Below are 57,671 nucleotides of genomic sequence, written 5' to 3' on the forward strand. Positions count from 1 at the left end.
ACAGCTCATGGAAACACTAAAGTGGAAATAAATATAAAGAAAAAAGCGTCCGTATTGGGACGCTTTTTTTATGTGAAGATTGTTTGATTATGATTTAATATTCGAAACTTTATAGGTCTTTCCGTCTCCGGTCTCCTGAACAACTTTTGTAAGGTTTTCAGGGTTTTGAATCGTTTTGTCAAAAGTTACAGTGGCTGTTTTTTTGTCGAAATCAACGGCAGCTTTTTCAACTCCTTCCAGATTAGATAATTCTTCTTCTATAGTTTTTGCGCATCCCACTGCACAGGTCATTCCTTCGATAGTGAAACTTGCCGTCTGTACATTTTCAGGCGCGATTACTACAGGTTCTTTCGTTTTTTTTACTTCAGCTGTATGTGGAATTATTTTTTCGCTTTCTGTTTTTTTGCATCCCACTAACACTAAACCTGCAATTGCCGCAACAGCTATGATTTTTGTAAATTTCATTATATATGATTTTTAGATTGCTAATAACTTTCCCCGCAAAATTAATAAAAAACAGAAGGTCAGTTCATAAAAATAGTACAAATTTGCAGTAAAATACAATTTATGGAGGCAAAACAGTTAAAGTGGATTTACTTATTTGTGCTTTCCCTAATTTGGGGAAGTTCTTTTATTTTAATCAAAAGAGGATTGGTAGGGTTAACCGCGATTCAGGTGGGTTCCTTCCGGATTATTTTTGCCGCACTGTTTTTGCTTATTGTTGGATTTAATAGTCTAAAGAAGATTTCCCGCCATCAGTGGAAATTTATTGCTTTAACCTCTCTATTCGGGACCTTTATGCCGGCCTATCTTTTTGCTATTGCAGAAACAGAAGTAGATAGTTCTATCGTAGCGATTTTAAATTCGCTTACGCCCTTAAATACATTGGTTTTAGGGACAATTGCTTTTGGAATCCAATTTCAGAAAAGACAGATTCTGGGAGTTTTTATTGGGTTGATTGGTTGTTTGTTGCTGGTTTTGAGTGGAGCTTCCACGCATCCCGGGCAAAATTACTACTATGTAATTTTGGTCGTAATCGCAACAATCTGTTATGCTTTGAATGTCAATTTAATTAAAAGATATTTATCCGATTTAAATTCGTTAAGCATTACAACCGGAAATTTCGCTGTTTTACTTATACCGGCTTTGCTTATTTTAAGTACAACCGATATTACGCACAGTATAACTTTGGAAATTACGCAACATTCTATTTTGTTTGTGATGATCCTGGGGGTTTTGGGAACCGGAATCGCGAATGTTATTTTCTTTAAATTAATACAAATGTCATCGCCGGTTTTTGCCACATCGGTAACGTATCTGATTCCGATAGTAGCCTTCTTCTGGGGATTGTTAGACAATGAAATGCTGACACCAGTACAGTTTTTCGGAGCTTTTATTATCTTAATCGGAGTCTATTTGTCAGCAAAAAAATAAAAAATTTTAATGTCACGCTGAGCGAAGTCGAAGTACACACCAATTGATACGGCACTTCGACTTCGCTCAGCGTGCCAAAAATAATATATAAAAAAAGCCCTGTCAAAGTTTTAAACTTTGACAGGGCTTTTTAAAAATCTCAGCACCTTAGAAACTTAGTATCTTAGAATCTTAACTAAAGAAAATCCGCTGGTGAAACGCCTTCGTTGATTTTGATGTCCGACATTTTAATGTCTAACTCAAAGCCTGCGTTCTGAATGATGTTGAAAGGAACTTTTACTCCTTTTACTTCTTTATAGTCATTAAAATAAGTCGTTTGCGTAGTCGATTGTCCGCTTTGCTCTTTCACTTTAAGTTTGGCAACCTTCAGGCCTGATTGTACATCATAATAGTAAACGGTTTTGCCGTCTTTTATGGAATAAGCATCATGGCCGTTTATTGGTTCTATGGCATCAACTTTCAGGTCTGTTCTTTTGCTCAGGCGTAATTCTTCAAAAGGGGTAGCGCTCGCTTTCATTTCGGCTAAATCATCACCTTCTAAGTTTTTACGTTGTCCCTGCTGTTCTACATAAGCGCCTTTTTCGTTTACCACCTGTTTCATTAAAGGCATACTTCCCATATTAAGTGAAACCATCATTTTTCCATTGGAGTCTAATTTTGAAGTAAAACTCAACGGAGAAGGGGCCTGTGGGATTGTTGTCGTACCGGTCATGGCTAGTGTTTTGACTGCCAAAACTGCTTTTTCACCGCCAATTGCTTTGATATAATTGTCGAAAACGGTTTTAGCTGTAATTCCTGCAGGAGCTTCTTTTTTGGTAACTGGTTTCTCTACCGGATTTCCGTATTTGTCAAAATAGAAAATTGGAATCTGAAGTTTTTCTAAACCGGCAATTACTTCCGAACCTTTTCCGGCAATGACAATACGCATATTATCCAGTAGGAAATATTTGTTGGCTACACGGTAAATATCATCAGCAGTTACGCTATTTATGGTCTGGATGTATTTTTCATAAAAGTCAGCAGGAAGTTTTTCTGTTTCAATGTTTAAGGCATAACGGGCAACTGTTTGTGGTTTTTCAACCTGCATTACAAATCTTCCGATATAACCTGCTTTTACGTTTTTCAGAACATCTTCAGCGACCTTTTCAGTTCTGATTCTTTTTATTTCTTTTACAAATTCAACTACAGCGCTATCTGTAACGGCATTTCGTACGGCAGAGGAAGCTTTGAATTTGGTGGTGTACTTTCCGGTTCCTATACTGGAGCTTGCTCCGTACGTCCAGGCATGTTGCTCGCGTAAATTCATATTCAGGTAACTGTTAAAATCACCTCCAAGAATTTGATTTGCTATTACGGCAGCGAAAAAATCAGGATCGCTCATTTTTAAGTTCACGGTATTCACCAATGAAATCTCTGACTGAACGGCATTCGGAACATCGACAAAATCAATTTGAAGTTGTGAAACGTCTGTCGGATTTGGATAAGTAGTTTTTGGAGCGGCTTGTTTTTTCCATCCGCCAAAAAGTTTTTCAACGGCCGCTTTTGTTTCTTTGAATTTAACATCCCCAATTATAACTAAGTAGGCGTTTTCAGGAACAAAATAAGCAGCATAATTTGCCTGGACATCAGCAAGAGTCACATTTTTTAAGGTTTCTTCAGAGATATATTCTCCGGCAGGATGATTTTTTCCAAAAACTAAAACGTCTACAACACGATTTGCAATCGCAGGAACGCTTTTTTCCTCTGCTTTAAGGCCTTCTGATAATTTTGCTTTTTCCTTGTCGAATTCTGTTTGTGTAAAATTAGGTTGTAAAGCACCTTCAGCCAACAGCTCTAAAACACGCCCGGAATATTTTGACAGGGAGCTGGCAGAAGCACCGCTGGAAGTAAAGTTGATGTTTGCACCATAAAAATCAATCTCTTCATTGAAGGCTTGTTTTGTGGTTTTTTTAGTGCCGTTTCCGATCAGACTGCTCGTTAGTTCATCAACACCTTTTTTGTTTCCTTCGGCAAAAGGGGCGTTGTCTAAGCTAAGGTTGAAGCTGACTCTTGGTAATTTATGGTTCTCCACTACCAAAACTTTCATGCCGTTAGCCAAAACAAAAGTTTGCGGTTTTTTGATATTGACTACTGGTGAGTTTCCGGGTTTTGGCTGTGGACGATCTTGTGCTTGCATAATTCCAGTTAGGAATAAAAGGATTAAAACGGTATGTATTTTTTTCATGATTCGATTTTCTTAGTTTTGAACTTTTTTTGAAGGAACATAATCTAAAATTAAACGCTGATTCGGGTTTAAATACTTTTTGGCAACTTCTCTGATTTCTTCTCTGGTTATAGAGTGGTAGAGGTCGATTTCGGTATTAATAAGATTCACGTCTCCATAAAGTAAATAGAAAGAAGCTAAGTTTTCGGCAATTCCTTCAACGCTTGCATTCGCGTTGACAAAATTATTATCGAATTTGTTTTGTAATTTTTCATAGTCTTTCTCGGAAATCAAATCGGTTTGGATTTTTACGATCTCCTCGTCCATTTCTTTTAAGATGTCAGCCGTCGTGTACGTTCCCATTGGTAAACCGTACAAAATATACATTCCGTAATCTTCCTGGCTAAAACCGACAGCACCAATCTGCAGTGCCATTTTTTTATCATCGACAATTTTCTTGTACAATTTGGAACTTTTTCCATCACTTAAATACGAAGAGATTAAGTCTAAGACTCTGGCATCTCTTGTTTTCATTGACGGTGTTCTGTACGCTGCCACCACCATAGGGATCTGGATATTCGGATCCTCATAAGTTGCTTTTATAGTTTCGGTAATAGGTGCTTCTGTAAAAGTTTGTTTTTTTACTTCTTCTCCCTTTGGAATCGGGCCGAAATATTTCTGAATCCATTCTTTGGTTTTGCTTTTGTCAATATCTCCGGCAACCACCAGAACTGCATTGTTCGGCGTATAGAATTTTTTATTGAATGCCTGAAACTCTTCAAGGGTTGCAGCATCTAAATCTTTCATAGAACCAATCGTAGTCCAGCGGTACGGATGGTTTTTGAACATGTTTTTCTTTACTTCCGGAAGGATGTTTCCGTACGGCTGATTGTCGTAACGCATTCTTTTTTCTTCTTTTACGACTTCATTTTGAGTCTCAACACCAATTTTGTTTATGATAGGATGCATCAATCGCTCGGATTCCAGCCACAAACCTAATTCCAGGCTATTGGAAGGGAAAACTTCGTAATAATAGGTTCTGTCATCAGAAGTGTTGGCGTTGTTGACTCCGCCATTTGCGGTAACGATTTTCATCCATTCGCCACGTTTGATATTTTCAGTTCCTTCGAATAATAAATGTTCAAAGAAATGCGCAAAACCCGTTCGGTCAGGGCGTTCGTCTTTAGAACCTACATGATACATAACAGAAGTGATAACCACCGGAGCAGAAGGGTCGTTGTGCAGGATAACGTGCATGCCGTTATCTAAATTGTATTCTTCAAAAGCTACTTTTTGAGCATGAGCTACTCCGCCGAGCATTAGTGCAGCGCTTAACATCATTATCGAATTTTTCATAAAGATTAATAATTTTAGTTACCTAAATAAGTAGATAGGTAGCTAAGAGTTAATATTAGTTACATCAAAAATAACTTTTTTTTAATTACGAAATAACAATTGTTTTAAATTTAATACAATTTAACTTATAAATATATCTAATACAGAACTAAAATGCCCTGAAAGACAGCCTTTAAATAGATTAAAATATTTTTGAAATAAGAGATTGCACAGTAAATTATTAATTGTATATTTGCAACCTTAAAAATCAATAAATCAATTTGGTATGTATGCAATCGTAGAGATAGCAGGGCAACAATTTAAAGTAAGCAAAGACTTAAAGGTTTATGTTAACCGTTTGGCTAACGAAGAAGGTTCAAGTATTTCATTTGACAAAGTTCTTTTATTAGACGATAACGGTAGCGTAACTTTAGGCGCCCCAGCTATAGAAGGTGCTTCAGTAGAAGCTAAAGTGTTACAACACTTAAAAGGAGATAAAGTAATCGTTTTCAAAAAGAAAAGAAGAAAAGGTTACAAAAAGAGAAATGGTCACAGACAATATCTTACTCAAATTGTAATTGAAGGTATTACTGCAGCAGGAGGAACTAAAAAAGCGGCAGCTAAAAAAGCGGTTGTAGCAGAAGATGCTCCGGCAACTGAAGTTGAAGCGGCTCCAAAAGCAAAAAAAGCAGCAGCTCCAAAAGCAAAAAAAGAAGCTACTAAAGAATAATAACAATATTTAAACTCATACGTCATGGCTCACAAGAAAGGTGTCGGTAGTTCGAAGAATGGTAGAGAATCAGAATCAAAACGTCTAGGCGTTAAGATTTTTGGTGGACAAGCTGCTATTGCTGGAAACATCATCGTTAGACAAAGAGGTTCAAAACATAATCCAGGTGAAAACGTTTACATCAGTAAAGATCACACACTACACGCAAGAGTAGCTGGAGTTGTTAAGTTCCAAAAGAAAAGAGATAACAAATCTTATGTATCTATCCTTCCATTCGAAGCATAATCATTCGATTACTTATTACAAAACCCGTTCTGAAAAGATCGGGTTTTTTGTTTATAATTAATTCATGAGTTGTAAATAGTAATTAAATAAGCCTGTATGGCAGATTTAATATGAATTAATATCCAAAGCCGTTGGAGCGAAAAAAGATATTACCGCAAAGAGCGCTAAGATTTTTATCTAAAATGTATTAGAAAGTAAAAAGTTCGCAAAGCTATGTATTGATTTAGCTTTGCGAACTTTGCCTTTTATAAATCAGGAATAAAAAGCCTTAGCGTTCCTTGCGGTAAAAATAACTAGTGTCTATGTTTTTCTATCTTTTTCCATAACATGTAGTGTTGATCCTTTATTGTCCGTATTTTTGACTGCATTAATCTACTCGAATTTTGAAAAAAATACTTGTCCTTTTATTTCTTTTCTGCTCAGGCTTATTTGCAAAGGAAATTAACCCTGCGGAACAAATCGTAGCACTAAACCATAGTCAGAAAAAGATTTTATATGAATTTGCCGTTTTACGGAAAGGCGGTGCTGATGCTAATGTATATTATTAAAAGGGATTTTCTACGTGAGTGAAATGTTGTATTTGGTTTAAGGTATTTTCGATAAAAAACCTGTTTCATAATAAGCAGGTTGCGTTAGTTTTTCGAAATATGCTTTTGGATGTATTTTTCTAAATCTTTTCCCTCGAAAGCTTTATGGTTAATTTCAAAATACACTTCATTTTCATAGCTTTGCTTTAAAGTAATTGTAATGTTAGTGCCATTTGTTTCTTCAACATAAATGTCAAGCCATTTTTTAGGTCTGATATTTTCGATATATTTTGCTTTTGCAGAATTTACAATTTTGCAAAAGCAAATAATTTCATTTTTGACCAATGAAATAGAATATTCTTTGTAGAAGTCATAATTGTTTTTATTCCATATCTAGTTTCCATCTCCATTATGTATTTTATTTATCATATTTACATTTAGGTTTGCCCTTTCAGAAGTGTCAAAAGAATCTTTTTTATAGTAGAACAGATTAAAAACTGCCCATATAAAACCTAGGTTTGCAATTACAATTATTAAAATAAGTCTTTTTCTTTTATCCATTTTTTGTTGGTGAGAATGTATTTGTAATCTCACAAGGAAGTTTTTTAAATTGGAATTTGGAATTTTTGCTATTGGAATTTTACTATTCAATATCCTTAGTTTCCTCAAGATCCTCTGTTTTTCTTCCCAGCTTTACTTTAGGGCTGTTCTGTGTTCCGGTAACGGTTAATGGAATTCCGAAGATACCAAGCGGAGGAAGCCCCAAACGCATTTTTAAGTTTAGTTTTCCGTCTAAACTTGTTGTGCCTTCAATTCTTGGTCGGAAGCCGGCAAACTTAAATTTAAAGCGTTCTACCGTCATGATGTTATTTTTGATGGTCGTTTTAATATCCACTTTTGATACATCCGGATTTTTCATTGCCTCAGAACTCGTTTGTTTGCTTACGGCATTGAACATTTTCAGCCCTCTTACTTTGACATCTTTCACAGAAAGTGTTCCGCCGCCCACAAGAGAAGGATAAACGGGTTCCATATTTCCGGTTAATCTTCCTTTAAGCTGATAATCCAGCGAAACTATTCCCTGTGCTTTTTCTGCGGCACTCGCCATTTTTCGAAACACTTCAATTTCATTATAGGCCCTCTTAATATCAAAATCAGTCGCTTTAATTCCATAGTCGAAGTTGGCTTTTTGAGGAGTTACAGCCTGATAATTCGCATTCATGGTCACCTTGCAGCCGATTAAATTAAAACCGGTATTTTGCATGCTCAGTTTTCCTTTTTTCATTTTTAAATTCCCGGTTGCATTTTGAAGATTTAGTTTGTCAAAATTTACTTTTTGCGCATTCGCCAATAATTGCAGATCCAGATTAGCCGGAATTATAATCACACCTGTTTCTTTTGCCCCGGTTTTTGGTGCTTCGGTTTTTGTTGGCGCTGCTGTTACAGTCGTATTGGTAGCTGTATTGGACATAAATTCGTCCACATTGATATAGCGTGCTGAAACTTTAAAAGAACCTCTTAAAACGCCCGTGTTGGTGGTTACGAAGTTAAAAACGTTTTGCATATACCCGTTCATTGTAAAATCAGATTGTCCGTAAGCTGCCAAAAAGTTGTTGAACGACATCTTATCCTGGTTGATTTTAAAGATCCCTTCTTTGATCACAAACTTTTTAGGCAAGTATTCAGAAGCGATCCCGATATTTCTGAGTTCAAGCGTTCCCTTGTTGTATAGTTTGCTGTAATTGCCTTTTTCAGCATCACTTTGTTTGCCTTTCAAAACCAGATCAGCTTTTACAAAACCATCCAGGTCAAGTCCTTTCTGCGAAAATACTTTGTATATTTTATTAACATCCAGTTCGCCATTTGCTTTGATGTCATAATTTAAATCATCAAAATCACTCAGGTCAGCCTGCACAAAAACAGGTTTTCCTTCAAAAGTAAACTGGGCAGGTTTTAGATTGACTTTTAAATCCCGGAAAGTTCCTTTCTGATTTTCAATTTTAGATTTTACTACAATATTGGTAATCGGATTTGGATAGTATTTTGTTTTTAAATACCCGTTAGTCAAATCAATTACTCCTTTTGTGACGGGGAAAAGTTTATGCTTCTGATCAAATTTACCGTCGGCTTTAACGTCGCTTACTAAAATTCCTTTCAATTCTAAATCAGGAATTCCCAATGCTTTGTTTAATTTTTCAAGATTAATCCGGGCTTTAAATTCGGCATTGATGTCCGGCGTCTTCATGCCTTTCATGTAGAACTTCGACTTTAGGTAATCTTTATTAATGTTTAAAGATAAATTTTTGGCCTCAACAATTAAAAGGTCCGGATTTAGGGAAGGTACTTTTGTTTTGATGTCTAAATTCAGGTTCGAAACAGGGAAGGCACTTTTGTTATAATTCACAAATCCGTTGTCTAGTTTTAAATCTAAATTCAAATCAGGGGCAATATTTTGTGAAGCGATATAATTTCCTTTTACGGTTAAAAGTAAATTGGTATTTCCTTTTAATTCGGTTTTGGAAAGCCAGGTGATATACTTGGGCGGAAAAGCAGTAAAAACATCATACAGCTTACTATTGTCGGATTTCAGTACAAGATTCATGTTATAGCCGTCTTTCAGGAAATCGAATTTTCCTTTAAAATCGACTAAAAGTTGATTGATTTTCAGGTTGTTTTGCTCAAAAACGAACGATAATGAGTTTACATTTACTTTGGTAATCAGATCCGCATCAATCTGTTTGTTCATCAAATAAGGCTCGTTGTCGTAAACGATATTTAATTTTTCAATTTTTGCTTTGGAATACAAATCAAAAACAGCTTTGTCCAGATTTCCTTTTCCTAAGTAATTAAAACCCAAAGCATCAAAATGAATCCTTGTGGACTGATCGTCATAAATAATTTTACTGTTCAGAATCTCGATTCGTTCCAGTTTCAATGCCGTATCCGTACTGTCTTTCGATTCAGAAGCCTGTGCTGTTGATTTGTAGATGTTATAATTCGCTTCTCCATTCGAATTTACTTTTACATTAATAAACGAATCAGATAAATAAATCTGGTCTATTTTTACCGATTTGCTAAAGATTAAACTCGCTACATCTATTCCGAAAGAAACTTCTTTGGCCGTGATAAATTTTTCGTTTTTGTATGGTGCCGATCCGTTTAACTTTAAGTCGTTTAAAGTTAAGGTCAGGGAAGGGAAATGGCGAAAAAAGGATACCGAAACATCCGAATAATTCAATTCGGCACTCAGTCTCTCATTTGCCGTTTTTTTGATCTGTTCTTTGATCTGATCAGCAAAAAGTATTGGGGTTAAAAACAATAATCCTAAAATAACAACAAACGTTATTCCGACGTATTTCATTATTTTAAATACGATCGATCTGGACTTATTTTTTTGCATAACAAAAATTGTTAGGATTAAATTTTATAAAAAAGATAGTAAAAACGAATGAATTATCCGTGAACGGTCTCACTCTTACCGTAATTGGTAATAATGGAACCTTCGAACTCAATCCATTCTTTCCAGCGCTTATCAATATCTATATTGTCTTTATATTTTCGTGCAAATCCTAAAAAAGTAGTGTAGTGGCCTGCTTCAGAGATCATCAGGTCACGATAAAATGTTGCCAGTTCTTCATCTTTTATGTTTTCAGAAAGGACTTTAAAACGCTCACAGCTTCTGGCTTCGATCATGGCTGAAAACAAGAGACGGTCACAAAGGGCATCTTTACGGCTTCCGTCTTTTTTCATGAATTTAAAAAGCTCATTTACATAATGATCTTTTCTTTCACGCCCCAATGTCAGGCCTCTTTTTTTGATTAGGTCGTGTACCATTTGCAAGTGCTCTAATTCTTCTCTGGCAATAACCAGCATTTCGGTTACCAATTCCTCTAATTCAGAGTTGTACGTAACTAAACTGATGGCATTCGAAGCGGCTTTTTGCTCACACCAGGCATGGTCGGTCAGAATTTCTTCGATATTCGACTCAACGATATTTACCCAGCGGGGGTCTGTGGCTAATTTTAATCCTAGCATAATTTTATTGAAAAATTGAATACTGCAAAATTAGTGTTTTTTACAACCGAAAATCAGGAAATAACGTGTTATTGCGCTCAAAAAAGCATTATTTTGCAGGTTCAAAGAATTAAAATGAGTCAAATAAAAAAACTTTTAATTATAGGTTTTGTGTGGCCGGAACCCAATTCGTCTGCGGCGGGCGGCAGAATGATGCAGCTGATTTCTATTTTTAAACAAAATGGATTTGAAATTACATTTGCCAGTGCGGCCCTTGACAGCGATTTTATGGTGGATCTGGCTTCTTTTGGAATTGAAAAAAAATCCATTGCACTCAATAATGCCAGTTTTGATGATTTTGTTATCGAATTAAATCCGGACGTGGTTTTATTTGATCGTTTTATGATTGAAGAACAATTTGGATGGAGGGTTTCTGAAAGCTGCCCGAAAGCCATACGATTACTGGATACCGAAGATTTGCATTGCCTAAGAGCAGCCAGGCAAAAGGCTTTTAAGGAAAACAGAACTTTTGAATTGAATGATCTTTTGTCTGAAGAGGTGGCAAAACGCGAAATCGCCAGTATTCTCAGATGTGACATATCGTTTATCATTTCTGAATTCGAGATGAAAATTTTGAACGAGGTATTTAAAATTGACCCGAAAATATTGTTTTATCTTCCTTTTCTGGTAGATAAAATGAAAGAAAACGAACTTGCTAATTTATCTTTATTCGAAGATCGCGAGCATTTTGTTTTTATTGGAAATTTTCTCCACGAACCAAACTGGAATACGGTTCAGCATCTGAAAGAAACTATTTGGCCTCTCATAAAAAAAGATTTTCCGGAAGCCGTTTTACAGGTTTACGGTGCCTATCCGTCTCAAAAAGTGTTGCAGCTGCATCAGCCCAAAAGTGGCTTTTTTATCATGGGAAGGGCTGCTGACGCTAACGAAGTGGTAAAAAAGGCCAGAGTGGTTCTGGCACCCATTCGTTTTGGAGCGGGTTTAAAAGGAAAATTACTGGAAGCCATGCAATGCGGAACGCCAAGTGTAACAACAGAAGCAGGGGCAGAGGCGATGCATGCAGATTTGCCTTGGAATGGATTTATTGTAAACGATACAGCGCTTTTTGCAAAACAAGCGATCGAATTATACAACGATGAAACACTTTGGAAACAAGCACAGCAAAACGGTATCACGATTATAAATCAATGTTATCAAAAAAAACAATTTGATTTTGCATTAATTACTGAAATCAATGCCCTGATGACTGACTTGGCAAATCACCGCCTTCATAATTTTATGGGAAGCCTGCTGCAGCATCATACTTTAAAAAGTACCAAATACATGGCAAAATGGATTGAAGCAAAGAATAAAAACTAAACCATTCTTCCAAATCCTACCGTTTCACGAAATAATTGTGGCGAAACATCGGCATTGGTTTTAAAAAAGCGGCTGAAATAATGTTCATCATCATAACCTAACTGGTAGGCAATCTCCTTTACGGTTTTATTGGTCATATACAATTCTCTTTTGGCTTCAATGATTATTCTTTCGGCGATAAGATCTGTAAGTGTTTTGTTGAAATAATTTTTAGATAATCTGGCTAAAGCTTTGGGTGAAATGTTAAGCATTTCAGCATAATGCACAGCAGAATGCTTGGTTTTGAAATGGTCTTCAATTGCATCTTTAAGATTCTGAAGGATAAAAGGTTCTTTGGAATCCGGTGTTGTTTTTAATTCTTCCAGTTGTTCTCTTTTCAGGCGGGAAGCGGTAATAAGGAATATTTTCAGATATGAAATCAACAATTCGTATTGCGCTAGTTCTTCATTTTGAATTTCTGTTTTCATCTGATCAATAACCATTTGGAAGGTTATTTTGGCCTGATCAGTTATACGCGTAAAAGGAGGCTGATACACATTATTAAACAGGACGCCATTGCAGGAAACTTCTTTCTGATGCATGTGAATACAATAAAAATCAGGATGAAAATGAATGGCAATTCCCTGAATGTCTTCCTTCGTGCAAATCATAAACGGCTGATAAGGCGAAAAAGCAAGTAATGAATCTTCTTCAAAATGATGTTCGGCAAAATCCGCTTTTACTTTTCCGTTACCTTTGGTAATCCAGATTAAAGAAAAATAATTGTTGCGCTGTAAATGATCAAAATGGCTGTTGTCATCAAACGAAAGGAGCTTGAATGCCAGATTGCCATTTTGAGGATTTATTAAAGTGAAAACATTCTGATGGATCATGAAATCAATGTTTTATAGTGTACGGTCAGATTCTTCTATAGCCAGATCGTTAATACTGGCATATCGTTTTTGCATATAGCCATTTTTATCAAATTCCCAAAGTTCATTTCCATAACTTCGGAACCATTGCCCGGAATGATCCTGCCATTCGTATTCAAATCGAACAGCCATTCTGTTTTCCTTAAAGCCCCACAGCTCTTTTTTGAGTTTGTAATGCAGTTCCTTCTGCCATTTTTTGGTTAAAAAATCTTTTACTTCCTCACGGCCGTTAATAAAATCAGTTCTGTTTCTCCATTCCGTATCGATTGTATACGCCAGGGCTACTTTTTCAGGATCTTTTGTGTTCCATGCATCTTCTGCAATTTGTACTTTTTGCAGTGCAGTTTCCATCGTAAATGGCGGTAAAGGATGTCTTGGTGTTTCCATGATTTTTTTATACTAAGATAGTCATGAAATGAATCATGACTATCTTTAGGGATTATTATTTTTGAAATTAGTTTTGCAATTCTAAACTTTGAACTGCCGGGAAATCAATTTCTGTATTGGCCGTATTGTTGAAATAGTTGGTCAGGATGTTCAAAGCTACGTGTCCGACAGTTTCAGCTAATTCAGCGTCAGAAACTCCCGCATTTTTTACTTTGTTTACATCTTCATCATTTACTAAACCATTTTTGCTGACCAGAGTTTTGGCAAATTGTAGTATCGCTTCCGTTTTTGCATCTGTTGAATTTCCTGTTCTTGCAGCGTGTAAAACAGCTGGATCAGCTTTTACTAATTTTTCTCCGATAAAAGTGTGAGCTGCCAAACAGTAATCACAAGCGTTTTCTTCTGAAATGGCTAAAGCTAAAAGTTCGCCGGTTTTTGCACTTAGTTTACCGTGGCTCAAAGCGCCGCTTAAATTTAAATAACCTTCCAGTACTGCGGGAGAATTCCCCATTGTTCGCATCATGTTGGGAACAACTCCTAATTTAGCCTGTACGGCATTGAATAAATCTTTTGTTTTACCTGTTACTTCTTCTGGTTTTAATGCTGTTAATCGTGTCATCTTATTTTGTTTTTAATGTTATTATGAGTTGTTGTCTTTTGACATTACAAAGATGCGACGATTGCCGTTTTCAGAACATGGAGAATGTACGCTATGTGATGGACAATTTTCCCTGAGGCATTTTTTATAAAAAAAATCCCCGGTCACGAGATGTAACCGGGGATTAGAAATTTTAGTGTTCAGTCTCAGTCTCAGTCTTCAGCTTGCAGTTTCACTGAAGACTGAGACTGAAAACTGAAAACTATTTCAAAACACCTTCAACTGCCTGAACAGTGGTTGCGTGATAACCTGATTTTGCTTTTTCGAAAATCTTTTTTGCCCAGTCTTTGCCCGGAGAGGTTTTTACCAATTCTTTATACAATGTCATTAAAGATCCTGTTCGGCTCGTTCCGATCATAAATTGTTCGATTGCAGGATAAGCAACGGTATAATGACTGCGGATGGAAGGTACAAACCACTGACGTTTGATGACGAAGTTTCCGCCTTTAGTGAAGTTGAATTCGGCATCAATTTCCGCCATTTCTTTCGGAGTTACATCTTCTGGCAGGTAATCTATGAAATGTTGTTTTTCTGTTGTCGATTTTATTTTCTGACTTAAACCTTTAACTCCGGTGGTTCTCCAGCTTTTCTGGATAGCATCTATTGCTGTGAAATCTTCAGAAACGGATGGGGTAATATTAGAAGGAACTCCTGGTTTGTAAATCCATTCGTCAGCTTTTATTTTATCAGCGAGAGCTTTATCGCCTTTAATGAGGTTTTCGTTCAGGTACTTGATAAAATCTTCTGTTGTGATGGATTTGAACGCATGTGCGTCAAAATAATTTTTGATGAAAACATCGAATTTTTCTCGACCCACAGCAGCTTCTATTACTTTTAAGAAATTATATCCTTTTACATAAGGAATCTGGCTGATTCCATCGTCCGGATTTCTGTTGGTAAGGCTTACTTTTAGACGGGTATCCGGATTTGTAGCTCCGTACTCTTCTATGTTGTCATCCAGGTCTTTACGAGTCAGTACATCCTGCATTTTAGCCTCTTTTACGCCGAAAATTTCTTCTCCGATACGGTGTTCTACATAGGTTGTAAAGCCTTCGTTTAACCAAATGTCATCCCAGGTGGCATTAGTGACTAAGTTACCGCTCCAGCTGTGTCCTAGTTCATGTGCCAGTAAACTGGTCAGTGAGCGATCCCCGGCAATGACTCCCGGTGTTAAGAATGTCAGGTTTGGATTTTCCATTCCGCCGTAAGGGAAACTCGGGGGTAAAACCAATACATCATAACGTCCCCATCTGTAAGGGCCGTAAAGTTTTTCGGCAGCGACTACCATTTTTCCCAGTTCAGCAAATTCCCATGCCGCTTTCTTTAGTAAAGACGGTTCAGCATAAACTCCGGTTCTGTTGTCAATGGATTGAAATTCAATGTCACCAACCGCTATTGCCATTAAATAAGACGGGATTGCTTTGTCTTGTTTGAACGTGTAAACGCCTGTATCGTTCTTTTGCTGCGGATTTACGGAGGCACTCATGACAGCCAGTAAATCTTTAGGAACCGTAACTTTTGCGTTATACGTAAAACGAACTCCCGGAGAATCCTGACACGGAATCCAGGTACGGGACCAGATGCTTTCTCCCTGAGAAAAAAGAAACGGTTTCTTTTTGTCTGCGGTTTGCTGCGGATTTAGCCATTGTAATGCCACCGCATCTTTGGTTGTGCTATAATAAATATTGACTTTGGTCGTATTGGGTTCGATTGTGATATGGAGTGGTTTTCCGTGGAATTCAACTTCAGATCCAAGTTCGAATTTGGTTTCTTTCTCATCATCGCCCAAAGTGACTTTTGTAATGGTAAGTGTATTTTCGTCAAAAATGATTTCATTTCCTTTGCTGATATTGTCAATCAGCCAGGAAGCTTTTCCGGAAATGGTTTGCGTATTAAAATCAACTTTAATGTCAAGATCTAAATGTTTTACAACCGCTAAATCCGGCTTAGAGAAAGTGTGTTCGTCTGTAACGATTGTTGTTCCTTTATCTGTCTCTTTAGTAGTTTCTTTTTTCTGACAGGCCATTGCCGCCATAAATAAAGTGAGGAGAAATATTTTTTTCATAGTTTAAAAGTTGAATGATGAATCTAAATTAAATAAAAAATCCCGTTTTGAAAGTTCAAAACGGGATTTTAATATAAATAACCTTCGGTTTCGCTCAGGCTGACATGGAAATTATGCCAACATGGTTACCGGGCTTTCGATGTATTGTTTTAGTGTCTGTAAAAATTGAGCTCCGGTTGCACCGTCAATTGTTCTGTGGTCACACGCTAATGATAACATCATGGTGTTTCCTACTACAATCTGACCGTTTTTAACCACTGGCTTCTCTACAATTGCACCTACAGAAAGGATTGCAGAATTTGGTTGGTTGATAATTGAATTGAATTCAGTAATACCAAACATTCCAAGGTTAGAAACTGTAAAAGTACTTCCTTCCATTTCCTGTGGTCCTAATTTTTTGTTTTTAGCTCTTCCGGCCAAATCTCTTACGGAAGCACCAATCTGAGATAAACTCATAGCATCTGTAAATTTCAGTACAGGCACTACCAATCCGTCTTCAACAGCTACAGCAACTCCAATATTTACGTGGTGGTTGATGATGATCGCATCTTCTTTCCACTGAGAGTTAATTTTTGGATGTTTTTTCAAGGCTAAAGCACAAGCTTTAATAACCATATCGTTAAAAGATACTTTTGTATCGGGAACTGTATTGATTGTCGCTCTTGCGGCCATTGCGTCATCCATACTTACTTCGATCACTAAGTTGTAGTGAGGTGCTGTAAATAAAGATTCTGCCAGACGTTTTGCGATGATTTTACGCATTTGGGAGTTTTTGATCTCTTCGGTGAAAACTTCTCCGGCAGGAACAAATACTTTTGGCGCAGCAGGTGCAGCAGTTTCCGCTTTTGGTGCAGCAGCAGTTGTGTTTGCAGCAGGTTGTCCCTGAGCAGCTGGAGTGAAGTTTTCGATATCGCTTTTTACGATACGTCCGTTTTCTCCTGAACCTTTAACCTGAGTTAATTGGATTCCTTTGTCAGAAGCAATTTTTTTAGCCAATGGTGAAGCTAAAATTCTTCCGCCATTTGAAGAAGTATCAGCTACAGTCTCAGTTGCTTTTTCAGCAGCAGGAGCTGCTTTTTCTTCAGCTGCTGGAGCACTTGCAGTGGCAGTTCCTCCGGCGGTATAATTGTCGGCAATTCCTGAAATGTCAGTTCCGGCAGGCCCGATGATCGCTAATAAGCTGTCAACAGGTGCTGTATTTCCTTCCTGAATTCCGATGTATAATAATGTTCCAGCATTGAAAGACTCAAACTCCATAGTCGCTTTGTCTGTTTCAATTTCAGCTAAAATATCACCTTCTGCAACAGCATCACCTTCTTTTTTCAGCCAGGTTGCTACAGTTCCTTCGGTCATTGTATCACTCAAACGTGGCATAGTTACAACTACAACTCCTTTCGGTAATTCAGTTGCGGCTTTTGCAGCAGGAGCTTCCGTTTTTGTTTCTTCTGATTTTGCTTCAGCAGCTGGAGCAGCATCTGCTTTTGATCCCGAAGCTTCGGGACTGGCAGCAGGAGCGTCACCACCGGCTAAAAGAGCAGAAATGTCTTCTCCTTCGTTACCAATGATTGCTAATAAGGAATCAACCGGAGCAGTTTCTCCAGCCTGAATTCCGATATGCAAAAGAGTTCCTTCGTTAAAAGATTCGAACTCCATTGTAGCTTTATCTGTTTCAATTTCAGCAAGGATATCACCTTCGCTGATTTTGTCGCCTACTTTTTTTAACCAGGTCGCTACCGTTCCTTCCGTCATAGTATCGCTCAAACGAGGCATTGTTACTTTTATCGCCATAATATTTTTATAGTTTATGAGGTGTGAATGGATAGTCTTCTTGTGCGTATACTACATCGTATAATTGTTGCAATTCTGGATATGGAGATTCTTCAGCGAATTTCACACATTCTTCAACCAAATCTTTAACTCTTTGGTCAATTGCTTCAATTTCTTCTTCTGTAGCATATTTTTGATCCATAATTACATCTAAAACCTGAGTAATCGGGTCAATTTTTTTGTATTCTTCCACTTCTTCTTTCGAACGGTATAGTTGTGCATCAGACATCGAGTGTCCTCTGTAACGGTACGTTTTCATTTCAAGGAAAGTTGGTCCGTCTCCACGACGCGCTCTGTCAATAGCTTCAGTCATTGCTTCAGCCACTTTCACCGGGTTCATTCCGTCAACTGGTCCGCAAGGCATTTCGTATCCTAAACCAAGTTTCCAGATGTCAGTGTGATTGGCGGTTCTTTCTACAGAAGTTCCCATAGCATAACCGTTGTTTTCAACGATAAATACAACAGGTAATTTCCATAACATAGCCATGTTGAAAGCTTCGTGTAAAGATCCTTGTCTTGCAGCTCCATCACCAAAATAAGTCATGGTAACTCCGCCAGTGTTGAAGTATTTATCAGCAAAAGCCAAACCAGCTCCTACCGGAATTTGTCCGCCTACGATTCCGTGTCCTCCGTAAAAACGGTGTTCTTTAGAGAAAATGTGCATAGAACCTCCCATACCTTTAGAAGTTCCTGTAGCTTTTCCTAAAAGCTCAGCCATTACACGTCTTGGATCAACTCCCATACCAATTGGCTGAACGTGGTTTCTGTAAGCAGTAATCATTTTATCTTTGGTCAGGTCCATAGCGTGCAAAGCACCCGCTAATACAGCTTCCTGTCCATTATATAAGTGTAGAAAACCTCTAACTTTTTGTTGAATGTATAATGCTGCAAGTTTGTCTTCAAACTTTCTCCAAAGCAGCATGTCTTCGTACCACTTTAAATATACTTCTTTTGTAACTTCTTTCATCTGAATTCTTTCTTTTGCTAAAGTTGTTTGTGTTATCAATTGTTGCCTATAACGCAAAATAGTTTCCTCCCACAAATTTGCGCCCGAAAGGTCGGGATGCAAAAATAAGACATTCCGTTTAAGAACTAAAATTTAAAAGCTACTTTTTGGCCTTTTTTTATAAGAACTTTTTATCGAACATAAAAGGCAGCAGATTTTTTAGGGACGCAGATTTATAAATGTCACCAATTTCACCCATAAAATAGATTTCTATTGGGGTATCCTGTTTTATTTCATATTCTGCAATTGATTGTCTGCAAGACCCGCACGGTGGAATTGGCGCTTTGGTCTGGTTGGTATCAGAAGCTGCGGTAATGGCCATTTTTAGAATTTTGGCTTCAGGGTACTTGCTTCCTGCGTAAAAAATGGCAGTTCTTTCGGCGCACAATCCTGACGGATAAGCGGCATTTTCCTGATTTGAACCTGAAATTATTTCCCCGTTATCTAAAAGTAAAGCGGCTCCAACCTTGAATTGCGAATAGGGAGCATAAGCTTTTTTGCGAATTTCGACTGCTTCATTCATTAAATCCTGAACATCTTTCGGCAGTTCATTTAAGGAATCGTATGCGGTAAATGATGATGTAACACTAATTTCTTTCATTCTGTTTAAGGGAAAAAAAATCCAAATTCCTAAAAAGTAGAAATTTGGATTGTAATTATTCTTTATTAATTTTATTTAGTAAACTTCGTATTTGTCGCCAAAGTTAAAGGTTAAAGAAAAACGAAGCGTGTTTTCTAACGGATTTTTAACTTTTGATGATGAAAATAAGTACGAAACGTCAACTTTTACTACATTGTATTTGAATCCGGCTCCCAGCGAGAAAAACTGACGGGCTCCTTTTTCAGGGCTTTCGTGAAAATAACCTGCGCGAACCGCAAATGAATCCTGATACATGTATTCTGCTCCTAAACTGTAAGTGATTTCTTTTAATTCTTCACTAAAACCGCCCGGTGCATCTCCAAAAGATTTAAAGATTCCTGAAGCCCATCCCGTTTCGTTGTATTTGTTGTAGCTTATCGAGTTTGCTTCTTCCTGAGTAACGTCTTCAGGATCGGTAAAGTCCCCATCTCCATTCGTATCAACAGGAGTTCCCGGTCCCGGAGGAGTCGGTACTAAAAGTTTTGTAAATTCAAGACTCACTCCAACTTTGTTATAATCGTCAAGTATAAAATCAAAACCGCCACCCACTCTTAAGTTGGCCGGCAAAAAATTGGCGCTTAAATCGTCATTGTCATAACTTATTTTAGGGCCTATGTTCTGAATGTTAAAACCACCTCTCCATCTTCCGTTGAAGCTGTTGTAGGCAATTTCTTCTGATTGGTAAAATCCGGCAACGTCTACGGCAAAAGAACCTGCCGCTGATGCATCGGTATCTTCTGAAGCTACTTTTAGATTGGAACGGATGTATCTCGCAGCAACTGCCATCGAGAATTCATCGCTTAGTTTCAAAGAGTAAGAGCCGTCTAAAGCAAATTCGTTTGGAGATACGATATTTGGAATATCGTTAGGATCTCTCCTTAATTCAATATCACCAAAACCAAAATAACGAATGCTACCCGCAAAGGCACTTCGTTCGTTGATCTTATTGTAATAGGTTACTTGTCCAAGTGAAATGTCATTGGCTAAGTCTGTCAGATAAGGCGTGTAACTTACAGAGAAACCTTGTTTGTCGACTGAAAAAGCGTATTTCGCAGGATTCCACTGTTGTGAGTATGCATCGGCTTCTGTGGCAACACCCTGATCTGCCAAACCGGCTGCTCTGGCATCTGCTGCGACTAATAAAAACGGAACTCCGGTGGTAATGGGTACGATGTTCTGGGCTTTTGCGTATGAAAGAACGAGAAAACAAATTAAGAGTAGAGTTATTTTTTTCATTTATGTGACTAAATATGTTTATGATACAAATATATATATTTTTATAAGATGACAAGCTTTTCGTACTTTTCTGCCTTTTTATTAGTTAAATTAGACCTTACCGTAAGTTTATAAATATAAACTCCCTTTCCGATCCGGTCTCCAAAATCATCTTTTCCGTCCCAGGTTATTTCTCTTGATAAAAATCCTTCTGTTGTAATGATCTGGTTTTTAGTCCATACAACCTTTCCGGTAATGGTCATTACCTGAACCTGAACATCAAGCGGTTCATAAGGTCTGTTGTGTGAAAACCAAAATTGGGTATAGGTTGAGAACGGGTTTGGATAATTAAGAACGTGTGAAAGGGTCAGAGATTCATCTCCTGCCACTATAAATTGTATTTCGCTTGTCACAGGATTGTTGTAAACGTCCCATGCGGTAAAACTTATAGTGTGTATTCCTGCTGTTAAATTTCTTAACGGGAAGCGCAAGTTTCCGTTAGTGTAATCGTCTAATTTAGTTTGATAATAATCGTTTAATATATAAGGATTACTAGCATCTCCATCTAAAATCGCTACAATATCATGACCAATTCCACTAGCGGTATTTATACCATTTTCATCTTCTAAAAAAGCCAATAGGAAGGGGGAACTGTTTGTAATTCCACCCGAAACAAATGTTTCGTCGTTCATATATAACTTCACTTTCGGACTTATATTGTCCTGAGGTGCATTTTCGTTTATTCCGCCAATTTTAATGACCGTATTGTAACCGGTTTGATTTTCCAGAAGTCCCTCTTTCCTGGAGTAAAAACTTATTCGGCCATTATCAACCGGGATTCTGATATCTCTCGGTACAATAAAGCTGAATTCAAACTGGCCATTTTTGATCGAGGCATTCCCTCTGAAGATGGTTTCTCCCAGCGTTTTAAAGGGCATTGCAGGGCTAAGTCCATCGTTGTTTAATGTTGTGGATGTAATTGACTTATCGAAAATAGCGGTGAATAATTCTCCGTTATAATTGCTTAACAACGTATTGTTTTCATCGGTTATTTCACCCGTGATCTTCATTTTAGACAGCGATTTAAAGTCAGAAATCGGCTGCGAAATAACAACATCGTTTACTTTTGTTAAATTAATTCTGGGTTTTGGAATGGCTAACATTAAAGCAGGATCTCCGAGATAAAAGATAACATTACTGGAAGAACTTGGTTTTTCATTTTTAGAAATTCGAAGCGTTTCGGCAATTGTGGTATATTGATTTGATCCATAGGCGAGTAAATTTTTGCTCAGGCTGTCATTAAAATTTTCAGCATTATATTGTCCGATAGAACGAATGGTGGTAAGCATGGAGATTGCACCGCCTTTCGGATTCCAGAACGTGTACTCACCGGCAGTGGGCCTGGTCGGGTCGTCAAATCGGGAAAATTCACAGGTAATGGTAATAAATAAAGGATATTTGTATTGATTGTTTAGGTTTTGCCCGTCGGTTTTTTCCCAAATTCGTTCGCTTGCCAGGCCGTCTTCTCCTCCGTGACCTAAATAATTAAAGACTAAAGCGCCTTTTTCAAAAGCATTAAATAAATCTGTTCTCGCCTTCGGGTATCTGGATCCGCCTGAAGAGGCTTCCTGCGTGTAGGCATCAAGGATGATTTTATCCACATTGAAAAAAGGTTTTTCCGTGGCTATTACATCTGCCAGGGTGTTTTGTCTGGATTGTAAACTGGCGTCAGAATCTTTGTCTGCATCATCACTGATCAGAACAAAGTTGTTTCTCCAGTTTCCATACGACTTCTCGTTATGGTATTCTAAAACTTTGTTGACCATTTCCTGAGCCTGTGTATTGCCTGAAACCAGCATTCTTCCCACGGCTATATCAATTCCCTTGGCGTAAGAAGTCAGGTTTCCTTCGTCGGAATCCATAAGCCCAAAAAAATCATCGGATGCAAATGATGCTTCTCCAATGGTATTGCTTAACAAGGATTGATATATAGGTACAATGTTGTTGTTGTTTTGGGTACGGTTTTTATAATCAAATGAGGCGTCGCCAAATAAATTGAGGTATTTAATTTTTTTATCTGTTGAAGAGGCGTTGTCGTAAATGTATCGGATACAGTTTCTAATGGCTGCAATGTCCTGCTTTCCGGAAGAGAATTCCTGGTAGATGTTTTCTAATGCGATTACTTTTACATTTAAATTCGAATAGGTACGATGAAAGTTGGCCAGACTCTCCGCTTGGGAAAGAAGAAATTTTGGTGTAACAATTACGTAGTCAATATCCTGAAATGTATTTTGTGCATTTTTGAAAAGCGTTCCTTTTAAATTCTGGTTGGCAATCTTGGACTGATTTTCTTTTAACGGACTGTAGTAGTCTGCCGGATCAATTGCGATGTAATTTCGGATTTCCCCCAAAGAAGCCTTGAAGCTGAAATTGGCCTGACTGCTGTTTTCGATTTTGGATACATTATATAGGTCAGTAACGTCCCAGATCTGTGTGATGCCTGTTGCGTTTCCAATATTGTAATTCACTATTCCTGCAATTGAACCGGCCAGATCGTATTGAAATTTAAATTGTTTGCCGATTCCCAGCAGTTTTCTTTTGGCGGTTAAATTGATGTAGTCCAGATATCCTTTTGATCCCGGTACACTATTATTATTGTATATCAATTTGATTTTCACATTATCAGCACCTTGAAAAGTGGTATTGGCAGGAAGTTTATTGTCGCTAAATTTTACTTCGGAATTCGATTCTAACGGAGTGAAATTAAGTGTTCCTATATTTTGTCCGTTTGCAGAAACTGTAAAGGAAGTAGCGGTGTAGGCGGCTGAGACCGCATTTAAGTCTATCTTTACAGGGGTTGTAGTGTCAAGGTTAGGGAAGTTAAAGTCAAATTCCTGGTCTGTATCAATATCAAAAGCCTCTCCGAACCATTGGCGTCCCGTGTGGGCAATGTTTATTTTGTCGATTTCATGGTATTGATGGTCGTCGTAAGTGTTTAACTCCAGTGTGCTGTTACCCGTTGGCTGGTTTACAGCTGTAATTCGTTTTCCGTCTCCGCCTGTGATGGTTATATAATAGTACGATTTTGTGTCGAATATGTTAATGTTGGTCTGACTTTCGGTATTCCAGTTGTCAACGCCTTCGCCATAAAAAAGAATGTAATCATCATTATTGAAAACGCCGTCATTTTCTCCGATAACCTGAATGGCATTTTCGGCTAAATCATCGGGATAGTAAACATTGTTGGCAAGCGGAAGCATTTTACCGCCATTTCCGTAAATTTTGATTCTTCTTGGATCGGCTTTGTCGGCGTCAAATCCTAAACTTTGTAGAAAAGACTTTGAAATTTTGTACACACCTGATTTTTCGATATAAAACCGATACCAGTCGCCTGATGATAATACCGAATTGTGAATGTCGTTTGATTTTTGAAAAGAAGATGCGTTGCTGCTTTTTGATGCTGAATTGGTTATTGAATATGAAAATGTTCTGATGCGTTTGAAGCCATTTCCATCCCTTATAATTGGATTAAGAGAAATAAAAGCTTGCATTTTATCTCTTGCCAAAGCGATTTCCAGCGTTTCATTTAGTTTGGTGGGGATGTATTTTACTGTTAAATCTCCAAGTTCGCTAGTTGAAATTGTTTCATATGTGATGTTGTTAATTTGAAGAGAACTGCCGTTTGAGTAGCCGGATTCCGGTACGTTAAGGAATAATGTTATGCTTTTTTTAGTAGTATCCAGCCGAAAAGCGTCTCCTGAAAAATAGGGGATCACAATTTTATTGTCGCCAAAACCCGTCTCCTTTTTGCTTTGCCAATCTAGCGTAAAGCTCCCATTTATCTGGGAAAATGAAGCAAATGAAATGAAAAACAGATATAGAAAAAAGGGTTGTTTCATAGACTGAAAAATGGAAATTATTTTTAAAATATTTTAGTAAGTAAAAATATAGTATTTCATGTTATAGTAAATAATAAAAAGTATATTTTTGCGTTCGTAACTATAGGTTATTTTCTGGTAAAAAACAGGCAAATAAAATTATGAGAACAGATGTTGCTAATTAAATGTTAATTATTATATTGCAGCACCTAAATTTATCACCTAAGAATGAGTATGAAAGTAAACAAAATTGTAGTCCTGCAATTAATGATGTCAATGGTATTGATGTTGGGCACGGCTAGTTGTAGCAAAAAATCGAGTTCCAGTCACGCTTCCAGAGCAACTGGTTGGGATGTAGACAGTCAGAATGGAACTTCTGCCAGAAATGCAGGAAAAAAACAACAGGCTGGTCCTGGTTTAGTTTTTGTTGAAGGAGGTACGTTTACTATGGGTAAAGTACAGGATGATGTTATGCACGATTGGAATAACACTCCAACTCAACAACACGTTCAGTCATTCTACATGGACGAAACTGAAGTTACGAACGGTATGTATTTAGAATACCTGGAGTGGCTTAAAAAAGTTTTTCCTCCAACAGAAGAAAATTACAAAAATATTTATGAAGGAGCATCTCCTGATACTTTAGTATGGAGAAATCGTTTAGGATACAACGAAACGATGACAAACAACTATTTAAGACACCCTTCTTATGCTAACTACCCAGTGGTTGGTGTTAACTGGATTCAGGCAGTTGAATTTAGTAAATGGAGAACAGACCGTGTAAACGAAGCTGTTTTAGAAAAAGACGGATATCTTAAAAAAGGTGCTAAAACTACAGACGTTAGTGCAGAAAGTTTATTTAATACAGAGGCTTACTTAGCTTCTCCTTCTACTACTTATGGTGGTAATGAAGAATTGGTATTAAAGAAAAATCCTAACGGCAGAAGACCGAAAAAAGGTAAAGACGGTGTAGTGGCAGAAGAGAAAAATGTATACGCACAACGTTCTTCAGGGGTTATTTTGCCTGAGTACAGACTTCCTACCGAAGCAGAATGGGAGTATGCGGCTGCAGCTGATGTTGGACAAAGAGAATACAATATATATAAAGGACAAAAGAAATATCCTTGGTCCGGAGATTATACACGTTCAGCTAAACGTAAAAACAAAGGTGATCAATTGGCTAACTTTAAGCAAGGTAATGGTGATTACGGTGGAATTGCTGGTTGGTCTGATGACGGTGCCGATATTACAAATCAGGTAAAAAGCTACGCTGCAAATGATTTTGGTTTATACGATATGGCAGGTAACGTTGCAGAATGGGTAGCTGACGTTTACAGACCTATTATTGATAATGAAGCGAATGATTTTAACTACTACAGAGGAAATCAATATGCTAAAAACAAAATTGGTAAAGACGGTAAACTTGAAATTATCACTAAAGAGAATATTAAATATGATACTTTAAGTAATGGTAAAGTTGTAGCAAGAAACCTTCCTGGAGAAATTGCTCAGGTTCCGGTTGACGAAAATGAGACTTATTTGAGAACTAATTTCAGTACAAGTGACAATATCAATTATAGAGATGGTGATAAACAATCGTCTAAATATTTTGACTTTGGAGATTCTGAAGCTGGAGCAAAAGCAGATCAAAACATGTACAATTCTCCTAAACATAATATCACTACAGATAGTTTAGGTAAAATGGTAAGAAAATATGATAACTCCAGTAAACGTACTACCTTAATCGATGATAAAGTTAGAGTTTACAAAGGCGGATCATGGAGAGACAGAGCTTATTGGTTAGATCCGGCTCAAAGAAGATACTTCCCTCAGGATATGGCAACAGATTACATCGGATTCAGATGTGCGATGTCAAGAGTTGGTTCAAAAGCTGAAAGAAGAAAATCACCTAGAAACTAGGTTTTAGAAAATTTCAATAAAAAAATTCCAAATTCCAAAAGCTGATTCTTCAGTACGGAATTTGGAATTTTTTTATTCTTTTTTTTCTATTTTTATCCTAATAAAAAATTTTACAAATGAATATTCAGGACATTCATAATTTATTTTTGCAATGTAAATCAGTTTCAATAGATACAAGAAAAATTGAAGCGAATTCTATGTTCTTTGCGATCAAAGGAGAAAATTTTGACGCAAATACTTTTGCAAAACAGGCACTTGATTTAGGTGCTTTATTTGTTATTATTGACAATGCGTCTTATTTTATTGATGAAAGAACAATACTGGTTCAGAACAGTTTGGAAACGTTGCAGGAACTGGCAAAATTTCACCGTGGTTATTTAGGTCTGTCCGTTATTGCTTTAACCGGAAGTAATGGTAAAACGACAACTAAAGAACTTATAAATGTAGTTTTGTCTAAAAAGTTTAAGACTAAAGCTACTCTTGGTAATTTGAATAATCACATCGGTGTTCCGTTAACTTTATTGTCTTTTACAAAAGATACCGAGCTTGGTATTGTTGAAATGGGAGCCAATCATAAGAAAGAGATTGAGTTTTTATGTGAAATTGCACAGCCCGATTACGGTTACATAACAAACTTTGGTAAAGCGCACTTAGAAGGTTTTGGCGGGGTTGAAGGGGTTATACAAGGTAAAAGTGAAATGTATCAGTATCTTGCCCGGCACGATAAAACTGTTTTTGTAAACCTTGAAGATCCGATTCAGGTGGAGAAGTCTAAAGATATTAAATCGTTTACTTTTGGAATTAAAAAGAGCGAGGCTGGTCTTCGGATCAATACTGTAGAGGCGAATCCTTTTGTGGTTATTAATTATGAAGATTTTGCTGTGAATTCTAATTTAATAGGGCTTTATAATGCAAATAATATAAATGCAGCAGTTGCTATCGGTCTTTATTTTAAAGTTGAAAACAATGATATTAAAGCAGCGATTGAAAGTTATATACCTGAAAATAACAGGTCTCAATTGTTGAAAAAAGGAACCAATCAGATTATATTGGATGCTTACAATGCCAATCCAAGCAGTATGGCTGTTGCAATTACGAATTTTATTCAATTGGATAATTCTAATAAAATAATGATATTAGGAGATATGTTCGAACTTGGAAACGAAAGCAGTCATGAGCATAAAATTATTGTAGATTCGGTAGTGGGTCAAAAACAATCTGTTTGTTATTTAATTGGAAAAGATTTTTATGCGCACCGAATTTCTAATGAAAATGTTTCTTTCTTTGAAACTTTTGATGCATTTGCAGACTATTTAAAAACAATTACATTTAATGATAATACGATTCTGATAAAAGGTTCCAGAGGAATGGCCTTAGAGCGTACATTAGAGTATATCTAATAATTAAATAATAAAAACGCCATCACTTATAGATGGCGTTTTTATTTATATGCTCATTAAAAATCCAATTAAGTTTTCTTTCTTATTTAGGCCAAGTTTTTTTCTTAGGCGATACCTAGCTAATTCTACGCCTCCTGTTGAAATATTCATGATTTCCGCGATTTCTTTTGTTGACATATTCATTAACAGATAAGTAGATAAATCCAGTTCCCGTGGTGAAATGGTGGGGTATTTTTCCTTTAATCTTTTCAAAAACTCAAAGTGTACGTTTTTAATGTGTTTCTCCAGGTCTTTCCAGCTTTTGTCTGTGTTGACTTCTTTTACGATGCTTTTGTGTAACTTATTGAATTCGAATTTTGTGGAATCATCCAAAGTATTGGTGTCTATGTCCTTTATTTTCTGAATGATACCATTCAAAACCTTATTCTTTTTTACTACCTGAAGCGAATTGCTTACTAGTTCTTTGTCTTTCGCAAGGATCTTTATCTGAAGTTTGTCGCTTTTAAGTCTTTCGATTTCCTTTTCCAGTTCATGTTGTTCGTGTCTGATTTTGGATTCTTTTTCCAGATACAGCCTTCTTTGTTCTATGGTTTCGTAATATTTGTTTTTTCTGATTTTAAGTTTTATACGATTCGAAATGATGTAGGCTCCGGCAAGAATGAGGAAAAAATAACTCAGATACGCTAAAAAATGTCTGTACCAGGGAGGTGAAATGGTGAAATTAATTTCAGAAACTGCCGATTCTACGCCATAGCTGTTTTTTGCCTTGATTTGCATTTTGTAATTCCCCTCCCTTAAATTGGTATACTCTTTTACAGACGTAGTAGACCAATTACGCCAGTTTTCTTCAAATGGTTCTAATTTGTACGAGTATGTGACGTTTTCCTGATTTTCGTAAGTGGGCGACGAAAAAGTAAATTTTACGTGGTTGGAGTTGTACGGAATTGTAAGGTCAGTAATCTGTTTTTCAAGATTTCCTGTTGTGATTGTATCGCTTGTCGATGAAAAGCTTTCAAAAAACACCTCCGGCGTTGTGATGAACTTATTTGATATTTTAGAATCGTAATGGGCCAGTCCGTCTGTCAGACCGATGAAAATGTTGTTAGGGTCAATCGTATTGACAGAAATGTAATTGTTTACTAAATTACCTGTAAGATTCGAAAACGGTGCTTCCTGACGCTCGTAGGTGCCCTTTTTCGTTTTTAATAAGACACCAATTGATTCGTTGTAAGAATACCATAAATTAGTATTGCTGTCTTCTATTAAGGTATTTATCGGTGGGATTTTTTGAAACAAAAGTGTTAGTTTTTTGTCTTCAAAGAAGTTTTCCTGTTCGTTGCTATATCTGTAAAAATGGTTTTTGGTTTGAAAGTACACTTTGTTATTAATTGATTGTAAGCTTCCTATTCCCTTGTAGGAGGGTGAGATTTTAACATGCTTTTTTATATAATCAAACCTTTTGAGGTCGTCGGATAATTTCATCTGATACAGGTAAGGATCTTTTTTTAACCACAAATAATTATTGTCGAGTTCGATTTCAAAAGTATTTGTAGTTTCGTCGAATCCGTTAACCTGATTGATAAAACTGATTTCATTTGGGGAATTCTTAAAGATTGAAAACCCATTATAGCTTTCTCCAATAATATAATCCGGATGACTTGGAATTGTCTTAAAACCAAAATAACCTCTGCTGTCTAAAATTTTCGAAACCTTATTTTGGTTGATCACCAATGCTCCGCTATTGCTGGCGCACAGAAGGGTATTGTTTAATACCTGAATATTCCAGGCCTGCGCAATTGTTCCCTCAACCCGATTGAAAGGTTCGTCTTTAAAAGGAGTTGTCCAGGAGTGGTAAAACAAGCCCTGATTGGTCGCGACGTATAAATTATTATTGAAAATTACAGAAGCATAGACCGTACCTAAGTTATAGCTATAGTCGAAAAATGTAAATGGAGAGTTTTGATTTATAAATGTAATTCCATTATCGAGGCCTAGCCATAAGTTGTTTTTATGGTCAACAAATGAAGTTAGAATGGTGTTATTCTGTAATCCCTTTTGTCGGTTTAGGTGCTGGATTATTTTTCCGTTCAGATCACAAATAATTATACCATTAAGAACAGAGTTTAAAACAATGAATTTATTTTTTATGAGTGATCCGCCAAGAGAGGTGTTTTTTTTGATAAAAGCATTGGCTTCCGTTTCCCAGGGTGTAACGCTGTTGTAGTCGTAAACAAAAAGTCCTTTTTCTAATGTTGCAAAAAGTATTTTATTGTTGGGCAATGGAAACATAGCCCATATCTCTTTATCATTTAAAGAAGTGGTTCCTCTCAGTGCAACCAGTTTTTTGTCTTTGTATTCCAGAATACCTAGCACCTTATCCTGAAAATACAGGTGTTTGTTTATGGTAAAGGAAAATTGAAACTTATTCGGAGCACTTATAACACGAAGCTTATTATCGTTAAAAAAAAAGACTTTCGTAAAAGATTGAAATATTACTTCACCTTTATATAGGTGTATTCGCCAGATCAAATTGATATTTCTTCTGTCTTTTGAGCTGACTAACGCAGAAAGGGAATGGTATTTTAGTTTTCCTTTTTCGTCACTTTTAAAAAAGCCGAACTCATTATTTCCTCCGACATAAATTTTTCCTGAACCATCTATTTTCAGGCTTCGGATGGCTGTATTATTGGGAAGGGAATATTTACTCCAGGTAGAACCGTCAAATTGAATTAATCCGCTATTGTTTGCAAAGTAGACATTGCCATTTTTATCCTGATCAATATTCCAGTTTTGAGTGCCTCCCTTGTAATCCGACCTCTTGTAGTTCTTAATCCCGGGTAATCCGATGTTTTTTACCTGCGAAAAAAGGGTAAAAGGCATGATCAAAAAGAGAAAAATTGAAATATATGTATTTATGAATTTCATAATTTTAAATCAGTATTTTTATTAGTAATGTTTTATAATCTGCTTTTTTTCTGATTATTACAGATGCTTTATTGTGTTTTATTTGAAAATTTTCGAATAATAGCTAAAATAATTCATTTTAATTAAATGTAGTGTTTATTTTGTTTAGTTAACAATTCTATAACAATATAAAATTATTATTAATTATTTGTTTATCAATATTTTAAAAATATATTGATGTGTTTTTGTAATGTGTTAATTTATCTTTTGATGTGTTTTTGTAATGAAATTTAATTATAAATAGTAAAAATTTAACTTTATTATTGCATCAAATTACTAATTAATTAACCAAAATTTTTAGAAAAATGAAATTAACAAAATTACTTATTTTTTGTTTTTCATCTCTATTGTTTTCAGTTATCGCGATGGCACAGGATGTTACGGTAAATGGAATTATAAATGATGAAAGTGGATTACCCGTCCCAGGGGCAACAATCTTAATTAAAGGTACAAACAAGGCAACTGCCTCTGATTTTGATGGAAAGTTTCAGATCAATGTTCCGTCTAATGGTACTTTATCAGTTAGTTTTGTAGGTTATAATACAGTACAGGAAGCTGTAAACGGAAGAACTAAAATTGAAATCAGGCTGAAAGCTGAATCTCAAAGTTTAAATGAAGTCGTAGTAGTAGGATATGGTACACAAAAGAAAAGTGTCGTAACAGGTGCTATTTCCAGTGTTAAGGCAAAAGCTTTAGAAAATCTTCCGGTGACCAGAATCGAGCAGTCTTTGCAAGGTAGAGTTTCAGGGGTTTCGATTGCAGCAAATGCAGGACAGCCAGGATCAGCTTCTACGATCCGTATTCGTGGTTTTACTACTTTAAACAATAACGATCCTTTATGGGTAGTGGATGGTGTTATCGTTGATAACGGAGGTATAGGTTACCTGAATCAGTCTGATATCGAATCTATCGAGGTGTTAAAAGATGGTGCTTCAGGTGCTATTTACGGTTCTCGTGCAGCTGCAGGGGTTATCTTAGTAACTACTAAAAAAGGTAAATCTGGCGGAATCTCAGTAAATTATAGTGGTTATGCAGGGACATCTCAGGCATCTAATAAAATTGATTTGCTTAATGCATCTCAGTATGTAACTATCATGAATGAGGCATACACAAATGGAGGTAAACCGGCACCTTACTCAACTGCAACAAATTATGGAAAAGGGACTAACTGGCAGGATGCTATTTTCAACAATAGTGCGCAACGTTACTCTCACGAATTAAGTTTTAGCGGAGGAAATGATACTTCTACATTCTACATGTCATTTGGATTATTAGATCAGGAAGGTATCGTAACAACTGATATTTCTCACTACACCAGAAAAAATATCCGTTTAAACTCGAACCATAAATTAGGGAAGTATATTAAAATTGGTCAGACTTTAGGATACTCTAACGAAAAAACAATTGGTATTGGTAATACGAATGACGAATTTGGTGGGCCATTGGCATCTGCAATCAATTTAGATCCGTTGACTCCAATTATTGAGACCAATCCAAATCAGCCGATTTATCAAAATAACCCTAATGCACTTAAAGATGCAAATGGTAACTATTATGGTATTTCAACTATCGTAACTCAGGAGAATACAAACCCGTTGGCTTACACGCAAACCAGATTGGGTAATAATGATTTCTCTGATAATTTTGTGGGTAACATATTTGCTGAAGCAGAAATCTTACCTGGATTAAAATTCAGATCAACTGCAGGTGGTAAATTAGCATATTACGGATCAGATAATTTTACTCCGGTATTTTTCTTAAACGGAGCTACAAAAAGAGATAAAAACGAATTATTCAGATCATACAAAAAGTCATTCAGCTGGAACTGGGAAAATACTTTAAACTACACTAAAAAATTCGGTGATCATAATTTTAGTGTGTTAGTAGGAAAAGGTACTTATGTGGATAACATTACTTCTGGTAACGATGTTACGTTTCAGGGAGTTCCTGCAACAACGCATGCTGAGGCGTCTTTTAATGTTGAAATTCCTCTTACAGATAAAATTGCCAATGCTTACAATTCACAAGCTTATGAGCATAGAGTGGAATCTTTATTTGGAAGATTAAATTACGACTACAAAGAAAAATACATTTTTACAGGTATTATTCGTCGTGATGGATCTACGAGATTTGGACCAAATCATAAATATGGTACTTTCCCTTCAGTATCTTTAGGATGGGTACCTTCTAAAGAAGGTTTCTGGAAAGAAAATAATGTTATAAACAATTTAAAAATCAGGGGAGGTTACGGGGTAACAGGAAATGATTCTTCTCCGGATTTCTTATACATTTCAACTATCGGTATCAAAAGAAACTATACTATTGGAGGAGTCCCAATACCTGGGCAAAGTCCAAATGCAATTCCTAATCCTGATTTAAAATGGGAAGAGACTAAGCAGGCAAATGTTGGTTTTGAAATGAATTTATTAAATGATTTTAATCTGACTGTTGATTTGTTCAACAAAAAAACTGACGGTATTATAATGAAAGTTCCTAATCCTGGTTATGTTGGAGCAACAGGTGATTCGTACGCTAATTTAGCTAGTATGGAAAATAAAGGGATTGATGTTGAACTTGGATTCAGAAAAAAAATAGGAGCTTTAAACCTTTCTGTAAATGGTAACTTCTCCTATATTAAAAATGAAATCACTTATCTTGATAAGGGCGTTAATTACTTAGTTGGTAATGAAACAGTACAATCCAGTTCTTATGAAATTAACAGAACACAGGTAGGCCAGGCTTACAATTCATTTTACGGATTTAAAACAAATGGTGTTTTCCAGACTCAGGCAGAAATTGATGCTTATAAAAATGCTGCAGGAACTGTAATTCAGCCGAATGCTAAACCAGGAGATTTCCGTTGGAAAGACTTAAATGGTGACGGTACGATTGATGGAAATGACAGAACTTTCCTGGGAACTTCTTTGCCTAAATTTACTTACGGATTTACATTAAACTTAGACTACAAAGGATTTGACTTATTAGTTTTCGGTCAGGGTGCTGGTGGAAATAAGATCTATCAAGGTCTAAGAAGATTAGATATCATAAATGCAAATTACTCAACTGACGTTTTAGGACGCTGGACAGGACCGGGATCTACAAATAGTTATCCAAGAGTTACTACAGATGATACCAACAGAAACTTTAGTAATCCATCAGATTTCAATTTAGAAAAAGGAGATTTCTTTAGATTCAAAACAATTCAATTTGGATATTCATTACCAAAAGAATGGATACAAAGTATTGCTTTGCAAAGAGTTAGATTGTATATGACAGGAGAAAACCTTTTCACGATCACTAAATATAGTGGTTTTGATCCGGAAATTGGAGGACCTACTGCAGCTGGTATGGACAACGTGCAGGGTGTTGACAGAGGGTATTATCCTCAGGCAAAATCATATATGTTAGGAGTTAATTTGCAATTTTAATTAAAAATAAAATATTATGAAACTTATAAGTTTTAAACAGTCATTTATCGCCTTTGGAGTGTTGCTTACGCTGGGCTCGTGCGATACAGATGAAAAGTTAGAGGTAAGAGGAGATGGAGTGGTGCTCGAAAGTAATTTTTACAGAAATGAAACAGAAGCGTATTCCGGTTTAGTAGCGGCTTACGATAAAGTTGGAAAATTTGCGGGATCTATGGAAACTGCACCATTGTTATTTTTAAATTCGGCGTCAGATGATTTTTATGCCGGAGGCGGAAACTCTGGTGACCAGCCAGGTCTTCAGGTGGCATCAAATTATACGGTTAGTCCAATTAATATTCCACCCGCTATCTGGGCTAATTATTACCAGGGAGTTTTTAGATGCAACGTTATGATTCAAAAGCTTCCTAATATTCCAATGGATGCCGCTAAAAAAGCAAGATTCATGGCTGAAGTAAAAGCACTACGTGCCTATTATTATTTTGATCTTGTAAGAATGTTCAAAAATGTTCCTTTAATATTAGCACCACTTACTAAAGCGGAAGTTCCAAATGTTTTGCAGGCTAAACCGGCAGATGTATATCTTCAAATGGAAAAAGATTTAAATGATGCTATTGGGGATTTACCTGTTACGCTTGCAACAAATGAGCAGGGACGTTTTACAAAAGGTGCAGCAACGGCACTTTTAGGAAAAATTTATTTATACGATAACAAAAAAACTGAAGCTGCAGTTCAATTAGAAAAAGTGAATGGTACTCCGGGAGGAACAAGTAGTTTTGGTTATAAATTGATGCCTACTTTTGCTTCATTATGGGATCATACTAATAAATTTAACTCAGAATCTATTTTCGAAATTGCTTATTCTGATAAATCAAATGCAGACTGGGGTAACTTTGAAACAGGAAATGATGAAGGAAACGTGGCTGCTCAGTTAATGGGAATGAGAGATTATTCCAGAACTGACGCAGGAAAGACGGCAGGTTTGCCTGATTATATTAATGGATGGGGATTCATGGTGGTTACTACGGATTTGGCAAATGCATTAAAAACAGATCCTCGTTTTGCATCAACAATATTTGATGCTAATGCGGAAAAAGCTGCAGGACGTATAACTTTTACAGATAGTTATAATGAAACAGGATATCACTTTATAAAATATGCTGCCGTTAATGCTGACATTAAAGCAGCAAATCCTTTCTTAAATTTTGCAATCAATACGTACATCATTCGTTTAGCTGACACCTATTTATTAGAAGCTGAAGCTTTAGGAGGAACAGGAGCAAGAGCTCAGGCACTTCTTGATGCTGTTAGAGCTAGAGTTGGATTAGCGTCGGTACCAGTTTCTATTCCTGCTATATTAGCGGAAAGAAGATTAGAACTTGCCGGAGAAGGACACCGTTGGTATGATTTAGTACGAACTGGAGAAGCAGCGACTAAGCTTGCTTTTAAAGGGTTTGTCGCAGGTAAAAATGAGGCTTTCCCAATTCCATATAGTGAATTCAATAACACTAAGATTGTTCAAAACCCGGGATACCCACAATAATATTAATATTGAGAATTGATAACAGAAACAGCTGTTCTGCAGCTGTTTCTTTAAAACAATCCCGACTATTTATATTAGTTTAAGTTAAGTTTAAGTTTGGTTGTAAATAGCCCATAATCATTATGAGTATGGGCTATTTTTAAATCAGGCCGGCTATAGATTTGACTAATAAATTCAAAAGCTATTAAATTATTAAAACATATTCAATGAAAAAATTTGGCTTTATTATTACTTGTTTATGTTTTTCATTATCTGTTTTTCCACAACAGAAAAACCAAAAGCAACAACAAAAATTTACCACTACCAATAAAAAAATTACTGTTTATACCACAGCAGCTAATACAAAATTAAGGTTAACCCCTACAGATAATTTAGATTTTACAGCATCAAAACAGCCAGTCGAGACAGAGATATCCGTCTTTGTGGAACCGGCAAAACATTTTCAGAGCTTTCTGGGAATCGGAGGTGCCATTACCGATGCAAGTGCCGAGATTTTTGCGAAATTATCAAAAGAAAAACAGACGGAATTTTTAAACGCCTACTACGATACACAAAAAGGGATCGGATATTCATTGCTAAGAACAACTATTCAAAGTTCTGATTTTAGCAGCGGAAATTATTCCTATATCGAAGAAGGAGATAAAGATCTAAAAACGTTTTCGATTGATCATGACCGCAAATACCGCATTCCAATGATTAAGGAAGCCATTAAAACGGCCGGTGGAAAATTAGTCACTTATGCAGCACCCTGGTCACCAAACGCTTTCATGAAAAGCAATAAAAATGTATTAAAAGGAGGAAAATTACTGCCTGAATATTTTCAGTCCTGGGCTAATTTCTATTCAAAATTTATAAAGGCGTACAATAAAGAGGGAATTCCGATTTGGGCCACATCGGTTCAAAATGAGCCAATGGCGACTCAAACCTGGGAATCCTGTTTATATACCGCTGATGAAGAAAGAGACTTCCTGAAGAATTTTCTTGGACCAACCTTAAAAAAGGACGGGCTAGGCAATGTGAAAATAATTGCCTGGGACCATAATCGTGATCTAATGGTACAAAGAGCCAATGTTATTTTCTCTGACCCGGAAGCATCCAAATATGTTTGGGGAATCGGTTTCCACTGGTATGAAACCTGGACTGGTGCCCAGCCTATGTTTGACAATGTGGCAAGAGTACACGAAGCTTATCCGGACAAAAAACTATTATTTACAGAAGGTTGTGTCGAGAAATTTGACGCGGCAAAATACCAGTTCTGGCCAAATGCGGAAAGATACGGAACTTCTATGATTAACGATTTTAATAATGGAACCGTGGGCTGGACAGACTGGAATATCCTTTTAGACCAGTTTGGAGGACCAAATCATGTCGGTAATTTTTGTTTTGCGCCTATACACGCAGACACTGCTACCGGAGAGTTAATCTATACGCCATCGTACTATTATATTGGTCACTTTTCGAAATTTATTCGTCCTGATGCCGTTAGGGTGAGCACCTCTGTAAGCCGCAGCTATTTGTCAAGTACGTCCTTTTTAAATAAAGATGGAAAAATGGCAACTGTGATAATGAATAATACAGATAATGAGATTACCTACAATTTTATAATTGCAACTGAGCAGGCAATTGTAAAAATTCCTGCACATGCGATACAAACGCTTGTGTATTAATGTCTTTTGAGTTAGTTAGAGGGTTAATGTGATCATCCATTTTAACCCTCATTTTTTTAATTAAAATAAATCGTTTTCCGAAAGTACAATGAAACCTATAAACAGAATTTTAATAGCACCAATACTCCTTCTGCAATTAAGCTGTTCTTCATCAAGGATTACAGACAGTTCTGCTGTTTCTTCATCAAAACCAAACAAAAAGATAGAAGTTTATACGACAGCCGAAAATACGAGTTTAAGATTGTCATCATCCGGTAATTTCATCCTAAATCCAATCTCACAACAAACAAAAACATCAGGTTCAATTACAGTTGACAGTAAAAAAACCGACCAGACTTTTTTGGGTATAGGTGGCGCAATTACAGATGCCAGCGCAGAAGTTTTTGCTAAATTATCACCCAAAAAACAACAGGAATTTCTAATCGCTTACTATGATAAAAAGAAAGGAATCGGGTATTCTTTAGCCAGAACCAATATTCATAGTTGCGATTTTAGCAGCGAAAGTTATACGTATATTGAAGAAGGCGACAAAGACCTGAAAACCTTCAATATTGATCACGATAAGAAATACCGAATTCCATTACTTAAAAGAGCAATACAAACTGCCGGCGGGAACTTAACTTTATTTGTTAGTCCGTGGAGTCCCCCAGCTTTCATGAAAGACAATAATGATATTTTGCACGGCGGCGTTTTATTGCCTGAATTTGCACAATCCTGGGCAAATTATTATTCCAAATTTATAAAAGCCTATGAAAAAGAAGGCATCCCGGTTTGGGGACTAACCATTCAGAATGAGCCCATGGCGAGTCAAAGATGGGAATCCTGTATTTATACTCCCGAAGCCGAAAGAGACTTTCTGAAAAACTTTCTGGGACCAACATTACAAAAGGACGGACTGGGTTCTAAAAATATTATTATCTGGGATCACAACCGCGGAGATATGCTGGAAAAAAGAGCCAGTCTTGTTTTTTCAGATCCCGAAGTTTCAAAATATGCCTGGGGAATTGGATTTCACTGGTATGAAACATGGAACGGCGGCACTCCCAAATTTGAATCTGTAGGTAAAGTCCATGAAGCTTTTCCGGAAAAAAATTTACTCTTTACGGAAGGCTGTATCGAAAAATTTGATGCCACAAAGTTTCAGTTTTGGGGAAATGCCGAGCGCTACGGAATCAATATGATTAATGATTTCAATAACGGAACCACAGGCTGGACAGACTGGAATATTCTTCTCGACCAAAACGGAGGCCCCAATCATGTAGGCAATTTTTGTTTTGCACCCATTCATGCAGACACCACAAAAGACGAACTGATCTACACTCCAATGTATTATTATATCGGTCACTTATCAAAATTTATTCAGCCCGGAGCCAAAAGAGTCAGCAATACTACAAGTGATAAAACTTTATTAAGCACTTCTTTTCTAAATACAAATGGAAAGATTGCAACCATTGTGATGAATGCCTCTGACAAGGAAGTGGTGTATCAAATCACCATTGATTCTTCTGAAAATACAATTACAATACCCGCACACGCGATGCAAACGCTGGTGTATTAGAGTTCTTTAATTACGATATTAACATAAAAAGATAAAATGAAAAATACAAAGTTTCTAGTAATTGCCTTCCTGTTTTGCGGAGCAACATGGAGTCAGGAAGTCAAAAAGACAAGAACAGAAATCGATGCTAAAGTTTCTGAACTATTAGCTAAAATGACACTTGAAGAAAAAGTGGGTCAAATGACTCAGATTACGGTTACTATTTTTGAAGATCCTAAAAAACCGGGCTATTTTGATGCCGCAAAATTAAAGCAGGGAATTCAGGACTATCATATTGGTTCTATTTTGAATGTACCCAATCCGGGCGCACCTACTTTACAAAGATGGCAGGAAACCATGACCGCTATTACAAACGAAGCGAATAAATCAAGACTTAAAATTCCAATATTGTACGGTATTGACGCCATACATGGAGCAAGTTATACAGCAGGAGCAACATTATTTCCACAGCAAATTGGTTTAGCGGCAACTTTTAATACCGATTTAGTAAAACGTGGTGCCGAAATTTCGGCTTACGAAACCAGAGCGTCCTCCATTCCATGGGTTTTTTCCCCGGATCTGGATTTTCCAAGAAACCCTGCCTGGTCCAGAATGTGGGAGTCCTTTGGTGAAGATGCCTATTTGTCTTCCAGAATGGCTGTTGCCTTAGTAGATGGTTTTGAAGGAAGCAATGTAGGTTCAAAATATAGTGTTGCTGCCTGTATGAAACACTACATCGGCTACGGAAGCACAACCACCGGAAAAGACAGAACACCAAGCATTATTCCGGAACGTACTTTAAGACAATATGATTTAACTATTTATCAGGCTGCGATAAAAGCAGGGGCTAAAAGCGTAATGGTAAGTTCCGGCGAAATTAACGGAACTCCGGTACACGCTAGTAAACATTTAATTACCGATATTCTTAAAAACGAATTAGGTTTTGACGGAGTAGTTGTAACCGACTGGAAAGATATTATTTACCTGAATACCCGACATAAAGTGGCAGAAACCAAAAGAGATGCCGTCCGTATCGCTGTTATGGCCGGAATCGACATGAGTATGGTACCGGAAGAATTTTCTTTTTATACCGATCTGGTAGATTTGGTTAAAAAAGGAGAAGTGCCAATGTCCCGTATTGATGACGCCGTAACCAGAATTCTGAGAATGAAATTCGAACTGAATTTATTCCAGAATACAGTAGCAAACTTAAAAGACTATCCAAAATTTGGTTCAGCGGAACATATTCAGGAAGCCTATAAAACAGCTGCCGAATCGATTACTTTACTGAAAAATAAAGAGGAGGTTTTACCCTTAAACAAAAGCGAAAAAATCCTGGTAACAGGAGCAACAGCCAACAGTATGAAAAACCTTAACGGGGGCTGGTCTTACACCTGGCAAGGTGAAAATTCAGACACGTATGCCGCTGAAAAATTAACAATCTTAGAAGCTTTTCAGGCGAAGTTGGGCAAAGAAAATGTATTGTATACTCCCGGAGCCGATATTGAAAAAGAGGATGATGCCGAAATACAAAAAGCAGTAGAACTTGCCAAAAGCGCTTCCAAAATTGTGTTGTGTCTTGGAGAAAAAAATTACACCGAAACTCCGGGAGACATCAGCAATATTTTTATGAGTAAATCTCAGGTAAAATTAGCTTTGGCATTAGCACAGCTGAACAAGCCGGTTATTTTGGTTCTGAATGAAGGAAGACCAAGACTGATTAGTGATTTTGAAGATAAAATGAGCGCTGTAGTACAATGTTATCTGCCGGGCAATGAAGGCGCAAGAGCCTTAGTTGATATTTTATACGGAGATGTGAATCCAAGCGGAAGACTGCCTTACAACTACCCAAGATATCCTAACTCATTAGAAAAATACAACAGAAAATACACAGAAAGTTTAGCTGACGAAGAGCAGAATAACGATGCCAAATACGAAAAAAGTTATTCTCCACAATTTGAATTTGGCAGCGGATTATCCTACACGACTTTCAACTATTCCAATTTAAAAATAGACAAAACAGAAATTAACAATACTGATGAAGTAAATGTTACTGTCGATGTGACCAACACAGGAAAAAGAGCGGGAAAAGAAGCTGTTTTGCTGTATCTGTCTGATAATTTCGCTTCCATCACACCGGAAGTAAAAGCATTAAAAAGATTTGATAAAATTAGTTTAGAGCCAAACGAAACCAAAACGGTGAAGTTTACCTTAAATCAAAAAGACCTGCAATTTGTAAATGAAGACCTAAAGTGGGTTTCTGAAAAAGGAACTTTTACCGTTCAGATAGACAACCTTAAAAAGGACTTTTTACTGAAATAAAAAAGATAAAATAGGATACAATACAAAAAAACATCTTTCTGCAAGGAAAGGTGTTTTTATGCGAAGAGCAAAAAATAAATTAATTATTTCCCGTAAGTAAGCGATAATGAAAAAAACAATTCTAATAGTACAGCTCTTATGCTCGATGGCAACTTTCAGTCAGGGTTTTTTGCACAGGGAAGGACAGAAAATTGTAGACGGAAACGGAAAGAATATAATCCTGAGAGGTTTAGGAACAGGTGGCTGGATGGTCCAGGAAGGGTATATGCTGCAAACGCAGCCTTTTGCCAGTCCGCAATATATGATCAGACAGAAAATTCAGGATGTCATTGGAGAGCAGGGCACCAAAGAATTCTATGCAGCCTACAAAGCAAACGGAATCACCAAAAGAGATGTCGATTCGTTAGCCGCCTGGGGATTCAATTCGATTCGTTTGCCAATGCACTACAATTTATACACTCCTGCCATTGAAGAAGAAAAAAACGGCGAAATAACCTGGATCGAAGAGGGTTTTACCATGACAGATAATTTACTGAAATGGTGTGCAGAAAACAAAATGTACCTTATTTTAGATTTACATGCAGCTCCCGGCGGACAGGGAAATGACGCGGCCATTTCAGATTTTGATACTACAAAACCATCTCTTTGGCAAAGCGAAGCAAACCAGAAAAAGATGATTGCCCTATGGAAAAAGCTGGCTTCCCGCTACAGGGATAATCCGTGGATTGGCGCTTATGATATCATCAATGAACCCAACTGGAATTTCACCGGAACCAATAAAAATGGCTGCGATGAAAATTCAAACGGCCCGTTAAGAGATTTAATGGTAGCCGTTACAAAAGCAATTCGCGAAGTCGATACCAACCACTTAATTTTTATTGAAGGAAATTGCTGGGGGAATAATTACAACGGAATTTTTCCTTTATGGGATGAAAATATGGCATTGAGTTTTCATAAATACTGGAATTACAACACCACCGCATCGATTCAGAAAATGCTGGATTACCGAACACAATACAACGTTCCGATCTGGCTCGGAGAAAGCGGGGAAAATTCGAATGTTTGGTTTAAAGACGCTCTTTCATTAGTTGAAAGCAATAATATCGGATGGGCGTTCTGGCCAATGAAAAAAATAGAAAATATTGCGGGAGTAACTTCGGTGACCAAAATTCCGGAGTACGATGTTTTATTGAAATACTGGAAAGACGGCGGAGAAAAACCAGCTGCCGATTTTGCCAAAAAGACGCTCATGAAAATGGCAGACAATTACAAAATGGAAAACGTGACCGTTAAACCCGATGTAATCGATGCTATGTTCAGACAGGTACAAACGAATGATACAAAACCGTATAAGAAAAATTCAGTTCCCGGAAAAATTGCGGCAGCACACTACGATTTAGGAACTAATGAATACGCTTATTCAGACAAAGATTTTGTGAATTACAGAGTAGAAACCGGGAAATTTGACGAATGGAATAAAGGGAATTCGATGCGAAATGACGGTGTTGATATTTTACCCTGTAAAGACAAGGATTCCAATGGCTATGAGGTATCCTTTATTGAACAGGGAGAATGGCTGCAATACACGGTTGAAGTTGCCAGACAAGACAGCTATAAGGCAGCAATCCGTTATTCAGCCGAAAAAACAGAAGGGAAACTTCATTTAGAAATAGAAAACGGAAAGGAAACCCGGAGTATTTCACTTCCGCCAACCGGAGGAAATGACAAGTGGAAAACCATTATTTTATCGGGAGTAGAATTGAATGCAGGAACACAAAAAATTAAGGTTGTGTTTGATAAAGGAGGCTTTAATCTGAATTATCTGGATTTTACGAAAAGTAACAAATAATTAAGTCAAAAAGCCTCGATTGTATTGGAATGTAAATTGTTGGTTAAAAGGTTGTTTTATAGTTATTTATAAAATAACAGATGCTGTTTTTGTTGTATTTAACATCTTGATTTGTAAATTTGTAAGATTTTATCTTTAATTATAATTTATAAATTAATAATATTGTAGTATTATTACATTAAATTATTAATTTAAATCTTAAAAAATGAAATTTACAAAATCACTTATTTTTTCCATTACGTCCTTGTTGTTTTCGCTTATTGCGGTGGCCCAGGATGTTACCGTGAGTGGTAGGATAAAGGACGAAAGAGGAATGCCTGTTTCAAATGCTATTGTTTCATTAAAAGGGACAGCCAGATCGACAATATCAGATCAGGATGGAAATTTTCAATTAAAAGCACCGTCAGACGGGGTTCTGATGGTGAGTTATGTGGGGTATGTCAGCATTACTGAAAGAGTAAGCGACCGGACAAAAATTGATATTCAGTTAGAACCTGAGTTGCAATCCTTAAAAGAAGTTGTCATAAATGTAGGTTACGGATCTCAAAAGAAAAGCAAACTGACAACTGCCGTTTCTACGGTGAGGTCAGATGTTTTTGCAGACCGGCCGATATATTCTGTGGCACAGGCTTTACAGGGAAATGCAGCAGGAATAACAGTAACGCAGCCTTCAGGTAAGCCCGGATCGGGTTTAGACGTCAGAATCAGAGGTTTAAATTCGATTAATTCAGGAAATAACCCACTGTATGTTATTGACGGAATACAAACCACAAATATTGACGGAATAAACACCGATGATATCGTAGACATGCAAATACTTAAAGATGCCTCAGCAACAGCCATCTATGGGGTAAACGGAGCCGCAGGAGTAATAATTATTACCACAAAAAGAGGAAAAGCAAATAAAAACATATTTGAGTTTAATTCTTTTACCGGTATTTCAAATGTGGTAAAAAATATTGACGTATTAAATTTAGGACAATACAAAACAATGTTAGCAGAGATCAATCCTTCCTATCTTTCCAATGCAAATAATCCCCGTTATGAAGGGATCAATACCAATTGGGCAGATAAGGTTCTGGATACCGGAGTAGATCAGAATTATAATTTTTCGTATGCAGGAGGAACAGATAACCTCAGAATATATGGAGCTTTGGGGTACCAGAATACAAAAGGGGTGATTAGTCCGTCGGAATACAAAAGACTTTCCGGAAAATTAAATATAGATGCTAACCTTAATAAATGGCTGAAACTTAATGCAAGCCTTAACCTGATCAATTCCGGTTTAAGTAATATTGGAGATAATAACAGCGTAGGTCAGGGTGGCGCCGTAATGAGCCTGTTTGTAACTCCGGGTTTTATGCCAGCTTACGGCTCGGAGTTAAAAGTAAGAGACAAAGATGCCTCAGGGAATTATACAGACGGTTACAAAGACGGGCAATTTGCTAAAAACCCTTATCAGTCAGCCTGGGAAAATCCGGTTTCGTTATTAGCCAGACAAAACATTTCCAATATAAACAGAGTTTTAAGCAATCTGGGATTCGAAGCTACACTTGTAAAAGATCTGGTTTGGAAAACCAATTTATCAACGGACATAAAAGTACAGGAAGATAAATATTTTGTAGATGCTTATCGCTCTTCAGCTGGTCGTGTAAACGATAACGATACTACGGTTGATAAAGGGTATGGAAACGTAACGAATAGCCAAAACGTAAATATCAATTTTGAAAATACGCTGGCCTATAAAATCTCAAAGGATAAAAACGATTTAAATTTACTTTTCGGAAACTCGTTGCAAAAAAATAAAGAAGACTGGTCGAGAATTTCAGGAAGAGGATTTGCTACTGATGTAAGAAGTTTTGAAAGCAGGGAAGCAAAAATAATAACGGAAAATCAGATTCGTGAAAAAGAAATAACAAACGCTTCTTTTTTCGGGCGTGCGATCTACACCTTTGACAATAAATATATTTTATCCGGAGTTTTTAGGGCCAGTGGTGTTTCGCAATTGAGTAAAGATAACAAATGGGGGTATTTTCCTGGTATCTCCGGAGCATGGATTATCTCTAACGAAAATTTCCTAAAAGAAAATAAGGTTATAAATCAGTTGAAAATCCGTGGAGGCTGGGGACAAACGGGAAATGTATCCGGAATTCCGGCCTACTCCTCGTACGATTTAAATTATACAGACCCGATAAACAATGGTACTTCATTAGATCAGATTGGAAACAGCGATTTACGCTGGGAGACGAATACCGATATAAATATTGGACTTGATTTAGCCGTTTTAAATAACCGAATCAAATTTACGACCGATGTCTACAAAAAAAACACTAAAAATTTACTTCAGGTAATTTATTTTCCGGGATTCAGCCAGCCGTACTATTATAATGTGGGTGAAATTGAAAACAAAGGGTTAGAGTTTTCTATTGATACACAAAATTTTAAAGGAGATTTTAAATGGAATACCAACTTTAATATTTCTTTTAATACCAATGTAATAAACAAATTAGGACTACAGAAAACACTCGATTTACAAACACTGACTTCGGTGGGAGAAAAAGTGGTACGCCTTGAAGAAGGAAAACCCCTGGGTACTTTTTACGGTTACAAAGTAGATAAAGTAGATCCTGCGACAGGATCGCTATTATACAAAGACACCAACGGAGACGGCCAGGTAACACCGGATGACCGTACAGAAATAGGTAGTGCAATGCCAAAATATGTTTTCGGATTCACCAACAATTTTTCTTACAAAGGGGCTTATTTAGATGTACTTGTTACAGGTTCACAAGGGAACGATGTTTACAACGCCTCCCGAATGGACTTAACCCTGATGAGTGATTTTAAAAATCAATCGACAGAAGTATTAAACAGATGGACGACTCCGGGACAAGTGACTAACACGCCGAGAGCGAATGATCCTAATGCCCTCCATGTCTCCGACAGATTTGTAGAAGACGGCTCTTACGTCCGTATCAAAGCCGTGACAATAGGATATAAATTTACAAAACCAATTTTAGGACTTAATAGTCTTAGTATATATGCAACGGCACAAAACCTGTACACTTTTACAAAATACAAGGGTTTTGATCCCGAAGTAGGTGCTTTTAACGATAATAAGGGAGTTACACCGGGTATCGATTTAGGAACATACCCTCAGGTGAAAACCTTTGTTTTTGGTATAAAAGCAAGCTTCTAGCCGATTGTTAATTATAAAAAGAAATTAAGATGAAAAATACAATAAAAAACATAACGCTTATTATTAGTGCTTTCGCAGTGCTAAGTCTAAGTTCCTGCTCTAATTATTTAGATACTGAGCCCATTACAGAAACAACGGTGGAAAGTACAGGAAAAGTAATTGCAAACGCAGCCGAAGCAGAAAGCAGAATGACCTCTGTTTATGCAAGTTTTGGAGGCGAATACTGGCAGCTGGATTATTTTTTCAACGGAGATGCCCAGACAGATAATTCCTATGCGGGATCAGATAATACACAAAACTTTCAACAGGACGAGTATCGAATTTTATCAACAAATACAAATGTGAGCAGAGACTGGGGATATATTTATGACAACATCAATAAATGTAATTTTATTTTGAATTATATTGATGAACCAAAAGATCTGCCTGCAGCCAGAAAAGAAGAGATGATCGGGGAAGCCTCCCTGATAAGAGCTTTAAATTTATTTCATGCTGTTCAGTTATGGGGAGATGTACCCGTTGCAACAAAAGCAGTTGTAAACGTGAATCAGGCTAATTTTGACGAGGTATACCCGCAATTGTATCCTACACGCAAGCCAAAGGCAGAAGTTTATGCAGCCATCATTGCAGATTGTGAAACAGCCATACAAAAAGCACCTGCTTCAACGTTTAAATTCAGAGCCAATAAAGGTGCTGCAAATGCGCTTTTAGCCAAAGTCTATGCGACTAAAGACAATCCGGACTGGGCAAAAGTAAAACAATACAGCGATGCCGTAATCGCAGGAGGATACACGCTTCTGACAAATTACGATAATCTTTTCGATACGGCACACGAAGGAAATGCTGAATCGATCTGGGAAGCCAATGGAGAAGGCTGGGGATCTCCCATCGGAGCATGGGGAACCTCAATGTTTTATGGAACAGACTGGAAGAAATTCATGACACCATCGAATGATTTAATCCAAACCTTTACAAATGAAGGAGATGTCGTTAGGGAAAAATCATCAATAATTCGAAAAGAGGTAAGCTGGACAGATAACTATTGGGCCTCTTCCAACTATCCGTTTGCTTATAAAATGCGAATTACGGATGGTAAGCAAAATTTTTACCTTTTAAGATTAGCAGATATTATTCTCTTAAAAGCTGAAGCAATGGCTCAAACCGAAGATCTTACGGGAGCAATGACCTTAGTCAATCAGATAAGAGCAAGAGTTGGATTAGGAAAAGTTAGTGCAGTCAATAAAGAAAATGCTTTAGATTTAATTCTTAAAGAAAGGAAAATGGAACTTGCTTTCGAGGGACATCGCTGGTTTGATTTAAAAAGAACAGGTAAGGCAATTGAAATTCTTTCGAAACAAAAAGATGGGAAAGGTGTCATCTTACCGTATGCAGGAAACCTGAATCAGAACAGATTGTTGTGGCCCATCCCACAAACTAAAAAAGATGCAAACCCAAATTTAACCCAAAATCCGGGCTACTAAAAAAGGAATAAAAAAAACAGCTTACAATCACTTAAGAGGGTAAGCTGTTTTTAAGGTCTCAAAAAGAATAATGAATATTTAAAACAAAAGAAGGACAACAACCTTTTGAAACGGATGATACAAGAAGAGTTAATTAACAAAAATTTCAAACATTGTTTTTTTATTAAGGTCAATGAAATGGTAGCTTTACAGGACTAAAAATTTTTTAACATGAAAAAGATAAACAAAGTTGTTATAGTACTGGTATTGCTTTTGGTAAGTACTTCATTTTATGGTCAGAATTTGAAAATCATGACCTATAATATCCGTTTGGATGTTGCATCAGACGGAGAAAATGCTTGGCCCAACCGAAAGGATTTTTTTGCTTCTCAAGTACAATTTTACAGTCCTGATATTTTTGGAGTCCAGGAAGCAATGCCCAATCAGGTAGCCGAGATAGCTTTGGCTTTGCCGGAGTATAACAAATTTGGTATTGGAAGAGAAAATGAAGGAAAAGGAGAAGCCTGTACGATTTATTATAAAAAAGACCGCTTCCAATTACAGGAATCCGGTACGTTCTGGTTGTCAGAAACGCCAAATGTAGTGTCAAGAGGCTGGGATGCAGCTTGTAACAGGGTTTGTACATATGGCCTTTTTAAAGATAAAAACAGCAAAACAACATTTTGGGTTTTTAATGTGCATCTCGACCACATGGGTAATGAGGCAAGGGTGAAGGGCGTACAGCTAATTCTGTCCAAAATGAAAGAAATTAATACCAGGAAATATCCTGTTTTTTTAATGGGAGATTTGAATTCAGAACCCGATACGCCACAGATTGCTGAAATAAAAAAAGAAATGGATGATACCAGGGATGTCTCAAAAGAAAAGCCGTTCGGTCCTTCAGGTACGTTCAATGGATTTAAGCACGGTGAACCGGTAACACTATTAATAGATTACATTTTTGTTTCTAAAAATAGTGGGCTTAAAATAAAAAAATACGCAGTTTTAAGTGATTCTAAAGATTTAAAATATCCATCGGATCATTTACCTGTTTTAATAGAAATAGATTAAAATGAAAAACATCAACAAAAAACTACAGATTTTACTTTTGCTGCCGCTTATTGCCGCTCAGGTAAAATGTGGAATTTCAAAACCATCAGTCGCCGGCTCCGGTAAAGCCGAACTCTGGATGACCACTACAGATGAGACCTCTAAATTGCAAAAGCAAAATGATTTGGTTTTTAATACTGAAATCAATTTTAACCAAACGATCGAAGTCAATCCTTCCCAAAAATTTCAGACCATTCAGGGTTTTGGTTTTTCATTAACGGGAGGAAGTGCACAGGCCATTTTAAAACTCGATAAAGCCAAAAAAGAAGCCTTGCTTCAGGAATTGTTTTCCGGAAAAAAGGAAGCGATCGGATTAAGTTATCTGCGCATTAGTATTGGAGCTTCTGATTTGAATGAAAAAGTTTTTTCGTATGATGATATGCCGGAAGGCCAGACCGATTTAAAACTGGAACACTTTAATCTTGGTCCGGATTTACAAGATGTGGTGCCGCTTTTAAAAGAAATTTTAGCCATAAATCCAAAGATAAAAATTATGGGTTCTCCTTGGTCGCCGCCCGTCTGGATGAAAGACAACGGAAGCTCAAAAGGCGGAAGTTTGCAGCCACAATATTATCAGGTGTATGCAGAATATTTTGTAAAATACATTCAGGCAATGAAATCGCACGGAATTGTGATTGACGCCATAACACCTCAAAATGAACCCTTGCATCCCGGAAATAATCCAAGTATGTACATGACGGCTTTGCAGCAGGCAGAATTCATTAAAACGAATCTGGGTCCCGCTTTCGCAAAGGCAAAAATCAAAACCAAAATCGTAGTGTATGATCATAATTGCAACAAACCCGAATACCCTTTAACGATTTTAGAGGACCCAAAAGCACTTCCTTTCGTTGCCGGTTCTGCCTTTCATTTGTATGAAGGCGATATCAGTGCGTTGTCAAAAGTTCATGACGCCTATCCGGATAAAGACGTGTATTTTACAGAACAATATACCGGCTCCGGAAGCAGTTTTGAATCGGATTTAAAATGGAGCGTTAAAAATGTGGTAATCGGTTCTATGCGAAACTGGAGTGTCAATGCACTTTCCTGGGGACTGGCCAATGATGAATATTACAAACCTTTTACACCAGGCGGCTGTTCTACCTGTAAAGGCGCTCTAATGATCGATCAAAATCAGAACATTAAAAGAGAAGTCGGCTATTATATTATTGCCCATGCATCAAAATTTGTTCCGGAAGGATCGGTCAGAATCGCAAGTAATGTTCCCGGGAATTTATACAATGCTGCTTTCAAAACACCATCAGGAAAAATAGTTCTGCTTGTAGAAAACGATGGCACTATAGCTGAAACATTCAATATCAAATATAACCAAAAACAAATTTCCACTACTTTAAACGCTGGCGCAGTCGCCACCTACGTTTGGTAACTAAAATTAAATTCATGAAAAAAAATGCCACACTCCTCTTGCTGATGTTTTCGCTTTTTGCGACAGCCCAACAGGAAACAATAGACCAGAAAGTAAATGCGCTATTGAAAAAAATGACCATTGAAGAAAAAATTGGTCAGCTTAATCAGTACACAGGGGATAACTCTGCAACGGGTCCGATTACCATTAACCCCAATAAACAAGCTGAGATAAAAGCAGGTTTGGTGGGTTCAATGCTGAATATCATCGGAACAAAATATACTCGGCAATATCAGGAACTGGCCATGCAGTCACGCCTTAAAATTCCGTTGTTATTTGGTCAGGATGTTATTCACGGATACAAAACTACTTTCCCGATTCCTTTGGCAGAAGCTGCAAGCTGGGATTTGGCGGCAATAGAATTAGCGGCCAGGGTGGCGGCTTCAGAAGCTGCTGCCAGTGGCATTCACTGGACGTTTGCGCCAATGGTTGATATTGGTCGTGATCCGCGTTGGGGAAGAGTGATGGAAGGAGCAGGAGAAGATACCTATTTGGGTTCTAAAATTGCTTATGCGAGAGTAAAAGGTTTTCAGGGCAATAAATTGGGCGATTTAAATTCGGTGATGGCCTGTGTAAAACATTTCGCAGCGTATGGTGCCGCTACTGGCGGAAGGGATTACAACTCTGTTGACATGAGCGAAAGAATGCTTTTTGAGACCTATTTACCTCCTTTCAAAGCGGCTTTAGATGCAGGCGCGGCAACATTTATGAATTCGTTCAATGATGTAAACGGAATTCCGGCGACAGGAAATGCACATTTGCAGCGTGATATCCTAAAAGGAAAATGGAACTTTCAGGGATTTGTAGTATCAGATTGGGGTTCTATCGGAGAAATGGTAGCGCATGGTTATTCAAAAGACCTGAAAGCCGCAGCTCTTTCTGCCATCACAGCAGGAAGTGATATGGATATGGAAAGTAATGCATACCGTTATAATTTAGCTGAATTGGTAAAAGAAGGAAAAGTTTCTGTTGATCTGATTGATGATGCCGTTAAACGTATTCTTCGTAAAAAATTCGAATTGGGATTGTTTGAAGATCCATACCGATACTCAGATCAAAAAAGAGCAGAAAAGGTGTTGAATAATCCTGAAAACAGAAAAGCAGCCCGAGAAGTAGCAGAAAAAAGTATTGTTTTGTTAAAGAATGATAATGGAACATTACCACTGTCTAAAAACCTTAAAGCAATTGCATTTATCGGGCCAATGGTCAAAGAATACAAAGCCAATATGGGATTTTGGTCTGTTGAATTGCCGGATGTAGATTACGAGAAATGGGTGGTTTCACAATGGGATGGTTTGCAGAATAAAGTAGGTAAAAATACCAAATTGCTTTACGCCAAAGGCTGTGAGGTTGAGGGAGACAATAAAGAGGGGTTTGCGGAAGCAGTTGCAACAGCAAAGCAGGCAGATGTGGTTATCCTGAGTATTGGTGAAAGACGGGATATGAGCGGAGAAGCCAAAAGTAGAAGTGACCTTCATATACCGGGTGTTCAGGAAGATTTAGTAAAAGCAATTCAGGCCACCGGAAAACCGGTTATCGTTTTGGTAAATGCAGGAAGACCTCTTATTTTTAACTGGACGGCAGACAATGTCCCTGCAATTGTATATACCTGGTGGCTGGGAACAGAAGCAGGTAATGCTATTGCCGATGTTTTATTCGGAGATTATAATCCTTCCGGAAAACTGCCAATGACTTTTCCAAGAGAAGTAGGTCAAATACCCATTTATTACAATCACTTTAGTACAGGAAGACCACCAGCAGATGAAAATACGAAAGGATATGTTTCTTCCTATATTGATTTAAAAAACTCTCCTAAATTTCCTTTTGGATATGGATTGAGTTATACAAAATTCAATTATTCAGATTTGAAATTATCTTCGACTAAAATAAAAAGTAATGAAACCATAAAAGTTTCTTTTCAATTATCGAATGTTGGAAAAGTGACAGGTGAAGAAGTGGTGCAGTTGTATTTAAAAGATAAATTCGGATCTGTAGTGAGACCGGTTTTAGAACTGAGAGATTTTCAGAAAGTAAAACTGAATGCAGGAGAATCAAAAACAATCGAATTTACAATTGACAAAGAGAAGCTTTCTTTCTACAATGACAAATTAGAATGGATTGCAGAACCTGGAGATTTTGAGGTCATGATTGGAGCCTCATCAGCAGATATTAAACTTAAATCGGACTTTGAATTAAATTAAGAAGCGAGATTTCCAAAGATGATATAATTTAAAAAAGCGGAGTGTTTACTACTCCGCTTTTTCTATTTAAAAAGAATAGATTCTTAGTTAAAGTGCTTTTTGAAATTGAATTTCAATTTATTGATAAAACCATCTTCTATAATATCAACTCCGATTCCAAAATTACTGTCTGCCACTTCATGATGTGCAGTCCTGAAATCTTCAAAGTCTTTTTCAGGAATTTCTAAATTAACCAACGGTTTATAATCAATAAAGATAGTTCCTCCGTTTTTATGGATCTTTTTACGACTTACAAAATCAAAATACGGATTATTGATTGTACTTTCCTGAATCGTATATTTTTCAGTTACATCTATTTTCTGATCCGTAAAAAGAGAAATTTCATATCTTTCATTGTCGAAATTATGCCAGAAAGTAATGTCTTTGTGTATAAAATCGCTGGCAGTGTTTTTCACAATATTACGATCGAAATACATTAAAAACCGGTTGTTTTTAGCATCTGTAAAATAAGGATTTTCGATAGATGTTTTGTATTCAATCTTAAATTCATTGCTTTTTTTGTCGTCACTGACAATTTCAATTACAGCATCTTTGAATATATTTCTAAGATCGGTTCCGTTTCGGTCATTATTGTAGTTTAGTGTGTAAAAGAAAAAATTATTCCAGCTGTCTATGATTTCTCTTTTGTTTGTGTTTTTAAAGTACTTACGCATATTATTGGCGCGATTTCCTTTGTAGATGGTTGTTAATTTGAGTTTGCCAATATTATTTTCAACATAAAGTTCCGATTTTTCATCAACAGCATAATAAGAAAAACGATGAGGTGGTTTAATCTGTAATTCCAGATTAGGTTTAACTTCCAGGTAATGCATGAAATAAATGAAGCTGCGGTTCTCAATTAATCCAAATTCATCACGGGTCGTTGCGTCAACAAAATAACTTTCGCCTTTATAATTGATTTTTACAATAACGTGGTTAAAAGTCAGTAAAGACGGCAAATAGTATTTCATGTAGAAGTCAGTATTAAAATTGACCAAAACAATAGAAGATTCAATACCAAGATAATCTAAAACAACTTTCAGCAAGACCGATTTTGCTTTACAATCGCCCTGTTTATTCTCATACGTAACGGCCGGTTCCTGCGGTTTGTGACCGTTCATTTCATCGGCATTATAAATATAATTAATATGGTTTTGTACATATTCGATGGCAAATTGCAACTGTTCGTCTTTATCGGTTATAGCATCAAGCTTTTCAACCAGGCTGGGAGCAAATTCAGTTAAGGACGATTTGTTAAAAATGGCCTCGTAAATAGGAGAAATATAATTCGAAAATTCTTTCCAGCTGCCTTCCGAAGCAAAATCTATAAAAGGAGAAACTTCGCGGTTTGAATCAACAAAATTGATATAATTGTCTTCTTCAATTACAAATTGGTCTCCCTTTTTTAAGTAGTTAATTTCCGGTTCCAGCACATTCCCTTCCTCATCTCTGAAAAAGGTTTTTTTGTAAGCAATAGTTTTTTCGCGATCATTTTTAAAAGTGAATTTATACTTTCCGTAAGCCCAGTAACTATCCGGGCCAACCCAGACATATTTAGAGAATTCCTTGCGTAAAAAATCGCGCTCTGTAAAAACCTTAATTCTCGAATCTTCCATAATCAAAATGTCATAAAGGCGAAGATCTTTTATGGTAAGATTGATTTTTTTGTTGCTGCTCAAAACACCCCCGCTGCTTTGATTTTCGCTGTCCAGTATTTTAATTTTGGTATCCGGAATTTTATCTACTAAAACACCATCTCGCAAAACACTGATTCGGTGTATCACATAAGTTTCGTTTTCCTCCAGTACTACATCCACTACAGAAGCTCTTTCCAGATTCGAAGGTTCGTTTAAGGTATAGGCCAAACAAGCATATTCGCTGTTTTCGTTGTCAGTGGTATAATAGATTTTATCTAAAAAATAGCAATAATCACGTCCTTCATCTGCTTGTTTCTGAGAAAATTCAGATTCTTTGATATAATCAATAAGCTGATTATCATTGATGTTTCTTGCCCATTGTTCCGGCTTTTGAATTTTGTAAATTTCTGATTGAATGGCTTGTTCCATAGTAAGGCTTTTATTTGAAGTACGTAAAATCTTTCGTATCTAACAAAAATATAGAATTTTGATAAAATGTAACAGAGCCCAATTGATTATTGAGATAAGTTTTATTTTCTTACAATAAATAAGCTGTAATTTGAATTTCAGGAAATTTCATCTTTGATAATTTAAAGAAATTATGAAAGAATTGAGAAATTTGTAAAGAGCATTACGACTAAAAAGAGCATAACTTAATTGATAGGTAACGATTTTGAAGTAAATCAAGGAATTGCTTCGTGAAACGGCAAGGTTGAAACGGAAAATTATTTTAGCACAGTATGTACAAAATCCATAGCTCCGATTCCTTTATACGAAGCGTACAGGGCCTTATCGAAAGCTTCACGTTTCGCTTTCTTGTCTTTGGCTTCAGTTTCAATAATCATTTCATTGAAAATTCTTTCCTGTTCTTCACTATATTTTAGAGAAGCCTCTAAAAGATACGTTTTTGAAACAAATCCGAATGAGGTCCAGATTTTAGTGGTAATTTTTTTATTTAAATTTTTCAGCGTATTGGTAATCATATCTCTTGCATTAACTTTTTAGAGTTTTCATTTTCTTGTAAGACAGTACAAATATAATCATATTTGTACTATTATTCTTTCTTTTGTGTAAAAGTAATAACATTTTTTAGCATGTGTGTTATTTTGACGCAATGTACTTCTTTTTTTAATTCGATTGCAATTTTAAGTCAAAATTGTGATTTGCACTTTTCTGTCTTTTTAAGAAAATAGATACTGATAATTAGTGATATGTAAAAAAATATTTTCTTTTGTAAAAATGACTTAAATTGCAGGTTTGTTTGAAGGATGGAATAGTCAATTAATAAAAAAGTAATGTTGAAAGGAATAGTATTAAATAACGAAAATTACCAGCCAGGCCTTTCTATTGACTGTGTTATTTTTGGGTTTCATGACAATCAGCTGAAAGTGCTTTTGATTAAAACTCCGTATGAAAATAAATGGTCTTTACCTGGTGGATTCGTTCCTCTTCATCAGGATATTGATACTGCAGCTGTTACGGTTCTAAATGAACGAACGGGAATGCAGGGGATTTTTTTAAGACAATTTGCAGCTTTTGGAAGCGTGAAACGAAACGATCAGCATTTTGGAAATGCAGTATTGGATTACTTTAAAATTCCTGAAGAAGCAGGAAAATGGCTTAGGCAACGATTCGTAACCATTGGATATTACGCATTAGTAGATTTTTTAAAAGCAGTACCACAAAAAGGGAATACTCAGGAAATCATAGAATGGATTGATCATAAAGAGGTTCCCGAACTGATTTTAGACCATAAAAAAATTCTCGACAAAGCTTTAGATACCCTGCGGACTGAGCTCAATCTGATGCCGGTTGGATATAATTTATTGCCTGAAAAATTTACGATTCCGGAATTGCAGAAATTGTATGAAACCATTTTAGATAAAAAACTCGACAGAAGAAATTTTCTCCGGAAGATCACCAACATCGGAATCCTCCATAAGCTGGACGAAAAGAAAAGTAACGTAGCACACAAAGCACCAAATTTGTATACTTTTGATAAAGAAAAATACGAAGAAGTCCTTAAAAATGGTTTGAATCAGGGTTGGTGATAATAAAAGTTTAATTGAAACGGAACGATTATGGTAACTATTGAAACATTCAGAACGTTAGCTTTAGCATTTCCGGAAGCAACTGAAGAACCTCACTTTGAGAAAACTTCCTTCCGGATAAAGAAAAAAATATTTGCCACAATTGACGAGAAAAACAACAGAGGTGTCTTTAAATTTAACGAAATTGATCAGTCTGTATTTTGCGCGTCAAGCGAGATGATTTTTTATCCGATTCCAAACAAATGGGGAAAACAAGGCTGGACATTTGTAGATTTAGACAAAGTTCCGGTAAAAATGTTTCAGGACGCTTTGCTGCTTTCCTACAATACGGTAGCATTCGGTAAAAAATAGATTCCGGACTAATTAGCAATCAAGATTTACTACGTTTTTATAAAACAATCGTCCTGAATGTAAGGTTCACTCGTGGTTTTATGGTTGTTTTTGTTGGAGGTAAACGATGCAGCCAGTGCGTTTGCGTGGTGTCTTTCATCACCAGTAAACTGCCGTGTTCGAGAATTAAAGAAACGACTTCTTTGGTTTCCTTATGTTTAAACGCAAATTTGCGTTCAGCGCCAAAACTTAGGGAAGCGATAGCTCCGTTTTTCTTTAAATCCTTTTCGGCATCGCTGTGCCACGCCATTCCCTCATCACCGCTATGATACAAATTCAGCAAACAGGAATTGAAGGTTTCGCCTGTTTTTTCTTCAATGACGGCTTTAAGTGCCAGTAATTCATTGGTCCATGGAAGGGCTTTTTTAGTGGTTTTAGAATAGGTATATTCAAATTCCTGATCGCCGTACCAGGCTACTTTTCTCTTGGTTAGGATTAATTTTCCAAAGATAATCGCTTCATCATTTTTCCATTCTATCGTGTTTAGTAAAGAATCCCGATAGACATTGGCTTTTTCTCGCGCAAACAGTTTTCCGTAATAGTTTACAGTTCCGTCTTTGGGTAATAAATTGGTGTTTTCGTTTATTTCGGGATTAAATAAGTCCATTCTTCCATTTTTGATATTTTGTTTTCATGCAATGTCCACAAGGTCTGAAACCATTTTTTTCAGCTTCCTCTTCAGTATAAAAGAAAACCCGGTTTTCACGTTTCATTCTTTTGCCGGAAGCACATTTCAGCGTTCCGTAAATTTTTAGTTTTTGGTTTCCACCAAAGCAAATCTCGGCATTTTTGATTTTAATTCGCAATTGAAAATCAGTAATTTTAGAATGTTCAATCATTTTTTTTTAAGTTGCAAAGGTTCAAAGGCACAAAGGTTCAGAGGTTTTGGGATGTGTTGAAAAGCTTTGAACCTTTGTGTGATTGGTTTTTTTATCGTAGAGGCGCACAGCAGTGCGTCTTTCGCAAAGATTGTCGACGATGGTTTAGAGGCATTGCTGTGCACCTCTACACTATCCGTATGTTAAAAGTATAAAGT

The 57,671-nt window shown here is 36.8% G+C and carries 40 protein-coding genes (1 of these 40 only partly in view); 21 read left to right on the plus strand and 19 right to left on the minus strand.

Annotated features, from left to right (window positions below):
• On the plus strand, nt 1-31 hold the 3' portion of the coding sequence (gene gldD, locus GJU43_RS00990) for a gliding motility lipoprotein GldD (RefSeq protein WP_154338998.1). 530 nt of this gene lie to the left of the window's left edge; only the last 31 of its 561 coding nucleotides appear in the window; its start codon lies off the left edge, out of view; its stop codon occupies nt 29-31.
• A 56-nt stretch (nt 32-87) separates the two neighbouring features.
• Here gldD and GJU43_RS00995 read toward each other — a convergent pair whose 3' ends face one another.
• Nucleotides 88-465: a heavy-metal-associated domain-containing protein gene (locus GJU43_RS00995; protein ID WP_154338999.1), complete on the minus strand. Its 378-nt coding sequence runs from the start codon at nt 463-465 to the stop codon at nt 88-90.
• Between the two features lie 102 nt (nt 466-567).
• On the opposite strand from GJU43_RS00995, the gene GJU43_RS01000 reads away from it, so the two are divergent.
• On the plus strand, nt 568-1,434 hold the full coding sequence (locus GJU43_RS01000) for a DMT family transporter (protein WP_154339000.1): 867 nt from the start codon (nt 568-570) through the stop codon (nt 1,432-1,434).
• Between the two features lie 175 nt (nt 1,435-1,609).
• Here the strand turns inward: GJU43_RS01000 and GJU43_RS01005 are convergent, their stop codons facing one another.
• Both GJU43_RS01005 and GJU43_RS01010 read right to left on the minus strand, forming a co-directional pair.
• Entirely contained in the window at nt 1,610-3,658 is a 2,049-nt protein-coding gene (locus tag GJU43_RS01005) for a pitrilysin family protein (protein WP_195760006.1), read from the minus strand.
• Between the two features lie 12 nt (nt 3,659-3,670).
• Nucleotides 3,671-4,993: a pitrilysin family protein gene (locus GJU43_RS01010; protein ID WP_154339001.1), complete on the minus strand. Its 1,323-nt coding sequence runs from the start codon at nt 4,991-4,993 to the stop codon at nt 3,671-3,673.
• Between the two features lie 265 nt (nt 4,994-5,258).
• On the opposite strand from GJU43_RS01010, the gene rplU reads away from it, so the two are divergent.
• The 3 genes from rplU (at nt 5,259) to GJU43_RS01025 (ending at nt 6,535) form a co-directional block, all read left to right on the plus strand.
• The gene (gene rplU / locus GJU43_RS01015) at nt 5,259-5,702 is read left to right on the plus strand and encodes a 50S ribosomal protein L21 (RefSeq protein WP_026983809.1); all 444 of its coding nucleotides are present in this window, start codon (nt 5,259-5,261) and stop codon (nt 5,700-5,702) included.
• Between the two features lie 24 nt (nt 5,703-5,726).
• Nucleotides 5,727-5,987, plus strand: coding sequence for a 50S ribosomal protein L27 (gene rpmA / locus GJU43_RS01020; protein WP_035685981.1), 261 nt, complete (start codon nt 5,727-5,729; stop codon nt 5,985-5,987).
• Between the two features lie 383 nt (nt 5,988-6,370).
• Nucleotides 6,371-6,535: a hypothetical protein gene (locus GJU43_RS01025; protein WP_154339002.1), complete on the plus strand. Its 165-nt coding sequence runs from the start codon at nt 6,371-6,373 to the stop codon at nt 6,533-6,535.
• Nucleotides 6,536-7,157: 622 nt separating this feature from the next.
• On the opposite strand, the gene GJU43_RS01030 is transcribed toward GJU43_RS01025, so the two are convergent.
• Complete coding sequence (locus GJU43_RS01030) at nt 7,158-9,875, minus strand: AsmA-like C-terminal region-containing protein (RefSeq protein ID WP_229654979.1); 2,718 nt, start codon at nt 9,873-9,875, stop codon at nt 7,158-7,160.
• Nucleotides 9,876-9,967: 92 nt separating this feature from the next.
• Nucleotides 9,968-10,549, minus strand: a complete 582-nt coding sequence (locus GJU43_RS01035; RefSeq protein WP_127337796.1) for a tRNA-(ms[2]io[6]A)-hydroxylase — start codon at nt 10,547-10,549, stop codon at nt 9,968-9,970.
• Nucleotides 10,550-10,663: 114 nt separating this feature from the next.
• Here GJU43_RS01035 and GJU43_RS01040 point away from each other — a divergent pair, with 114 nt between their 5' ends.
• Nucleotides 10,664-11,908, plus strand: coding sequence for a glycosyltransferase (locus GJU43_RS01040; protein ID WP_154339004.1), 1,245 nt, complete (start codon nt 10,664-10,666; stop codon nt 11,906-11,908).
• Here GJU43_RS01040 and GJU43_RS01045 read toward each other — a convergent pair.
• From GJU43_RS01045 to porU, 9 genes are all read right to left on the minus strand, one after another.
• Complete coding sequence (locus GJU43_RS01045; RefSeq protein WP_154339005.1) at nt 11,905-12,780, minus strand: helix-turn-helix domain-containing protein; 876 nt, start codon at nt 12,778-12,780, stop codon at nt 11,905-11,907. The genes GJU43_RS01040 and GJU43_RS01045 overlap by 4 nt on opposite strands.
• A 12-nt stretch (nt 12,781-12,792) precedes the next feature.
• Nucleotides 12,793-13,206, minus strand: coding sequence for a nuclear transport factor 2 family protein (locus GJU43_RS01050; protein ID WP_154339006.1), 414 nt, complete (start codon nt 13,204-13,206; stop codon nt 12,793-12,795).
• A 67-nt stretch (nt 13,207-13,273) separates the two neighbouring features.
• Complete coding sequence (locus GJU43_RS01055) at nt 13,274-13,825, minus strand: carboxymuconolactone decarboxylase family protein (protein WP_154339007.1); 552 nt, start codon at nt 13,823-13,825, stop codon at nt 13,274-13,276.
• Nucleotides 13,826-14,066: 241 nt separating this feature from the next.
• Entirely contained in the window at nt 14,067-15,929 is a 1,863-nt protein-coding gene (locus tag GJU43_RS01060; RefSeq protein WP_154339008.1) for a hydrolase/aminopeptidase, read from the minus strand.
• 111 nt (nt 15,930-16,040) lie between these two features.
• Nucleotides 16,041-17,717 (minus strand): pyruvate dehydrogenase complex dihydrolipoamide acetyltransferase, encoded by a 1,677-nt coding sequence (locus tag GJU43_RS01065; protein WP_154339009.1) that lies wholly within the window; start codon nt 17,715-17,717, stop codon nt 16,041-16,043.
• A 7-nt stretch (nt 17,718-17,724) separates the two neighbouring features.
• Complete coding sequence (gene pdhA / locus GJU43_RS01070) at nt 17,725-18,723, minus strand: pyruvate dehydrogenase (acetyl-transferring) E1 component subunit alpha (RefSeq protein ID WP_154339010.1); 999 nt, start codon at nt 18,721-18,723, stop codon at nt 17,725-17,727.
• 157 nt (nt 18,724-18,880) lie between these two features.
• Entirely contained in the window at nt 18,881-19,363 is a 483-nt protein-coding gene (cdd, locus tag GJU43_RS01075) for a cytidine deaminase (protein ID WP_154339011.1), read from the minus strand.
• A 75-nt stretch (nt 19,364-19,438) separates the two neighbouring features.
• A complete protein-coding gene (gene porV, locus GJU43_RS01080) occupies nt 19,439-20,638 on the minus strand; it encodes a type IX secretion system outer membrane channel protein PorV (protein WP_154339012.1) in 1,200 nt (399 codons plus the stop codon).
• Nucleotides 20,639-20,679: 41 nt separating this feature from the next.
• A complete protein-coding gene (porU, locus tag GJU43_RS01085) occupies nt 20,680-24,516 on the minus strand; it encodes a type IX secretion system sortase PorU (protein ID WP_154339013.1) in 3,837 nt (1,278 codons plus the stop codon).
• A gap of 213 nt (nt 24,517-24,729) precedes the next feature.
• Between porU and gldJ the strand changes: the two genes are divergently transcribed.
• Complete coding sequence (gene gldJ, locus GJU43_RS01090; protein WP_154339014.1) at nt 24,730-26,415, plus strand: gliding motility lipoprotein GldJ; 1,686 nt, start codon at nt 24,730-24,732, stop codon at nt 26,413-26,415.
• Nucleotides 26,416-26,531: 116 nt separating this feature from the next.
• The gene (gene murF / locus GJU43_RS01095; protein WP_154339015.1) at nt 26,532-27,815 is read left to right on the plus strand and encodes a UDP-N-acetylmuramoyl-tripeptide--D-alanyl-D-alanine ligase; all 1,284 of its coding nucleotides are present in this window, start codon (nt 26,532-26,534) and stop codon (nt 27,813-27,815) included.
• 45 nt (nt 27,816-27,860) lie between these two features.
• On the opposite strand, the gene GJU43_RS01100 is transcribed toward murF, so the two are convergent.
• Nucleotides 27,861-30,740, minus strand: a complete 2,880-nt coding sequence (locus tag GJU43_RS01100; protein ID WP_154339016.1) for a triple tyrosine motif-containing protein — start codon at nt 30,738-30,740, stop codon at nt 27,861-27,863.
• A 344-nt stretch (nt 30,741-31,084) separates the two neighbouring features.
• Here GJU43_RS01100 and GJU43_RS01105 point away from each other — a divergent pair, with 344 nt between their 5' ends.
• The 11 genes from GJU43_RS01105 (at nt 31,085) to GJU43_RS01155 (ending at nt 52,518) form a co-directional block, all read left to right on the plus strand.
• On the plus strand, nt 31,085-34,207 hold the full coding sequence (locus tag GJU43_RS01105) for a TonB-dependent receptor (protein ID WP_154339017.1): 3,123 nt from the start codon (nt 31,085-31,087) through the stop codon (nt 34,205-34,207).
• A 16-nt stretch (nt 34,208-34,223) separates the two neighbouring features.
• Nucleotides 34,224-35,747, plus strand: a complete 1,524-nt coding sequence (locus GJU43_RS01110) for a RagB/SusD family nutrient uptake outer membrane protein (RefSeq protein WP_154339018.1) — start codon at nt 34,224-34,226, stop codon at nt 35,745-35,747.
• Between the two features lie 206 nt (nt 35,748-35,953).
• Nucleotides 35,954-37,414: a glycoside hydrolase family 30 beta sandwich domain-containing protein gene (locus tag GJU43_RS01115; RefSeq protein WP_154339019.1), complete on the plus strand. Its 1,461-nt coding sequence runs from the start codon at nt 35,954-35,956 to the stop codon at nt 37,412-37,414.
• Between the two features lie 88 nt (nt 37,415-37,502).
• A complete protein-coding gene (locus GJU43_RS01120) occupies nt 37,503-38,972 on the plus strand; it encodes a glycoside hydrolase family 30 beta sandwich domain-containing protein (protein WP_154339020.1) in 1,470 nt (489 codons plus the stop codon).
• 36 nt (nt 38,973-39,008) lie between these two features.
• On the plus strand, nt 39,009-41,273 hold the full coding sequence (locus tag GJU43_RS01125; protein WP_154339021.1) for a glycoside hydrolase family 3 N-terminal domain-containing protein: 2,265 nt from the start codon (nt 39,009-39,011) through the stop codon (nt 41,271-41,273).
• 106 nt (nt 41,274-41,379) lie between these two features.
• Entirely contained in the window at nt 41,380-43,122 is a 1,743-nt protein-coding gene (locus GJU43_RS01130) for a cellulase family glycosylhydrolase (protein WP_154339022.1), read from the plus strand.
• Between the two features lie 205 nt (nt 43,123-43,327).
• Nucleotides 43,328-46,321 (plus strand): TonB-dependent receptor, encoded by a 2,994-nt coding sequence (locus tag GJU43_RS01135; RefSeq protein ID WP_154339023.1) that lies wholly within the window; start codon nt 43,328-43,330, stop codon nt 46,319-46,321.
• A gap of 29 nt (nt 46,322-46,350) precedes the next feature.
• Entirely contained in the window at nt 46,351-47,802 is a 1,452-nt protein-coding gene (locus GJU43_RS01140) for a RagB/SusD family nutrient uptake outer membrane protein (RefSeq protein WP_154339024.1), read from the plus strand.
• Between the two features lie 210 nt (nt 47,803-48,012).
• Entirely contained in the window at nt 48,013-48,852 is an 840-nt protein-coding gene (locus tag GJU43_RS01145) for an endonuclease/exonuclease/phosphatase family protein (RefSeq protein ID WP_154339025.1), read from the plus strand.
• Between the two features lies 1 nt (nt 48,853).
• On the plus strand, nt 48,854-50,278 hold the full coding sequence (locus tag GJU43_RS01150) for a glycoside hydrolase family 30 beta sandwich domain-containing protein (RefSeq protein ID WP_154339026.1): 1,425 nt from the start codon (nt 48,854-48,856) through the stop codon (nt 50,276-50,278).
• 14 nt (nt 50,279-50,292) lie between these two features.
• Nucleotides 50,293-52,518 carry a glycoside hydrolase family 3 N-terminal domain-containing protein gene (locus tag GJU43_RS01155; protein ID WP_154339027.1) on the plus strand — a complete coding sequence of 742 codons (2,226 nt, stop codon included), beginning with the start codon at nt 50,293-50,295 and terminating at the stop codon, nt 52,516-52,518.
• An 83-nt stretch (nt 52,519-52,601) separates the two neighbouring features.
• On the opposite strand, the gene GJU43_RS01160 is transcribed toward GJU43_RS01155, so the two are convergent.
• Together GJU43_RS01160 and GJU43_RS01165 are read right to left on the minus strand one after the other, a co-directional pair.
• Nucleotides 52,602-54,623 (minus strand): DUF3857 domain-containing protein, encoded by a 2,022-nt coding sequence (locus GJU43_RS01160; RefSeq protein ID WP_154339028.1) that lies wholly within the window; start codon nt 54,621-54,623, stop codon nt 52,602-52,604.
• Between the two features lie 296 nt (nt 54,624-54,919).
• Nucleotides 54,920-55,177, minus strand: a complete 258-nt coding sequence (locus tag GJU43_RS01165) for a hypothetical protein (protein WP_154339029.1) — start codon at nt 55,175-55,177, stop codon at nt 54,920-54,922.
• A 312-nt stretch (nt 55,178-55,489) separates the two neighbouring features.
• On the opposite strand from GJU43_RS01165, the gene GJU43_RS01170 reads away from it, so the two are divergent.
• Nucleotides 55,490-56,245, plus strand: coding sequence for an NUDIX domain-containing protein (locus GJU43_RS01170; RefSeq protein WP_154339030.1), 756 nt, complete (start codon nt 55,490-55,492; stop codon nt 56,243-56,245).
• Between the two features lie 30 nt (nt 56,246-56,275).
• A complete protein-coding gene (locus GJU43_RS01175) occupies nt 56,276-56,596 on the plus strand; it encodes an MmcQ/YjbR family DNA-binding protein (RefSeq protein ID WP_154339031.1) in 321 nt (106 codons plus the stop codon).
• Nucleotides 56,597-56,633: 37 nt separating this feature from the next.
• Here GJU43_RS01175 and GJU43_RS01180 read toward each other — a convergent pair whose 3' ends face one another.
• Nucleotides 56,634-57,242 (minus strand): alpha-ketoglutarate-dependent dioxygenase AlkB, encoded by a 609-nt coding sequence (locus tag GJU43_RS01180; RefSeq protein WP_154339032.1) that lies wholly within the window; start codon nt 57,240-57,242, stop codon nt 56,634-56,636.
• Nucleotides 57,229-57,474, minus strand: coding sequence for an Ada metal-binding domain-containing protein (locus tag GJU43_RS01185; protein ID WP_154339033.1), 246 nt, complete (start codon nt 57,472-57,474; stop codon nt 57,229-57,231). The genes GJU43_RS01180 and GJU43_RS01185 overlap by 14 nt, the downstream gene beginning before the upstream one ends.
• Nucleotides 57,475-57,671 lie beyond the last annotated feature (197 nt).

It is taken from the genome of Flavobacterium sp. LC2016-23, from assembly GCF_009674775.1.
GTDB lineage: Bacteria > Bacteroidota > Bacteroidia > Flavobacteriales > Flavobacteriaceae > Flavobacterium.

What these genes read in the sequence shown, in the direction of transcription:
- GJU43_RS01065 (WP_154339009.1), bottom strand. Translation starts at nt 17,717, where the DNA reads ATGGCGATAAAAGTAACAATGCCTCGTTTGAGCGATACTATGACGGAA.
- GJU43_RS01185 (WP_154339033.1), bottom strand. Translation starts at nt 57,474, where the DNA reads ATGATTGAACATTCTAAAATTACTGATTTTCAATTGCGAATTAAAATC.
- rpmA (WP_035685981.1), top strand. Translation starts at nt 5,727, where the DNA reads ATGGCTCACAAGAAAGGTGTCGGTAGTTCGAAGAATGGTAGAGAATCA.
- GJU43_RS01055 (WP_154339007.1), bottom strand. Translation starts at nt 13,825, where the DNA reads ATGACACGATTAACAGCATTAAAACCAGAAGAAGTAACAGGTAAAACA.
- GJU43_RS01165 (WP_154339029.1), bottom strand. Translation starts at nt 55,177, where the DNA reads ATGATTACCAATACGCTGAAAAATTTAAATAAAAAAATTACCACTAAA.
- GJU43_RS01135 (WP_154339023.1), top strand. Translation starts at nt 43,328, where the DNA reads ATGAAATTTACAAAATCACTTATTTTTTCCATTACGTCCTTGTTGTTT.
- GJU43_RS01125 (WP_154339021.1), top strand. Translation starts at nt 39,009, where the DNA reads ATGAAAAATACAAAGTTTCTAGTAATTGCCTTCCTGTTTTGCGGAGCA.
- GJU43_RS01150 (WP_154339026.1), top strand. Translation starts at nt 48,854, where the DNA reads ATGAAAAACATCAACAAAAAACTACAGATTTTACTTTTGCTGCCGCTT.
- porU (WP_154339013.1), bottom strand. Translation starts at nt 24,516, where the DNA reads ATGAAACAACCCTTTTTTCTATATCTGTTTTTCATTTCATTTGCTTCA.
- GJU43_RS01010 (WP_154339001.1), bottom strand. Translation starts at nt 4,993, where the DNA reads ATGAAAAATTCGATAATGATGTTAAGCGCTGCACTAATGCTCGGCGGA.
- GJU43_RS01100 (WP_154339016.1), bottom strand. Translation starts at nt 30,740, where the DNA reads ATGAAATTCATAAATACATATATTTCAATTTTTCTCTTTTTGATCATG.
- murF (WP_154339015.1), top strand. Translation starts at nt 26,532, where the DNA reads ATGAATATTCAGGACATTCATAATTTATTTTTGCAATGTAAATCAGTT.
- pdhA (WP_154339010.1), bottom strand. Translation starts at nt 18,723, where the DNA reads ATGAAAGAAGTTACAAAAGAAGTATATTTAAAGTGGTACGAAGACATG.
- GJU43_RS00995 (WP_154338999.1), bottom strand. Translation starts at nt 465, where the DNA reads ATGAAATTTACAAAAATCATAGCTGTTGCGGCAATTGCAGGTTTAGTG.
- GJU43_RS01050 (WP_154339006.1), bottom strand. Translation starts at nt 13,206, where the DNA reads ATGGAAACACCAAGACATCCTTTACCGCCATTTACGATGGAAACTGCA.
- GJU43_RS01105 (WP_154339017.1), top strand. Translation starts at nt 31,085, where the DNA reads ATGAAATTAACAAAATTACTTATTTTTTGTTTTTCATCTCTATTGTTT.
- GJU43_RS01130 (WP_154339022.1), top strand. Translation starts at nt 41,380, where the DNA reads ATGAAAAAAACAATTCTAATAGTACAGCTCTTATGCTCGATGGCAACT.
- GJU43_RS01060 (WP_154339008.1), bottom strand. Translation starts at nt 15,929, where the DNA reads ATGAAAAAAATATTTCTCCTCACTTTATTTATGGCGGCAATGGCCTGT.
- GJU43_RS01160 (WP_154339028.1), bottom strand. Translation starts at nt 54,623, where the DNA reads ATGGAACAAGCCATTCAATCAGAAATTTACAAAATTCAAAAGCCGGAA.
- cdd (WP_154339011.1), bottom strand. Translation starts at nt 19,363, where the DNA reads ATGAAAGAAATTAGTGTTACATCATCATTTACCGCATACGATTCCTTA.
- GJU43_RS01140 (WP_154339024.1), top strand. Translation starts at nt 46,351, where the DNA reads ATGAAAAATACAATAAAAAACATAACGCTTATTATTAGTGCTTTCGCA.
- GJU43_RS01045 (WP_154339005.1), bottom strand. Translation starts at nt 12,780, where the DNA reads ATGATCCATCAGAATGTTTTCACTTTAATAAATCCTCAAAATGGCAAT.
- GJU43_RS01000 (WP_154339000.1), top strand. Translation starts at nt 568, where the DNA reads ATGGAGGCAAAACAGTTAAAGTGGATTTACTTATTTGTGCTTTCCCTA.
- GJU43_RS01180 (WP_154339032.1), bottom strand. Translation starts at nt 57,242, where the DNA reads ATGGACTTATTTAATCCCGAAATAAACGAAAACACCAATTTATTACCC.
- gldJ (WP_154339014.1), top strand. Translation starts at nt 24,730, where the DNA reads ATGAAAGTAAACAAAATTGTAGTCCTGCAATTAATGATGTCAATGGTA.
- GJU43_RS01175 (WP_154339031.1), top strand. Translation starts at nt 56,276, where the DNA reads ATGGTAACTATTGAAACATTCAGAACGTTAGCTTTAGCATTTCCGGAA.
- GJU43_RS01040 (WP_154339004.1), top strand. Translation starts at nt 10,664, where the DNA reads ATGAGTCAAATAAAAAAACTTTTAATTATAGGTTTTGTGTGGCCGGAA.
- GJU43_RS01035 (WP_127337796.1), bottom strand. Translation starts at nt 10,549, where the DNA reads ATGCTAGGATTAAAATTAGCCACAGACCCCCGCTGGGTAAATATCGTT.
- GJU43_RS01005 (WP_195760006.1), bottom strand. Translation starts at nt 3,658, where the DNA reads ATGAAAAAAATACATACCGTTTTAATCCTTTTATTCCTAACTGGAATT.
- rplU (WP_026983809.1), top strand. Translation starts at nt 5,259, where the DNA reads ATGTATGCAATCGTAGAGATAGCAGGGCAACAATTTAAAGTAAGCAAA.
- GJU43_RS01170 (WP_154339030.1), top strand. Translation starts at nt 55,490, where the DNA reads ATGTTGAAAGGAATAGTATTAAATAACGAAAATTACCAGCCAGGCCTT.
- porV (WP_154339012.1), bottom strand. Translation starts at nt 20,638, where the DNA reads ATGAAAAAAATAACTCTACTCTTAATTTGTTTTCTCGTTCTTTCATAC.
- GJU43_RS01120 (WP_154339020.1), top strand. Translation starts at nt 37,503, where the DNA reads ATGAAACCTATAAACAGAATTTTAATAGCACCAATACTCCTTCTGCAA.
- GJU43_RS01030 (WP_229654979.1), bottom strand. Translation starts at nt 9,875, where the DNA reads ATGAAATACGTCGGAATAACGTTTGTTGTTATTTTAGGATTATTGTTT.
- GJU43_RS01155 (WP_154339027.1), top strand. Translation starts at nt 50,293, where the DNA reads ATGAAAAAAAATGCCACACTCCTCTTGCTGATGTTTTCGCTTTTTGCG.
- GJU43_RS01145 (WP_154339025.1), top strand. Translation starts at nt 48,013, where the DNA reads ATGAAAAAGATAAACAAAGTTGTTATAGTACTGGTATTGCTTTTGGTA.
- GJU43_RS01115 (WP_154339019.1), top strand. Translation starts at nt 35,954, where the DNA reads ATGAAAAAATTTGGCTTTATTATTACTTGTTTATGTTTTTCATTATCT.
- GJU43_RS01110 (WP_154339018.1), top strand. Translation starts at nt 34,224, where the DNA reads ATGAAACTTATAAGTTTTAAACAGTCATTTATCGCCTTTGGAGTGTTG.